Here is a 55,178-nt window from a genome sequence, read left to right as displayed (position 1 = left end):
CGGTGTCGACCGCGGGCGATGCCGCGCGCGGGTTCGGCACCCTCCAATATCTGCCGAGCGGAGCGGCGGGTGATTTCGGAACCGAGCCGCAGGACCGGCTGATCGACCTGGTGCAGAGCCTGCGCGCGCCGTACCGGCAGGGGGCGGTGTTCGTGATGAACGCGGCGACCTCCACGCGCATCCGCAAGCTCAAGACGTCGGACGGTGCGTTCCTGTGGCAGCCGGGGCTGGTGTCGGGGCAGCCGGACACGCTGCTCGGCTATCCCGTGGTGGAGGCGGAGGACATGCCCGACATCACCGCCAATAGCGCGTCGATCGCGTTCGGCAACTTCCGGCTGGGGTACCTGATTGCCGAGCGGCAGGAGACGCAGATCCTGCGCGACCCCTATTCGAACAAGCCGTTCGTGCACTTCTACGCGACCAAGCGCGTGGGCGGGCAGGTGAGCAATTCGGAAGCGATCAAGCTGATGAAGTTCGCGGCCGCCTGAGCGACCCCTCGTCCGGCGCGGGGAGCCCTGCGCCGGACCCTTCTTCCTGCCCAACAGTGACGGAGCTGCCCCATGGAGACGCCACCCATCCCGGAGGCGGCGATCGCTGCCGCCTGCGCGGCCGCGCTTGCGCACCTGCGCATGGCGGCGACCCACGAGCAGGCGGTGCTGGAGCAGGCCGCTGCGACCGCCTTTGCCGTGTGCGAGACGTTTACGGGTCATGCGCTGATCGCGCGCGACTGGCAGGCGGTGATGCCGGCGACGGCGAGCTGGACGCCGCTGCCGGTGCAGCCGGTGACGGCGATCACCCGAGTCGACGGCCTGCCGGCGGAGGGCAGCGCCTTTCCCCTGCCGGCCGGGAGCTATGCGATCGACCTCACCGCCGATGGCGCCGGCTGGGTGAAGGCGATGCTTCCCGGCAGCGCGGGGCGGCTGCGGATCGGCTTTCAGGCGGGGCTGGCCGAGGGTTGGGAGACGCTGCCGGCGCCGATCTCGCAAGGCATGGTGCTGCTGATCGCGCATCTGTTCGCAAGCGGCAGCGCGGGCGGGGAGCCGCCGGCTGCGGTGGCGGCGCTGTGGCGGCCGTGGCGGCGGCTGCGGCTGGCGCCGGAGGTGCGGCGATGAGGGCGCGGTTGCTGGAGCGCATCGAGGATGCGGCCGCGCGCGCGGTCACCGCGGCGGTGGCGCGGATCGGGGAGGCTGCGCGCGAGGGCGCGGCCGGGGTGCGCGGCATCCGGGTCGAGAGTGACGACGACTCCGTGACAATCGAAGGGCGCGGGCTTTGGCGGCGCCGGATCGAAGATGCGCGGATGCGGTGGCTGGGGGCGGAGCGATGAGCGCGCAGACGGTGCTGGGCGATGCGCTGGTCGCCGCCCTCAAGGCGCATGCGGGTGTCGCACGGGTGGTGACGGCGGTGTTCGACGCGCCGCCGGTGCGCGCGGCGCGGCCCTATGCGGAGGTGGCGGAGGCGCTGCTCACCGACTGGAGCACCAAGGACATGGCGGGCCGTGAAGGCCGGATCGCGATCGTGCTGCGCGACGCGGGCGAGCGGCCCGTGCGGCTGCGCGAACTCGCGGGTGAGGTGGATGGGGCGGTCGAGGCGCTGCCGCGCGACCTGGGCGAGGGATGGCGGATCGCGAGCCTGGTGCCGGTGCGCAGCCGCATCGTGCGCGAGGGCGAAGGGCTGTGGGCCGGCACCAACGAATATCGGGTGCGCATGCTGCGGATGCAGTGACGAAGGAGGCAAGACATGGCGGCGGAAAAGGGAAGCGCGTTCCTGCTGAAGGTGGGGGACGGCCAGGTGCCGCCCGGCTTCACCACGGTGGCGGGGCTGCGCACGACGCAGCTGTCGATCAACGGCGAGGCGGTGGCGGTCACGTCCAAGGATTCGGGCGGATGGCGCGAGCTGCTGTCGGGTGCGGGCGTGCGATCGGTGAGCGTGTCGGGTGCCGGGGTGTTCACCGGATCGGCGGCGGAGGCGCGGCTGAAGGCGAATGCGCTGGCGGGCACGATGGACGACTATCGACTGAGCTTCGAGAGTGGCGAGACCATGACCGGGCGGTTCCTGCTCACCCGGCTCGATTATGCCGGCGATTACAATGGCGAGCGCAGCTACACGCTGGCGCTGGAAAGCTCCGGCCCGGTGGTGTCGGCATGAGCGGCGAACCGGCCAATCCGGCCCGCGGCGAGGCGGAGCTGCGGGTGGCGGGCGAGCGGCTGGTGCTGCGGCCGAGCTTTGCCGCGCTGGTCGCGGCCGAGGGCGAGCTGGGGCCGCTGTTCGCGCTGGTGGAGCGGGCGGCGGCGGGGAAGCTGGCGCTTGGCGAGCTGGTGGCGCTGTTCTGGCATTGCCTGCGCGAGCGGCCGGAGGCGCTGACGCGCGAGGCGCTGGGCGAGGCGGTGATCGCGGGCGGATTGGCGGCGGCGACCCCGGCGTTGCGGCAGCTGCTGGCGCAGATCCTGGGCGGGCGGTGAGCGAGCGCTTCGCCGACGCCGCGGTGCGGTTGGCGGGGATGGCGGGGCTTTGGTTCGGCTGGAGCCCCGACGCCTTCTGGCGGGCTACTCCGGCCGAGCTTGGCGCGCTGGTGAAGGCGGCGGGCGGCGAGGCGGGCACGGTGCCGCCCGATGCGGGCACGCTTGCCCGGCTGATGGAGGCATTCCCCGATGGATGAGGAGATCGAGCGGCTGGTGGTGTCGGTGCGCGCCGATACCGCCGGCTTCGCGCGTGACGTGGCGGCGATGCAGAACAGCCTGGAAGGGCCGTTCGCAAGCGGCGTCGACCGGGCTAGCCGCGCGCTGGAGACGACGCTCGTGCGGGCGGTGCGCAGTGGGTCGATGGGCTTCGAGGACCTGGGGCGGATCGCCAACCAGGTGCTGGGCGAGATCGCCGCAGGCGCGATGCGCAGCGGGCTCGACACGCTGCTGGGCGGGGCGGCGAGCGGGGGCGGGTTGTTGGGATCGTTGCTGGGGCTGGTGTCGGGGGCGCCGGGGCGGGCCACGGGCGGCCCGGTCAGTCCGCAGCGGCCCTATTGGGTCGGCGAGCGGGGACCGGAGCTGTTCGTGCCCACCAGCAGCGGCAGCGTGGTGGCACCACAGGCCGGCGGCGGGCGGGACGTGCGCATTGCGATCTCGGTCCAGGCCGGATCGGGAGACGCCCCGCGCGCGCTGGCACAATCGAGCCGGCAGGTCGCGCGCGCGGTGAAGGCTGCGCTGGTGGACCTCGACTGAGCGGGAGGGCTCGATGGGATATTGGCTGGCGCGCACGCGGACCGTGCAGGCGGAGGATGTGCTCACCCGCTTCGACCCGCGCTTCTGGACGGTGAATTTTCCGCGGCCGCTGATGGCCTCGGTCGTGTCGACGGCGCCCGATGCGCTGCGGATCGATGCGGTCTTCTACCGCAGGGACGATCTGGCGGGACTGATCTGGGAATCGGAGGACCGGCACGACCACCCGCTGCTCGGCTACGCGACCGAGCGCGACTATCGCCGGTGTCGCCTGCGCTTCCGCTGGCGATCGGGCGGGGTGCGACCGCTGGACGCGGTGCATGGGCCGGTGCTGACGATCGAGGGGCGTGACGCTGCCGGCGCACCGCGGGCCTGGTATGTGCGGCTGTGGAACTACGCCTCCGGCACGCCAGAGGACGCGGTGGTGGAGATCGACTTCGCCACTGCGATCGGCGGGTTCGAGCTTCCCACGGATGCGGACCCGTTGTGGGCGGGGGACGTCGACCGCATGTTCGTGTCTCTGGTGGCGCCGGACTATGATGGCGAGGACGCGCTGCTGCAGGGGCCGGCGGAAGGTTGGGTCGAGCTGTCCGAGATCGCCTGCGACGGGCCGGATTCGGTGCTGGCGATCGGAGCGCCGATCCTGCCCGAACATGGCCTGTCGATCGCGAGCGGCTATGACGACAGCTACCACCTGACGCCCGCCCGGCTGCTGCGCAACGCGCTGCACCTGGGGTATCGCGGCAGCATCGTCCACTATGTCGGGATGAGCCACTATTTCCGGCTCGAGGCGAACGGCGGGGGCCTGTACGCGAGCCTGGCAGGGGGCGTGCTCAACACGCCGTGCGTGGCGTGGCACCGGCATTTCGCCGCAGAGGCCAAGGCGCTCGGCTATGGCGTGATCTGGTCGCTGTCCTATGAGCTGCTCGACCAGCATTGCTGGGGCGATTGGAAGCAGCGCGCAGGCGATGGATCGCCGGCACTGACCGGGTGGGAGCCGCCGTCGGCGCTGCTCTCGCCGGCGCATGGCGGCGCAATGGCCTATCTTCAGCAGGTGGCGCAGGCCTTCGTGCGGCTCGCGAGCGAGGCGGGGCTTGCCGTGCGGTTCCAGGTGGGGGAGCCGTGGTGGTGGGTGATGCCGGACGGACGGCCGTGCCTGTACGACGCGGCCGCGCAGGCGCTGCTCGACCCGGTCGAGATCCCGAGCGTGCGAGGGCCGCTCGACGATGCGCAGACGGCGTTGCTCGACTGCGCCGGTGCGGTGCTGGCGGCGTCGACGGCTGCGCTGACGGACGCGGTGCGGGAGGTGGCGCCGGAGGCGGAGACGCTGCTGCTCGCCTATCTGCCGACGGTGCTCGATGTCGCCGCGCCCGAACTCAAGCGCGCGAACCTGCCGATCGGCTGGGCCTTACCCGCGTTCAACGTGCTCCAGCTGGAGGATTACGACTGGGCGGCGGTCGGCAATGTCGCGGCGACCGCGCGCGGGATCGCGGCGGCCGAGGCGCGGCTGGGCTATCCGCCCGAGCGCCAGCAGTATTTCGCCGGCTTCGTGCTGCGGCCCGAAGATGCCGGACAGTGGAAGGCGATCGACCGGGCCGCGGAAACGGCATGCGCGCGGGGCGTGGCGGCGACTTTCATCTGGGCACTGCCGCAGGTGATCCGTGACGGCTTCGTGCATTTCGACGAGGGGGAGGATGCGATGCAGGCGTTCGACGACGTGCGCTTTCCGCTGGCGCTGGGGCGAGAGGCGGAGGTGGCGCCGGAACTGTCGACCGCGATCGTCACCAGCGCGGGCGGCGCCGAGAAGCGGAACGCGGACTGGGCGCAGCCGCGGACCCGCTACGATGTCGGGCCGGGCGTGCGATCCGAAGCGGACATCGCGACGCTGCTCGCGTTCTTCCGCGCGCGGATGGGGCCGGCGCGCGCGTTCCGCCTGACGGACCCCTTCGACAATAGTTCCGGCGACGAGGTAAGCCCCGGAGACCAGCCAATCGGGGTCGGCGACGGCATCACCACGCGTTTCCCGCTCCTCAAGCACTATGGCGAGGTGGCGCGGCGGATCACACGGCCGGTGGCCGGCAGCGTCCGGGTGGCCGTGGACGGGATCGAGACGCACGGCTTCTCGCTCGATCCCGGCGGGATCGTCGCACTCGATCTTGCCCCGAACCGCGGAGCGGTGGTGACGGCCGGGTTCCACTTCGACGTGCCGGTGCGCTTTGCCGAGGATCGGCTGGCGGTGAACCGGGCGACCTTCCTGGCCGGCGCCGCACCTTCGGTGCCGCTGATCGAGGTGCGCGAGGCATGACGGGCTGGCTCGAGGGTCCCCTCACGACGACCACCTTGTGCTGGCGGTTGGAGCGTATCGACGGCGTCACGATCGGGCTGACGGCGCATGATCGCGACGTGACCGTGGAGGGCCTGCGCTATCGCGCCGCGCCGGGCATGACCCCGTCCGCCATCCGGCGCGGCGACCGGATGGATGCCGACGACATGGAGGCGAGCGGGCCCCTCAGCATGGACGCGATCGGCGAAACCGATTTGCTCGCCGGGCGATGGGATGGCGCGCGGATCGCCGTGTTCGCGGTCGACTGGACAAGGCCCACGGAACGGCTGCTGCTGGGTGAGGGGCGATTGGGCGCGGTCGAGACGGCGGACGGCGCATTCTCCGCGGAGCTGCGTGGCGCCGCGTTCGCGCTGGAACAGGCGGTGGTGGAGGAGACCTCACCCGGGTGCCGAGCGCGCTTGGGCGATCGGCGCTGCCGCGTCCCCATGGGGAGCAGGCGGCGGTTTGTGCGCGTGGTCGCATCGGAAGGGCGGCAGCTGACGCTCGACCGGGTGGAGCCGACCGCGGATGCCTATGGCGCAGGCCGACTGCGCTGGTTCGGCGGCGCCAATGCGGGGCTGGAGTCGGCGATCGCCGCGTCCGATGGCGCGACCCTGGCGCTGGAGCGCGTGCCGCCGCTGCCCGTCGCCGGAGGGGATCTGCTGGAGCTGGTCGAAGGGTGCGACAAGAGGCTGGAGACCTGTGCCGGGCGCTTCGCCAACGCAGTCAATTTCCGCGGCGAGCCCTATCTGCCGGGGATCGACCTGCTCACCCGCTATCCCGGCGCATGAGCGGCAACCTGCGGATCGTCGCGGGGGCGCGGCGGGCGGTGGGAAGCCGGTTCCGCCTGCATGGGCGCGACCCTGCGCTGGGGCTCGACTGCGTGGGCCTGGTGGCCGTGGCGCTGGCAGCGGACGGGCATCCGGGGAGCGTGCCTGCCGATTACGCGCTTCGCTCGGGCGACGTCGCGAAGGCCGAAGCCCTGCTGCGCGCAGCGGGCCTGGTGCCGATCGCGGATGGCGAACCGGGCGACGTGGTGCTGCTCCGGCCGGGTGCGGGCCAGCTGCACCTGGCGATCCTGAGCGAGGACGGCGTGATCCACGCAGACGCAATGCTGCGGCGCGTGGTCGAGCGTCCGGGAGTGCCGCCCTTTCCGGTGGTGGGAACGTGGCGCTGGCAAGGAGGAGAGGGCTGATGGCGACGCTGGTGCTGACGGTGGTCGGCGGAGCGGTGGGCGGGCCGATCGGAGCGGCGCTGGGAGCGACGCTCGGCCGGGCCGTGGACGGCAGCCTGTGGGGCGCCAAGGGACGGCAAGGCCCGCGGCTCACCGAACTCGCGGTGCAGACCTCATCCTATGCGACCCAGATCCCGCGGGTGTTCGGGACCATGCGGGTGGCGGGATCCGTGATTTGGGCGACCGAACTGGTCGAGACGCGCAGCAGCGACAGCGCGGGCAAGGGGCAGCCGAGCGTCACGCGCTACAGCTATTCGGCGAATTTCGCGGTGCTGTTGTCGGGGCGTCCGATCCAGGGCGTCCGGCGGATCTGGGCGGACGGCAAGCTGTTGAGGGGCGCGGCCGGCGACTGGAAGGCGCAGACCGGCTTTCGCCTGCATCCGGGGGACGAGACGCAGCAGCCGGATCCGCTGATCGCGGCCGTGGAGGGACCCGGCCTGGCACCTGCACATCGGGGCTGCGCCTATGCGGTGTTCGAGGGGCTGCAACTCGCCGACTTCGGCAATCGCATCCCGTCGTTGACCTTCGAAGTAGACGCCGACCCGGAGCCGGTGACTGCCGGCGCCGTGATCCAGGAACTGAGCGGCGGCAGGATCGGTGCCGGCGAGGGGGCACTGCCGCTGGTCGGCTATTCGGCACAGGGAGACAGCGTGCGCGCGGCGGTGGAAACGCTGCTGACGCCGGCGGGTTATTGGATCGGCCAGGACGGGGTGCGGGCGGACGCTGGTCGCGCGACCACCATCGGAGACCTGGCTGCACGCGTGGATGGGGCGGGGCCCGGCCGGGGCGTGCGGACGATCGCGGCGAGCGACAAGGCGCCCGCCGAGGTGACGATCGGCTATTATGAGGCGGCGCGCGACTACCAGACCGGGGTTCAGCGTGCCGTCCGATCCGGTGCGACCGGGCGGGGCGTCCGGATCGAGCTGCCGGCCGTGATCGCTCCCGAGCATGCGCGCGGGCTCGCCGCGCGTGCCGTCGACGCGCTGGACCTGGCGCGGGAAACGCGGCGGGTGTGCCTCGACTGGAGCCACGCCGGCATCGTCCCGGGGGACCGGGTGCAGATCGAGGGCGAACCCGGCCAGTGGCGGGTGCATGGCTGGACGCTCGAACACATGGTGCTGACGCTCGACCTGAAGCGGATCGTCGGCGCGGCGATCCCTGCGCGTGCGGCTTCGGGTGGGCGGGGGACTCTCGCTCCCGATACGTTGCACGGGCCCACGCGCCTGATGGCGTTCGAACTGCCCCCGATCGACGAGCGCACGATGGAGGTGGCGCAGGTGGCAGTGCTCGCTTCGGGGATGCTGCCGGGCTGGCGCCGCGCCGCCCTGCTGGTGAGCGAGGATGCAGGCCAAAGCTGGGAAGCGGCCGGCGGCACTGCGGCACCCGCCGTTCTGGGGACGCTCGTGACGGTTCCCGAAGCGGTTCCGGCGACGGTGGAGGATCGGCGTTCGACCCTGGAAGTGGATTTCCCGCACGACGCAATGATGCTGGCGGGGGCCAGTGGTGCGGCGCTCGACCTGGGCGCGAACTTGGCGATGGTGGGCGACGAGTTGCTCCAGTTCCGGGAGGCCGTGCAGGTTGCGCCCAGGCGCTGGCGATTGCGACGGCTGTGGCGCGGTCGACGCGGCACCGAGGCGGCGATCGGCAGCCAGCGGGTGGGCGATGGCTTCGCCTTGATCCGTCCCGACGCGCTGCGCACCCTGGAGCCCCGCCGCAGCGGCAATGGCGCCGGGCTTCGGCTGCGTGCGATAGGGATCGACGATGGTTCGGAAGGTGTGTCCGCGGAGGTGGACGTCACGGGCAAGTGGCGCCTTCCGCCGTTGCCCGTGCACCTGAGAGGCAACGCCCTTGCCGACGGCGCCTTGCAGATCGCGTGGGTTCGACGCAGCCGCTCCGGCTGGCAGTGGCGCGATGGCGTCGAGGTGCCGTTGGGCGAGGATGCGGAAGCTTATGCGGTGCGCGTGCTGCGCGCCGACGGCAGCGCGACCGCAATCGATTGCTCGGTGCCTCGGCTGACCCTGCCGCCCGAACGCGCGTCCGGTGCCTGCCGGATCGAGGTGCGGCAGATCGGCACCCACGGCATCTCCGCTCCCGCCGTTCTGACCCTTTGCTGACGCGAGGTTCCCATGATCGATACGACCGCTCGCCTGGCGCTGCCGATGCTTCATGCCGGACAGGCGCAGAAGGAGATGACGCACAACGAGGCCCTGCTGGCGCTCGACCTGTTGCTGCACCCGGCGGTGGAGGAGGTTGGGCGCAACCAGCCGCCCGACGCACCGGCTGCCGGCCAATGCTGGATCCTCGGCGGGGCACCAGTCGATGCCTGGGCCGGGCAGGCGGGTAGCATCGCGGCCTGGACGGAGGGCGGCTGGCGTTTTCTTCGCGGTTGCGAAGGCATGCTGCTCTGGTGTCGCAGCGACGGGCTTCCCGTGCGGTGGCTGGGGGGTGGCTGGGTCACCGGCGACGTGCACGGCACGCGCCTGATGGTGGGGGGAGACCAGGTGGTTGGTGGACGACGCCCCGCGATCGCCGGCCCAAGCGGCGGGATGGTCGTGGACGTCGAAGCGCGCACGGCGCTTTCGCTGGTGCTGGAGGCGCTTCGTGCCCATGGATTGGTGGCCGGCAACGCCGAATAGCTGTTGCAGTTCCGCAACACTGCTGGTTTTTGTTCGCTTGCGCGGAAACGAAGGCCGAAGTAGGGAGTTTGCGCTGTCCGTAGGACAACCATGAAAGGGGAATAGAATGCGGAAGCTTGCCGTCACATTGGCGCTCGCGACCACTGCGCTTTCGACTCCCGCCCTTGCCCGCGACAACGCGTGGTACGTGGGCGTGGAAGGCGGCGCGATGATCGTCGAAGATATCGACTATGACCTCTCGACGCCGGCTGGTGGCACCTCCACCGTCGACCACGACTATGGTTATGACGTCGGTGGCTTTGTCGGTTACGACTTCGGCGCGTTCCGCGTTGAAGCCGAGGTCAGCTATCGCAGCGCGTCGCTCGACAGCTATCGTTCCACCACCGCAATCCCGGTCTACGCTGCTGGCGGCGGCCTCGGCTCGGTCGCTGCAGGCGATTATGACGCCGGTGGCAGCACCTCGGCCCTGTCGTTCATGGCGAACGCCATGCTCGACTTCGGCGAAGACGACGGCGTGTCGGGCTTCGTCGGCGGCGGCGCCGGTGTCGCACGCGTCAAGGCGAGCGATTATCGCCTCGACGAGCGTGGCTCGTTCCTCGACGACTCCGACACGGTGTTCGCATGGCAGGCGATCGCGGGTATCCGCGCGCCGCTGTCCGAGAACGTGGACGTGTCGCTGAAGTACCGCTTCTTCAACGCTGAAGACGTCAACCTCGTCGACGTGACGGGTCGTGGCTACGACGGTCGTTTCCGGTCGCACAGCATCCTGGGTGGCCTGACCTTCAACTTCGGCGAACCGGCTGCTCCGCCGCCGCCGCCGCCGCCGCCGCCGCCGCCGCCGCCGCCTCCCCCGCCGCCGCCGCCGCCGCCGCAGACGGTGTGCACCCCGGGGCCGTACATCGTGTTCTTCGAGTGGGACAAGTCGGACATCACGCCGGAAGCGGCTGGCATCCTCGACAACGCCATCTCGAACTACCAGTCGTGCGGCAACGCGCAGGTCATGCTGGCCGGTCACGCCGACCGTTCGGGCGCAGCCTCGTACAACGTCGGCCTCTCGCAGCGCCGTGCGGACTCGGTCCGTGCGTACCTCGAGGGTCGCGGTATCCCGGGTGGCGTGATCTCCTCGGAAGCGTTCGGCGAGAGCCGTCCGCGCGTCGAGACCGCCGACGGCGTGCGCGAACTCCAGAACCGTCGCGTGGAAATCACCTACGGTCCGGGTTCGGGCATGTAAGTTCGACCTTCTGGTCGAATGGAAATTGGGGAGGTCGGGCAACCGGCCTCCCTTTTTCTTTGCGCGCACGCGAACGGCAGCGTCCAGGCAAACACGCGTGGGGCATGTCACGACGTCCCGGCCGCTGCGTCCAGGCACGGCTCAGCCAATGCGGACGCCTGAGCGCTGACGATCCGTCGCTGGCGCGCAGTCGCCGCCGTGCCACGGCGGCATCGCTTTTGAACTTGCCGTGGCGCTGAGCGCCAGCCAGCGCCCAGGATTGCCCGGCGGTCGCGTGCTACAGTGCGGCGCCTGCCTTGTCGTCGGCAGCAAGGGCGTTGGCGAGCCAAGCGGGCACGATCGCGTCGCCCAAGGCGTCAACGCGTCGATGCTCTACCATCAACGCCAGTTCCGGATAGATCGCCCGCGTGCGATCGCCCGCCTCAACGATCGGGGCAACCACCAGGCGACGGTTGACCTTGGACCGGTGGTGCATCCGCGCCGTGTTCTCCTGCCCGACGTAGCAGCCTTTGGTGAAGCTGACGCCCCCGAGCTCTCGTGCGTTGCACTCGAGCCACAGCGTCTTGTCCTGCCCGAGTTCGGCGACGCCCTCCGTCACGCCGAGTGCGAGCCGGTGCGCAAGCCAGCCTTCGGCCGGTGCGGCTGCGGGCGCCAGCCAACGGCGACCAAGTTCCGCAAGGCGCGGGTCCGCAACCCCCTCCTCCCCGTCCGGGCTCCAATGCACGCCATCGGCGACCGGCTCGATCGTGACCGGCCGGCGCAGCCGGTACAGCATCAGCCGCCGGGCCAGCGCCTCTGCCTGCGCCGCCTCGCAGTCGATCAGCACGGCATCGCCATCATCCCACAGGATGAAGTCGAAGAGCGCCTTGCCCTGCGGTGTCAGCAGTCCGGACCAGCGTGGCGTCCGGGGGGCTACGGTGCCGACGTCCTGCGTCACCAGCCCCTGGAGGAAGGGACGCGCTTCCGCCCCGCCGACGCGGAGCAACGCACGGTCGGCAAGCCAAGTGCCAGGTCTGGTTTCCGTCATGCCGGCAAGGTAGGGAGGCGGTGCAGCAGACGAAAGGGCGACCGTGGCAAGCTTTGACCTCAAACTGGCAGGCGGCACCGTTCACCTGCCCGGCGGACCTGCCGCGCTGGACCTCTGGGTCCGCGAGGGCCGTGTGGCGCAGATCGGCGGGCAGGGCGATGCGGGGGCAGTGATCGACTGTACCGGCCTCGATGTCCTGCCGGGCGTGATCGACACCCAGGTGCATTTCCGCGAGCCCGGCCTCGTCCACAAGGAGGATCTGGAAAGCGGCAGCCGCGCGGCCGTGCTGGGCGGCGTGACCGCGGTGTTCGAGATGCCGAACACCAACCCCAACACCGACAGTGCCGAGGCAATCGCGGACAAGCTCGCGCGTGCCAAGGGCCGCATGTGGTGCGACCACGCGTTCTACGTCGGGGCGACGGCAGCGAATGCCGAGCAGCTGGCGGAGCTGGAACGGCTCCCCGGCACGGCGGGGGTGAAGATCTTCATGGGATCTTCGACGGGCAACCTGCTGGTCGACGATGACTCGAACCTGCTCCGCGTCCTGCGTTCCGGCCACCGCCGCGTCGCGATTCACGCCGAGGACGAGGATCGCATGAACGCGCGCGCCGGCGAACGGGTGACGGGCGATCCGCGCTCGCATCCGGTGTGGCGGGACGACGAAAGCGCGATGATCGCGACGCGTCGCATCCTGCGACTAGCGCGGGAGGCAGGCCGCCGGATCCATGTGCTGCACGTCACCACCCCTGCAGAGCTTGAGCTGCTGGGGCAGAACAAGGACGTCGCCTCGTGCGAGGTCACGCCGCAGCACCTGACGCTGGCGGGTGAGGAGGCCTATCCGCGGCTGGGCACCCATGCGCAGATGAACCCGCCGATCCGATCCGGCGCACACCGCGACGGCCTGTGGTATTGGCTGAACCAGGGCGTGCCCGACGTGATCGGTTCCGATCATGCGCCGCATACGCTGGAGGAAAAGGCCAAGCCCTATCCCGCGAGCCCCAGCGGCATGCCGGGCGTGCAGACCTTGCTGCCGCTGATGCTGGACCATGTGGCGGCCGGCAGGCTCACGCTGCAACGCCTGATCGACATGACGAGCGCAGGTCCGCAGCGCCTCTTCGGCCTGGTCCGCAAGGGGCGCATCGCGGTCGGCTATGACGCCGACTTCACGATCGTGGACCTGAAGAAGCGCTGGACGGTGGAGGAGCCCTGGCTGGCGTCGCGTGCGGGCTGGTCCCCGTTCACCGGCATGACGCTGACGGGCCAGCCCATCGGCACGATCATCCGGGGCCAGCAGGTGATGTGGGAGGGGCAACTCGCCTCGCAGGCAATCGGCGCGCCTCTGCACTTCGAGGCGGTGGACTTCGGCTGAGCGAGCCGAGGCTGAACGGAGCGGCCGCGGGCGTGTCCCGCGGCCTTCAAGCCTGGGATGCTCGGATCAGAAGGGCATCCACTTCGATTTCTCGGTGAACTTCATATAGCCGATGTTGGCGCCGAGCCGCCAACCCACGCCGAGGCGCACCGGGATCAGCACCACGTCCCCGCGGCGCAGGTAGCTCGCCGAGAATCCACCGACGAAATAGGCGCGCCCTTCCGCCTGCGGGAAACGATTGTAGAGTTCCTGCGAATCGTAGAGGTTGTAGACCAGCACGAACACCTTGGTCGCGTCGCCGCCCACGTCGAACCCGACCGAGGGGCCCGTCCAATAGACCGGCCGCTGGCCCTCCACCCGGTGGCTCATCACGCCGGAGCCGTAGCGCAGCCCGACGACGAACGCGCCGGCCGCCTCGCGGCCCGCAATATAGGCGTTGGGCTCACCCTGATCCTTGAGGATGTTCTCGAGGAGGCCGGCCAGGCCCTCGGCGCCCTTGCCGAACACCCCCTCGGCGGCGTCGATCAGGTCGTCGCGCTTGTAGGTGTCCGCCGATGCCATGGTGGCGCCGGGAGCGGCCGGGGCGGGGGCGGCCGTGGACGCAGACGGCGCCTGCTGGACGGAATAGTCCGCCTGCGGCGCGACTGTGGGGTCCGGCTCGGCAGCCGGCGCGGCTTGTTGCGCCCGGGGTGCCGAATCGAGATCGCTGTCGATTGCCTCATTGGGATCGACAGTGCGCATCTGCGCTGCCGCGGGCGTGGCCATCGCCACCGCAACGCTTCCCAGCATCAGCCAAAACCTACGCATGCCACTCCCCCGGAGAATTCAGTTCCATCCTCTATCCGCGCCTGCCGCTTACGCTGCAATGAATGGCGCGACGACCCGAGTCCTACACGCGCTCGAAAAGCGACGCGACCCCAGTTGATCCCCGCCCGCATGCTGGCTATAGCCGCGCCCTCAAGGCCGGTTCCCGGAGACGTGGGTGAGTGGCTGAAACCAGCGGTTTGCTAAACCGCCGTACCGGGATTACTGGTACCGAGGGTTCGAATCCCTCCGTCTCCGCCAGAACTGATTGATCCTGAGGTATCTCTAGACCCCCTGGTTTAGCCCACTTCGACACCCAATTCGATTGTGGCTTCTGGCAAACGCCTTCACCGAAATCTCCCGCAGGCCCCCGATCTCGGCAGCCGATTGGCTGGCGGTCGTTCGATCTGCCCCGGCAGTTCCAGGGGAGGTTGAGGTGGAGGGCTGCGGCCAGCGTTTTCCAGGATGATGACGAAACCGGACAGGCTGACCGATCTTCATCGTAGGGCATCATTGGCTAACGCAGGCCTGGTATCGCGACCCCCCCATCGCTCAGGATCGTCTGGCCGGTGACGAAACCGGCTTCCGCGGTGCAGAGCCAGACGGCGACCGCCGCCACGTCCTCTGGTTCGCCGAGGCGCTTGAGGGCAGCCTGGTCTGCAAGCGCGCGATATGTTTCAGCGCTCAGGCCCGCCGACATGGGTGTGCGGATCACGCCCGGTGCGACGTTGTTTACCCGAATACCCTGCGGGCCCACCTCAAGCGCAAGCGCGCGTGCGAGTGCGTCCAGGCCAGCCTTGCTGGGAGCATAGGCTGACATACCCGGCGTCGCCGCCTCGGCGACGAAGGACGATGTGTTCACGATGCTGCCCCGACGCCCGGAGGCAATCATCGCCCTGATCTCTGTACGAGCCAACAGCCATACGCCACGCAGGTTGGTGGCGATGACAGTGTCGAAATCCTCGGCGGTCATCTCGACGATCGGCTTGTACGCGCCCAACGTGCCGGCGTTGTTGAAGGCCGCGTCGAGCGGCCCCAGCCTGTTCTCCACGTCTGCAATCAGCCGCTCGACGGCCTGCTCGTCCGAAACGTCGGTCGGCAGTGCCACCGCCCGACCCCCTGTGTGCTCGATCGCCTCCGCCACTTCGACCAACGGAGCTTCGCGCCGCCCTGCCAAGGCGACCGCCGCGCCTTCCCGCGCGAACAGAATCGCGGCTGCCCTTCCGATGCCGCTGCCGGCGCCCGTCACCAGGGCAACCTTACCTGCCAGCCTGCCGATATTGGGGTTCGTCATGCCGATCTCCTTTGTCCGCGCACAAGATCGTTGATGTCGCGACCGAAACAATCGACTCTTCCAGCAACACACTCCTGAACAGGAAACAGCAATGCGCGGCGTGGAGTATGCAGAGTTGGAGGCGTTTCTCGCCGTCGCGCGCGAGCGCAGCTTCCGTCGCGCGGCTGATGCGCTGGCGGTGTCTCCTTCCGCGATCAGCCACACGGTACGGGCGTTGGAAGAACGTCTCGGCGCGAGACTCGTCAACCGAACGACCCGCAGCGTCTCCCTGACGGAAGCCGGGCAGCGCCTGCACGATCGAGTGGCGCCCGCTTTTGCCGATATCAGGGGCGCCGTGCAGGAGATCGCCACCGGCGCTGCTGCGCCGTCCGGACTAGTGCGCCTGACCGTACCGCGCGTCGCCGCGCAGATGGTTTTGGCTCCCATCCTGGGCTCTTTTCTGGCCAGCTTCCCCAAGGTTCGCCTGGAGGTCACCGTCGACGACGCTCTGGTGGACAGCGTTACGGATGGATTCGACGCCGGCATCCGCCTGGCCGATCAGGTACGGCGGGACATGGATGCGGTTGCGGTGAGCGGATCGCTGCGTGGCGTCGTCGTGGGTTCGCCCGCGTATCTTGCGGCCCACGGCACACCCGGCTCGCCGGACGATCTTCACCGCTTTCGCTGGCTCAACTACCGCCAGCCGTTCAGCGGCCGACTGCTGCCGTGGGAGTTCGTTCGGGGCAGCGAAACGGTGGCACTGTCCCTCGACGGCCCTCTTGCCTCCAACGACCCGGACCTGTTGATCGCGGCGACGCTGGACGGCGCTGGCCTAGCCTATCTGACCGAAGCGACGGTCGCCGATCATCTCGCCACCGGACGGCTGCTGCGGGTGCTCGACGATTGGTGCCCGACGTTTCCGGGGTGGCAGCTGTATTTTCCCAAGGGTCGACACATCGCGCCCGCGTTGAAGGCGCTGATCGGCTTTCTGTCGCAACCCTCGCGCTGAGAGGGCGGGGGGACAGGGAACGCCGTGTGCAGCTGTTTTCGAAGGCTCCTACGCCGATTGCGGCGTGGACCACGTCCCTGCGGCACGCTGCACATGATCGGCGATGAGCCGGAAGGCCTGGTCCATGACGGACGACCTTCGCCACGCCAGCGCAATGGAGCGGTGGGCGTTCCAGCCGGCCACGTCCAGAACGGCGAGACCCGCGGATCCGCCGACGTCGGACGACAGGTACAGCCCCGGCAGCACCGACAGTCCCAGGCCGCTCGCGACCATCTGGTGAAGGCTGTCGAGGCTGGTGCCTTCATAGTCACGGCTGAGCGCCAATCCGAATTCCTCCGCGATGCCGGCGACCTGACGGTGAAGATGGTGGCGCGTGTCGAGGGACAGCAGGGTCTGCCCGGACAGCGCCGCCCGATCGACGGTGCCGGCCGCCGCAATGTCGGCGTCGACGGCGGACACGAGATGCAGGGGTTCGCGGAACAACGGCTCCACCACCAGATCCTCCCCCATGATCGGCAACGGCCCCAGCAAGGCGTCGAGATCCCCGCGGGAGAGTTCGAGCGCCTGCCGGTCGGGGATGCCCTCGCGCACGTACAGGCGCAGGCCCGGTGCCGCACGGTGCAGGTCCGCGATGATCGGCGAGAGGAGGTACGGGCCTAGCGTCGGCGTGGTGCCCAGGCGAAGGGTGCCGGTTATGCCGCCCGCGGCCCCCGCCGCCAGCGTCTCGATATCGCGCACTTCGCCCAGCACCTGCCGCGCCCGGGCAACGATGCTTCGGCCGATCGGGGTGAGGATGGCGCCACCCGCCGCGCGATCGAACAGCGAGACGTTCAGGCGCGCTTCCAGCGCCTTGATCTGCTGGCTGAGGCTCGGCTGGCTGACCCGCACCGATCGGGCGGCCTGAACGAAGGACCCGGTATCGGCGATCGCCACCAGGTACTGAAGCTGACGAAGGGTGGGCATGGCGGCTTCCACGATTGGCTGGCGACCGATGCCAGCATTTCCACAAATTTGATAGGCAGGTCCTATGGGCTGCATAGACGGCTCTGCCTTGCCTCCCTGGGGGCTTTCCCGGAATGGGGCCGGCCCAGGCAGCAGCGGTGCGAGGCGTAAGTGGCGGCGGGCAAGCGGATTGGCTTCAGGCAGGCGATCGCCTGGATCTCGGAGATTGTCGGACCCGACACCGCCTATGTGCGGCTGGGCATCGTGTACACGATCGCGATCAGCCTGCTGTCGCTGGCGACGCCGATCTCGGTCCAGTTGCTCATCAACAGTGTCGCCAACATCGCCATGCCAGCGCCCTTGTGGTCGCTGTCCGGCGTGCTGCTGTTGCTGCTGCTGATGGTCGCGACGCTGAGCGCGGCGCGCGTGTACCTGATGGCGGCGTTCGAACGACGCGTGTTCGCCCGGGTGGTAGCGGAGGTTACCGTGCGTGCCGTGCACGCGCAGAACCCGTTCTTCGGCGACGCCGGCCGCGGTGACCTGTTCAATCGCTACTTCGACCTCACCGTTGTTCAAAAGGCGGTGCCAGGCCTCGTGATCGGCGCGTTCACCATCCTGCTGCAGGCGGTGGTCGGGCTGGTGGTGACGAGCTTCTACCACCCCTTCTTTCTCGCCTTCAACGTCGTGTTGGTCATCGCAGTGCTGCTGGTCTGGCTGATCTGGCAGCGCGGGGCGATCACCGGGTCGGTCGCGCTGAGCCATGCCAAGCACGACACGGCGCGCTGGCTGGAAAGCGTGGGCAGCTCCAACGGATTCTACAAGTCGAGCCGGCACCTCGGCTTCGCCATGGACCGGTCCGAGGCGATGACCGCCGCCTATGTCGGCGCGCACCGCCGCCTGTTCCGGTACACGTTCGCGCAGACGCTGAGCTTCCTGCTGATCTACGCATTCGCCAGCGCTGCGTTGCTGGCGCTGGGCGGCAACCTGATCCTCAGGAACGAGCTGTCGGTCGGCCAGCTGGTCGCGGCCGAGCTCATCCTGTCGGGCGTGTTCTACGGCATCTCGCAGCTCGGCTACTACCTCGACATCTTCTACGATCTGGTGGCCGGTTCGGAGGAGCTGTCGCTGCTGTTCGCGCTTCCTCAGGAGCGTCCGCCGGTAGGGGAGGCAGGCGCTCCCGGCGACGGTGCGCTCAGGCTCATGGACGTGGCGTTCGAGAATGCACGCTTCGACTTTGCGGTGGATGCCGGCGAACAGCTCGTGGTGGTGGCCGAGCCGGAGGCGGAACGCAGGCTCGCGATGCTGCTGAAACGCTATGTCCAGCCCGAACAGGGGCTGGTGCTGATCGGGGGCGCCGATCTGGAAGCCCTCGACATGTATCTGCTGCGCTCGCAGGTGCTGGTGCTCGACCGGCCCACCATCGCGGAGGTGACGATCCGCCAGTATCTGTCGCTCGCGGCGAGCGACGTGTCGGCCGTCCGAATGCAGGAGGCATTGGCGGCGGTGGGGCTCCAGCAACGGATCGCGCGGCTGCCGGAGGGATTGGACACGCCGCTCGCCTCGACCGGCTATCCGCTCGGGTTGGGCGCGATGATGGCACTCAAGCTCGCCAACGCCCTGCTGGTCGCGCCCCGGCTGCTGATGCTCGGGCAGCTCTACGACCTGCTACCACCCGGCCGGCTAGCGAGCGTGCTGCGGATGCTGAAGGCGCGCGGCACCACCACGCTGCTGTTCAGCGGCCGTCCGGAGGACCTGGCGCTGGATGGCTGGTTCCATCTCGGCTCCAGGCATCAGCAGCGCTTCGCCACGCTTCGCGATCTCCAGAACCACCTTGCCCATGGGGAGGAGGCCGATGCCCTATCGTCCTGAACATCTTTCGCACTTCGGAACGCTCGCACGGCAGCGCCCGCCGCGCATGCTGGTCGCGCTCGCCTGGATGGTGACCATCGGGATCTGCGTATCGGTGTTCGTCCTGTTCGCCGTGCCGTGGGTGCAAACCGCGCAGGGCCAGGGCCAGGTTGCCGCGCTCGATCCCGGCGATCGCGCGCAGGAAGTGTCCGCCCTCGTGGGCGGGCGGGTCGAGCGCTGGTACGTCCATGACGGCCAGCATGTCGCCGCCGGCGATCCGATCGCACGGGTGGTCGACCTCGATCCCAACCTCCTCTCCCGCCTTGCCGCCGAACGTGCCCAGGTAGAGGCGGAGATCGCGGCAGTGCGCCAGGCGCAATCCGTTGCCGCCATCGACGTGGGCCGCAGCGGTCAGCTGCTGGCCGAAGGACTGGGATCGCGACGCGACTACGAACAGGCACAGATCAAGGTCGCCGATGGTGCGGCCAAGCTCGCGGAATCGCGCGCCAAGCTCAACCGCATCGACGTCCAGCTCAACCGGCAGTCGGCGCAGCTGGTCCGCGCACCGCGCGACGGACGCATCCAGAGCATCAATGCCGCCGCCGGCGGGGCGCTGGTGTCTGCCGGAACCGTGCTGGCGGTCGTCGCGCCGGAGCGGGTGGACCGGGCGGTGGAGCTGTTCGTCGACGGGCGCGACGTTCCGCTGATCCAGCCCGGCCGACCGGTGCGGCTCGAGTTCGAAGGCTGGCCGGCCATCCAGTTCAGCGGCTGGCCCGCGGTCGCGCACGGACTCTTCGACGGCAGGGTACGCTCGCTCGACCCGACGGCTTCGGCGTCCGGCATGTTCCGCATTCTGGTCGAACCGGTGCCCGGCAAGCCGGCTTGGCCGGATCGCCGGTTCGTGCGGCTCGGCGGCAAGGTCCAGGGCTGGATCCAGGGGGAAACCGTGTCGGTAGGGTATGAGCTTTGGCGTCAGCTCAACGACTTCCCGCTCGATTTCGGACAATCGCAAGAGGCCGTGGCGAAGGGCGGCGCGCCCAAGGAAGACGAAGCCAAGGCGGCGCTGAAGGCGGGCAAGGCAAAATGACCATGCGCGTCGGACTGGCCGTACTGCTGTGCCTGGCGCCGTGCACCGCGAGCGCGCAGACCCCGCCTACTACGGGCGATGTCGCGGCCGCGCCGCTGACGCTTGCCGAGGTGCTGCGCATATCCGCGCGCGCCGCACCGCAGATCGTGGAGCAGCTCGCCCGCATCCGCCAGGCGGAAGGCCGGGCGCTCGCCGCCGAAGGTGCGTTCGACACGGTGTTCGACGTGGACGGCCGGTCGCGCGCGCTCGGCTATTACGACGGAAGCGTGGTCGAGGGCCGTGCCACCCGCCCGTTCACCGACAACGGCGGCTATGCCTATGGCAACTACCGCGTGTCGCGCGGCAGCTTCCCGATCTACGAGGACCAATATTACACCAACCGGGCGGGCGAGCTGAAGGTCGGTGTGCTGTATGCGTTGTTGCGCGACCGTCTGGTGGACGAACGCCGCACCCGCCGTACGCTGGCCGCAGGCGACCTGGACCTTGCCCGCTTCGAGGCGAATGCCGTCGCGATCGGTGTGCAGCGAAGGACGATCGACGCCTATCAGAACTGGGTCGCCACCGGCCTCCGGCTGCGTGCATATCGCGATCTTCTCGCCCTGACGGAAAGCCGGCGGGGAGCGATCGCGCGACAGGTCGAATTGGGTGCCCGGCCACAGATCCTGCTGACGGAAAACGAACAGAATCTGGTGCGACGCCGGGCGCTGGTGGTGCGGGCCGAAGGCGATTTCCAGACGGCGGCAAACGCGCTGTCGCTCTATCTGCGGGACGAGAACGGCGAGCCTCTGGTGGTCGGGGCCGAGCGGCTTCCGGCCGATGCCGACGCACTGGGGGGCGTAGCATCGGTGGCGTCCGTCGAGGCGGACGCGCTCGCCGCGCGCCGCCCCGACATTCAGACGGTGCTGGCGCGCATCGACCAGTCGCTGTTGCGGCTGGCGCAGGCCGAGAACGAGCTCAAGCCCCGCCTCGACCTGCGCGGCGAGCTGGGCAAGGATGTGGGACCGGAAGGGCTCGGGGGCTCCAGCCGCACCCCGCTAGAGGCGATCGTCGGCTTCCGCTTCTCCGTCCCGCTTCAGAACCGCGCCGCCAAGGGGCGTGTCGCCGAAGCCCGGGCGGAAATGGACGCCCTTAACGCGCGCGGCAGGTTCCTGCGCGACCAGGTCGCGGTGGAGGTGGAGGGTATCACCATTGCGCTGGGCGCAGCCGAACGACTGGCGGAAGCCGCCGAACAGGAACGGGTCCTGGCCGAGCGCCTGGCCGAAGGCGAGCGACGGCGGTTCGCGCTTGGATCGAGCGACTTCTTCCTGGTGAACCAGCGTGAGGACACCGCCAACGACGCCCGCGTGCGCCTGATCGACGCGCAGGCGCGGATCGCTGCAGCCCGCGCTGAACTCGCCGCGGCAACAGCAGATCGGGTCGCCTTGGGGCTGCAACCCCAGGATTGACCCGGCGTGCGAACGCGCGAGGCAAGTGGGGGAAGGGGGGAGGCGAAGGCGCCCCGCAGCGTCGGCGACCTCGAGAAGCCGTTTCGGTTCCGGCGACTAGAAGTGCAGGACCACGGTCACCGCATCGGCATAGCTTCCTACCGGGGGGGGCATCGGCATGGTCACGCGGCCGTAGACGGGGTTGGACTGCACGGCGCCTATTCCCGTCCCGGCAATCGTCCCGTCGATCGGGATGAGCTGCGATCGGGCGCTGTCACGATAGAGTCGGTAGGGCACATGATCGCCGCCCGCGCTTCGCATGCGACGTTCGCTTCCATCGGGAAACTGCCCGCCATCGAAACTCAGCGCCCAGCTGGTCCCGGCTGGACACGTCACCTGGACGGAGCCGACCGCGTCCACTTCCGTCCAGAAGCCCGCGGGCGCGCCGAAATCCACGGCTTCAATGATGCCCAGGTTGCACGCCTCGATAAGGTTGGCCGTGATGTTGATGCTGAAGTCCAGCCCGTTGAGGTCATTCAGCTGGGAGACGCAGGTCTGCGATCCTGCGGCCAGGAACCCCAGAACGGTGTTGAAGAAAAAGCCCTGGTAGGTTCCGACGGGGGACGGCTGCCCGGCGGGTATTCGGCCGTAGAAGGTCAGCACACCGCTGATCGTGCCCCCCGCTGCGATTGTGACGGATTGCGCGATCGGCAGCGTCTTGGACCAGACTATGGTAGCGGCAGGATCGACATACACGTTGAAATCGAGCGTGTTCGCACCGTTCAGGAGCTTGGGCTGATCGGCTGTTCCCGGGTAGCTTGGATGGCCGATGCCGATGCAGATGGTGAAGGTCCTGGGCGTCGGGTCGAAACTCCGGCAGGTGTAGCGGACATCCCCGCTGGCGGTGAGCGAACTGCCGAAATCGAGCGTCACCGGCTGGGTGGTGAGCGAACAGACGGTATTCGCCTTCGCCGGCTGCGGCGCCAGCATAGCAAGCAGCGCCACCAAGGCAGCCAGCAGCATCAGGATGGCAGGGGCATGGCGTCCGGAACGGCGAGGAAGCGAACGGATCATTGGCATACCAGTGGCCCGACTTGCGGCAAGTTCCCAGCGATCGGCAGGAAGTCGAAGCTTGCGCGGCATTCGCCCCCGTCCGCTCGCTGGATGAGGAGGCGATTGTGTTCGGCCAGCCCGGTGAGGAATACACGGCCATCGTGCCCGACCACGATCGGGTCGCCCACGCCCTCCACCGTCAGCACCGAACCCAGCGCCAGCGGCCGGCCCGCGCCGTCGATCAGAATGACCACGGCCGATGCCTCACGACGAACGGCGAAGTCGACGATGACCCCGGCCCGGTCGTCGGGGACGACCTCGATCTCGGTTCGGGCGGCGCTCAGATCGAGCGGGAGGTTGGTCGGGTCAATCTCGATGCGGTTGACCGCCAGAGAGCGCAGCGAGGGCAACAGCGCACGGCCGCGCGCATCGGTATGTCCGACCTTCCGCGAATCGACCAGCAGCGGCGTGTTGGGACCGGCGCCACGGACCACGGCGAAGCTCCGGTCGACCGTCGACGCCAGGAACACGCCACCCATCGCGACGATCGATCCTTCGATGAAGCCGTTGACCCGCGTCCTGTTGCCGAAGTTGTCGATCCCCCCGCCGACGATGGCGTGATGTCCTCGATACCGGACGTCGGCGGCGCGGTAGTCGGTTCCGACGCCGGAGACGACCTCTTGGCTGGAAAGATTGACGTTCCAGGAACCCTCCCCATAGCCGGTGTTGTAGGAGAGACGCGACGAAATCCGCGTCGCATCGTTCGAGTGCGCGACGTTTGCCGATGCCGTGCTGCGCCGGCCAAGGGCCACGCTCAGTCCCAGGGCAACGCCATATCTTCTGTCGTCGCCGAAGTCCTTGTACCCATTGACCCACAGCGACACGTTCGACCCGAACCCGCGTTGCGCGGAGAAGTTCGCGACGCGCAGATCCTGCTCCACGAGTTTCACCCGGGTGTAGGCCAGGTTCACCCCCGTGCCCGCGATCGAGAAACTCGCGCCCGCGCGTTCGATCCTGCGTGCGAAGGCCACGAGCAACGGATCGTCGTCTGGTGTCGGCAGCAGGTCTGGTGGCAGGCTCGGGTCGGGATCGCCCAGCGGATCCGCCCGCCGTGCGGCATAGAAGGCGGTTGCCCCCACGAGCGTCTGGTAGTGGGCGTCCGAACGTTCGATCCCACCGAACAGGTCGATGCCCAGCAGGCGGGCCTGCGCTTCCAGCAACAAGCGCGTGCCGGTGTGCTTCCGGAAGCGGCTTGCCGAGGCGCCCGCAGAAAGTGCCCCGAAGCCGCCCACTCGCACCGTGCCGCCCACGCCCGCAAGGACGTGGCCGCCCATGCCCTCGAGATGGCTCCGCACGGTGAACGCGTCGGAAACGCCATATCGGACGCTTCCGGAGCCCGCGATGCGGGACGCGTAATCGAAGGACTTGGCGCCGTAGTTCAGCCGGGGAAGGCCGGCCTCGACTGAGAAATCCAGCTTTCCCTTCGGCAGCAGACGGGGAACGAAGAACAATTGTTTGCTGATGGTCGTTTCGCGTCCCATCGCATCCGTCAGCACCACCGTCGCGGTCGCGCCGCCGCCCATGCTGGGCAACGAACGGAACTGGAAGGGGCCGCGGCCCACCGAGCCGGAATAGTAGCGCAGCCCGTTCAGATACAGGTCGATCGTGGAGGGGACCGCCGCCGATCCGCTCAGCATCGGGAGCGCGGTGGTGATCAGATCGGGCCGGGATTCGAAATCCCGCTGGATCTGGATGCCGGCAAGCCGATAGGCGGTCGTCATCTCTCCCACGCCGCCGATCGTATCGCCGAGCGTCAGCGCGATCGCTGTTCTCACATCGACCATGCGCCAGTAGGTGTCGAGGCGCGTGTGATCGATCTTGTCCCTGCCGTCTGCGGCGAGAGTGGCATATCCGGTCGTCGTCGCGACCCCCAGGCGGGTGAGGATGCGCAGGTCATATTGCGCCGATGCCTGGCTGTCGTCACCCAGATCGGCATAGACGCCATAGTTGAGCAGGGCGCCGGTGTTGCGGCTAAGCTTGTCCAGATCGATTTCTCGGGGGGCGGTTCCCGCATCCAGCACCATCGGAATGACCGCGGCGTCGGTCGCGTCGATCTCCACCGATTGCGCGCCTTCGACATAGCGATAGGTGACGCCCGGCAGGTCATCGAGGCGAACGAGATCTGCCGGAGAGGGCGCAGCCGGAACTTTCAGCCCGAGGCTGCGCAGGCGTTCGGCCGTTGCCGCGAGGGTTCCGTCGGGAAGCTGGACGAACTCCCACAGCAAGCGAGACCGCACGCCGTTCACCCGAGCCTCAAGAATGAGTGCGATGCCCGCCTGAGGATTTGACTGGGCGCGTGCTGGTACGGGATTCCAACTCACGCCAGCAGTCGCCACCATCAGGGCGGGCAAGAGGCACAGGTCAGTTGCTCGCGACCGCGATCGGTGTGCGGACTTCACGGTCGCCAACTTCGGCCACAAGTGTCAGGTTGGCGTTGGCCGGGGGAAGCGAGGCATTGGCCCCCGACGTCCACCGCCGCATCGTTCCGGGTAGAACATACCCGTTGAGACCGCTTCCAAACGACACGTTCCCCACGCTCAGCGCTTCGACGCGTGCGTGACCCGTGCCAGTGTTCGTCGCTTCCACGATCAAGCGGCCGCCCGAGCGATATGCCTTCCAAGAAAGTTTGGGGGAGGCGTTCGCTGCGCCGAAGAAGACCGGCAGGTCGTACCGGATGCGGATGTCGACCGTTCGCGCCGCGGGACCTTCCCGCCCGGCGGCGGGCAGTTCATCCACCCAGAGCCGATAGCTTTTCTCGCCGCTCGCCACCGCGCCCGCCGTGCGTGCGATCCGGACGGTATAGGAAGCGCCGCTGGGGATCGTCGTCGCCGGCGGGCTCACGACCACATCCGTGGTGGGCTTGAGCGTATCGGTCCCGTTCGTCTGCGACCATTCGAACACGCGCATCTGGACCCCGATTTTGTCGGCGCTGGTATTCTGGAGCGTGATCGCGGATGCCTGGGACGGCGCGCTTACCGCGACACGCAGCGGTTCCACCCGAAGGGATGCTTGCGGCGCGGCGGTGCTCGGGACGGTGAGAAGAGCCGCAAGGGCGACGGACAAACGCACGTACATCGCGATCTCCTTCAAAAGCTGACTGTTACGATGACGTTGTCGGTGTAGCGGTCGGCGGGTGGTGCCGGAGTCAAAGGAGGCACCCGACCGTAGATGGGAAGCGGCTGGTAGGCGCCGTTGGCGGTTACGGAGATCGTCGAAAGAACGTTGGTCCGCGCAGCGTCGCTGTAGATCTGGTAGGGGATCAACTGAGCGGTGTTCACCGCACCCCGCATCGCCCGGTTATCGACGTTGGCGGAGTTCTCGCCCGTGCCGAACGCGACGTCGTACGTCGTGCCCGCATTGCAGCGTATTTCGATGCCGCCGACCGTTCCGGTACCAATCTCCCGGTCGATTGCCGCGTCGATCCGGGATGTGGTTCCGAAATCCAGTTCCGCGTCACCCCCGCCGATCGTACTGCCGGGCCAGGAGATTTCACATGCTTCCTCGACGATCAGGCGAACATCGAGGGATCCGGTGTCCTGGTTCACCTGGGCATAGGCCGGTGCGGCCGACGCAAAGGCAAGAACATAGGCGATGGCTGACGATCGTCGCATGATGATCAAACTCCTTTGGCCGACGTAGGAAGGGTTGAGTTTGCTAAAAGCGCGCCTAACCCGTTGAGCATGACGGAGGTCTGCCGCGGAATCTGGTTCGACTGCTGCGGTCCTGAAGTTGTCGAGGCGGAAAGTTCCTTCAGAATACTGAAGGCTGGCGTCGCACCTGAGTCGTGTTCACGACTCGGTTGATTGGTATTTGGATTGGCATAGTCGTCCGAAGCGCCGGTGCCGGTGTCGACCTCTCTGGTGCTTGCACTATTTTGCAAAGCAACCAGAATATCGAGCCTACCGACGAACATGACCGTCTCCGATGGAATCTCAGAACTACGGATAAGAAAATTGCCTCGTGCGCGGTTCGGAACCATCAGGATAAGCCCAAGCTGATCCTGAGATTTCCCCTGACTGGAGGCTGCTGCTTCGTCTCCAAGCGGTGGGCCAGCCGCGCCAAGGCTGCCTGCTCCGCAGCCATCACCGGCGCCGAAGGCACGCGCGCGCAGTGGGGGGGGGACAGAAGGATCGGTCGCGGTTCAGACAAACGCGTGCCGGGACGGCAACTTACGTCGCCATGCGCGTTTTCCTGATCATGGACGCGCGCGACCCTTCTCCCGATTTCGGACCTACGCAGGGGGACGAGCGCGAGCGCCTGGCGCAGATGTTCGAGCAGGCGCCGAGCCTGATGGCGCTGCTGCGCGAACCAAACCACCGCATTGTCCTCGCCAACCCGGCGTTCCGGCGGCTTTTCGGCGACGCGCCCATCGTCGGACGCGTCGCGGCAGAGGTCCTTCCGCAAGCCTTTTCCGCGACGGGAGTGAACCGGCTGGACGAAGCCTTTCGAACCGGCGAGCCGATCCGGATCACGGATGCGCGGCTGCCGATCCAGTCCGGCGTTCCCGGGGCGTCGGACGAGCGGATCCTGGACCTGCTGCTTCAGCCGGTCCGGGATCCCGGCGGCGACGTGATCGGCATCTTCGTGCAGGGGTCCGACGTCACCGATCGGGTTCTTGCCGAGCGCCGGCTGAAGAGCAGCTTCGAGATCAAGACCGTCGGCATCATCTATTGGGGTCCGGACTTCGGGCTCACCCGGGTGAACGATGCATTCCTGCGCATGACGGGCTTCACGCGCGAGGAAGCGCTGGGGCTCACATGGCAGCAGCTTACGCCAGCGGAGTTCTGGCCCGCGTCGGAATGGGCCGTTCACCAGGTGAACACGGTCGGCGAGGCGATCCCGTACGAGAAGCAGTATTTTCGCAAGGACGGTACCCGCTGGTGGGGCTTGTTCGCGCCGCGCCGGGTCAGCGCGGAGGAGGTGGTCGAATTCGTCCTCGACGTGACTGAGCGCCGCGAAGCGGAAGAAGCGGTCCGCGACCGCGAGCAGAGGCTGCGGCTGATCGTCGACTCGGCCACCGACTACGCCATCATGACGCTGAGCCCCGAGCGGCGGATCACCAGCTGGTCGCCGGGAGCGGCAAAGACCTTTGGCTATGACGCCGCCGAGGTCCTCGGCGAACTGGTCGACATCCTCTTCACCCCCGAAGACCGCGAAGCAGGAATTCCGGCGCAGGAGGCGGAGACGGCAAGGCGGGCGCAGTTCGCCCCGAACGTGCGCTGGCACCTGCGCAAGGACGGCAGCTACGTGTTCATCAACGGCTCGTCGAACCTGCTGCGGAGCGCCGCTGGCGAGGAGATCGGCTTCCTGAAGATCGGCCGGGACGAATCCGATCGTCGCATGGCCGAAGACGTGCTTCGGGAAACCGAACAGCGCTATCGGCTCGCTGCTCAGGCGACGAACGACGTCATCTGGGACTGGAACCTCCAGACCGATCACCTCCGCTCGTCCGAGGCGATGGGCACGATGTTCGCCTATGGGCCCGACGACCTCGAGGAAACCGGGCGCTGGTGGAAGAGCAAGATCCACCCTGAGGATCGCGATCGGGTCGTCAGCAGCATCGAGCGCGCGATCGCCGGCCGGGACAAGGGCTGGGCGGCGCAATACCGGTTCGAACGCAAGGACGGCACCTACGCCGAGGTACTCGACCGGGGCACGGTGATTCGCGACGAGACAGGGCAGGCGCGCCGGATGGTCGGTGCCATGCACGACCTCACACCGCACAAACAGGCGGAAGCGGTCCTGCGCCAGCTCAACGAGACGCTGGAGCACCGGGTGCTGGAGGAAGTCGCCGCCCGCATGAAGATCGAGGATACGCTTCGCCAAAGCCAGAAGCTGGAGGCGATCGGCCAGCGCACCGGCGGGGTCGCGCATGACTTCAACAACCTCCTGACCGTGATCCGCGGCGCGGCCGAGATGCTGCGCCGTCCCACGCTTCCCGAGGAGAAGAAGGCGCGGTACATCCAGGCCATCGCCGATACCGCCGATCGCGCGGCGAAACTCACCAGCCAGCTGCTGGCATTCTCCCGGCGCCAGGCGCTCAAGCCGGAAGTGTTCAACGTCGGGCACCGCATCGAAGGCATCCGGGACATGCTCGCGACGGTGGTCGGGGCCGGGGTCACCCTCGCGGTCAATACGGATTGCGACGTCTGCTATGTCGAGGCGGATCCCAGCCAGTTCGAGACCGCGCTCGTCAACATGGCGGTGAATGCGCGCGACGCCATGAACGACGTCGGCGAACTCAGGATCGAGATCGAGCCGACGAGCAGCATTCCTCCGGTACGGGGCCACCGTGCCAGCACGGGCGACTTCGTCGCCGTGCGCGTGTCCGACAGCGGCAGCGGCATCGACGCCGAGAAGCTGGCCCAGATCTTCGAACCGTTCTTCACGACCAAAGAGGTCGGCAAGGGAACCGGGCTGGGGCTCAGCCAGGTCTATGGTTTCGCCAAACAATCGGGAGGCGAAGTGGCGGTGGAGAGCGTGGTCGGGGAGGGAAGCACCTTCACGATGTTCCTCCCGCGCGTTCCCGCGGAGGTGGGCGAAGCGACGGTGGCCCAGTTGCGCGAAGAGGCGCAGGGAAGGGGGCACATCCTAGTCGTCGAGGACAATGAGCAGGTCGGGGCGTTCTCGACCGATCTCCTGGCCGAACTCGGTTTCACGACGACCTGGGCGCCCAACGCCGACGCCGCCCTGCGGCACCTCGCCGAAAATCCGCAGCACTATGCCGCCGTGTTCTCGGACGTGGTGATGCCGGGGATGAACGGCGTCGAACTCGGGCTGGAGATCCGACGCCGCGAGCCGGACCTCCCCGTGATCCTGACCAGCGGATACAGCCATGTGCTGGCACAGGAGGGGAGCCACGGGTTCGAGCTGCTGCACAAGCCCTATTCGATCGAGGACCTGACGCGGGTGTTGCGCCGCGCCATCCTGGATCGATCCACGGCGCGGTCTCGATAAGCCGGCGCTTCGCGCGCCCCTGCTTCAAAACCGCATCGTGACCGATCCCAGTACCGAGCGGGGAGCTCCCGGGTAGATCCACAACGCGCTGTAGCTGCTCTGCGCGTAGGTCTGGTCGAACAGATTGTCGACTTCGATGCGCGCGGTGATCCGGTCGGTGAGCGGGTAGGCCGCGCTCGCCTTTGCCTTGAGATAGCCGTCGAGCCGCAGGTCGCCGCCGTCGAGCGCTGCCGCGCGCGGGCCGACATAGGTGCCGCCGGCGCTCAGATCGAGGTCGCGCCCAGCCACCGGCAGCGTTGCGAACAGCTGCAGTGTACCCGAATGGCGCGGCACGTTGAGCACGTCGGCGCTGGCGAAGGCGGGGTCGTGCGCCTCCGCATCGGTATAGGCATAATTGCCGATCAGCCGCACGCCGGGTGCGAGGTCGATCTCGCCGTCCAGTTCGACGCCGCGTGAGCGGATGCGCCCGACGGTGGCAAGGAAGTTCACGTCGACCGGATCGGTGGCCAGGATATTGCGCTTCGACACGCTGAACCAGCTCAGGCCCGCGCGGAAGGCGGGCAGCACCAGCTTTGCGCCCACTTCATATCCGTTGCCCGTTTCGGGTGCAAAGGCGTTGCCATCGCGCCCCACGCTGGAATTGGGGCGGAAACCTTCACCCCAGTTTGCGTGGAAGGCGAAGCGGGGATCGGGGCGGTAGCGGATGCCAGCGCGGAACTCGACGGGATCCCGCTTCAACCGGCTGAGCTGGCCGGTGCGCAGATTGTCGATGCGCTGATCGAGATGCTCGTAGCGGATGCCGCCGACGACGCTCAGCGTGTCCGTCGCCTCCCACATGTCCTGTGCGTAGAGCGCCACCGCCCGGCGCCGCTCGTTGGTGACGGTGAAGGGCACCAGCGGGCCGGCGGTGCCGCCGTAGACCGGATCGAAGACGTTGATCGGGTAGGGATCGGCCGCGGTGGGGCGGAAACGCTCCTGATAGGTGTCGAAGTCGAGGTCATAGAAGGTCGCGCCGACACTCGGCCGGTGGGTGCCGAACGCCTCGACGGTGCCGCGAATCTCCACGCGCGCCGACCAGTCGGTGAGGTTCCAGTCGCGCAGGCGACGCTGGCGGCGCACCGTCCCGTCCGGGAGCAGCGTCGAGGCCTCGCTCGAATAGCCATAGATGCTCGCGTCGCGATAGGCGCCACCGCCGACCAGCGACCAGCCGCCCCCCAGTGCCTGCTCGAGCGTCAGTTCATGTCGCCAGTTGGTGGAGGCGACGCGCCCATCGCCGGGTTCGCCCACGAAGCGATCGCGCGGCACCGCCTCGGCATCGTCGCCGATCGCGGGGATGCCGCGGTCGAACGGCGAGCGGAACTCGATATACTCGCCCTGGTAGGTGAGGGTCGTGCCCTCGGCCGGACGCCAGCTCACGGACGGCGCGAACAGGCGGCGGCGCAGGTCGACATAGTCGCGGAAGCCGTCGCTGTTCTCGATCGCGCCAACCAGTCGGATCGCGAGGCTGGGGTCGAGCAGCGATTCGACGTCGCCTTCCAGCCGGTAGGTGTCGAACGATCCCGCGCTGGCGGTGAAGCTCCCGCCGGTGCGGAACTGCGGTTTCTTGGTCACGACGTTGACCACGCCGGCGGGGTCGACCGAGCCGAACACGGCGCCGACCGGTCCCTTCAGCACCTCGATGCGCTCGACGTTGGCGGGATCGCGCGGCGGGCCGAAGCCACGGTTGGCAAGGAAGCCGTCCACGAAATATTCCGCGCCGGTGTCGGGCGTGCCGAGGAAGCCGCGGATCGCGTAATTGTCGCGCAGGCCGCCCAGGTTGTTCTGCTGCGAGATGCCGCTGACGAGTTCGAGCGCGTCGGCCAGCCGGCGCACGCCATAGTCGTCCAGGATTGCGCGATCGAGTGCGATGCTCGCCTGCGACATGCGCTCCGTCACCACGTCCGAGCCGTTGACCCGATCGACGCGGCGGCGGCCGAGCACGACGATGTCGTCGACGCTGCTGTGTTCGTGGTCGCGCGCTTCCGCCGGCTCCTCGGCGGGCAGCTCCTGCGCGGCAGCCGGCACAAAGGTGGCGGAAAGCACCATCGCCGATGCCGAGCCGCAGAAGGCGCCCAACCGCTTCACCGTCCGAAAGATGCGCATGCTATCCCCAATGTTGCTGATGCCCCCCCCCGCCGCAGCGGGTTGCGTAATGTTACACCGTCTCATAGAGGCGGAATGCTGCAACGCAAGATCGAAAAGGCGAGGCCGAGAGTTGACCGACACGACCCCTGCATCCGACATGGCGATCACGCTTCGTGGCGTCCGCCACAGCTACGGCGACCGGCTGGTGCTGCGTGACCTGGACCTCATGGTCGCGCGCGGCGAGATCTACGCGCTGCTGGGCGGCAACGGTGCGGGCAAGTCGACCACGCTCAATGCGCTCCTGGGCTTTCTCGCGCCCTCGGCGGGAACGGTGCGGATCTGCGGCGTCGATCCGGTGGCGCAGCCGGTCGAGGCGCGGGCGCTGCTCGCCTATGTGCCCGAGAGCGTCGCGCTCTACGAGCATCTGACCGCGCGGGAGAACATCGACTATTTCCTTGCGCTGGCCGATGCGGAGCGAGGTCGCGAGGCGGTGATCGATCCGGCGCTGGATGCCGTCGGGCTGCCGCGCCACGCCTGGGACAAGCGCGTCGGTGGCTTTTCGAAAGGCATGCGGCAGAAGGTGGCGATCGCGCTGGCGCTCGCGCGTCATGTGCCGGTGCTGCTGCTCGACGAGCCGACCTCGGGGCTCGACCCGCAGGCGACGCTGGAGTTTAACCGGCTGCTCGCCACCGCGCGGGCGCGGAACGTCGCGATCCTGATGGTGACGCACGATCTGCTGAGCGCGGTCGACATCGCCGACCGCATCGGCTTCCTGAGCAACGGCCGGATCGAGGAGGAGCGGGTCGCCGCCGCTGGTGAGACCCGCTTCGATCTGAACGCGCTGCACGCCCGCTACGCGCATCCGCAGGTGCCGGCATGAGCGCGACGCTGCGGATCGCGCGCGAGGAGTGGCGCGCGCTGCTGCGCAACCGCGCCGGCGTGATCGCGACCGCGCTGCTGGTCGCCCTCGTGCTGGTGGCGATCGTCGTCAGCCTGGAGCGTCGCGCGCGGATGGAGGCCGATCGTACGCGCTACCAGGCGAGCGCCGATGCCGAGTTCGACCGCCAGCCGGACCGCCACCCGCACCGCATGGTGCATTACGGCCAGTTCGTGTTCCGGCCGATCGCTCCGCTCGCGTTCTTCGACGCTGGCGTCGACAGTTTTACCGGCAACACCCTCTTCCTGGAAGGGCATCGCCAGAACAGCGCCAATTTCGCGGAGGCGCGCCAATCGTCTCTGCTGCTGCGCTTCGGCCAGCTCACCCCGGCGTTCGTGCTCCAGACGCTGGCACCGCTGCTACTGATCTTTCTCGCCTTCACCAGTGTCGCGCGCGAGCGTGAGCGCGGCACGCTGCGGCTGCTGCTGGCGCAGGGAATCGGCGGGCGCACCTTGCTGGCGGGCAAGCTGCTCGGCCATGCCGCGGTGGCGCTGGCGGTGGGGGCGCCGGCGTTTGCGGTGCTGATCGGCTTTGCGCTCACCGGCTCGGCAGGCTGGGGCGCCACGCTGCTGCTGGTGCTGGGCTATGCCGGCTGGCTGCTGCTGTGGGCGCTGCTCGCGGTGGTGGTCTCCGCGCTGGCGTCGCGCTCGCGCGATGCGCTGGCGGTGCTGATCGGGCTTTGGATGGTGGGCGTGATCCTGCTGCCGCGGGCCTTGCCCGAGGTGGCGGCGAGCCGCGCCACGCTGCCGACGCGGATCGAGACCGAGGTGGCCCTGCACCGCGACCTCGCCGAGATCGGCGACAGCCACGATCCCGACGATCCCTATTTCGCCGAGTTCAAGGCGCGCACGCTCGCACGCTATGGCGTGTCGCGGGTCGAGGACCTGCCGGTGCAATATGCCGGGCTGGTGGGGATGGAGGGCGAGCGGCTGAGCACCGCCCTCTACGCGCGTGCCGCCGCCGACACCGCCGCGCGAGAGACGACGCAGAACCGCTTCGTCCACGCCTTTGCCGCCGTCAGTCCGCTGATCGCGATCCGGCAACTGTCCATGGCGCTGACGGCCAGCGACCTCGCCGCGCATCTCGATTTCCTCGAGCAGGCGGAGGGCTTTCGCTATCGCTTCGTTCAGACGCTCAACCGGATGCAGGCGGAGCTGATCCCGCACATCGGCGGCGAAGACCCGCGCGTCTCGGCCGAGAACTGGAAGCGCGTGCCGCGCTTCGCCTACCGGCCCTATGAACCGCTCACCGCCGAGCGTGGCACCATCGGCTGGAGCCTGGCGGTGCTGTTCGGCTGGCTGGCAGGGCTGGGGCTGCTCGCCGCCTTCGCCGCGCGCCGCATCGGGGGGATCGCACGATGAGCCGCCTGCACGCGGAACTCCGCCTGATCCTGCGCTCGCGACTGGGCGTGGTCTCGCTGACGCTGCTGGCGCTGCTCGCCGCGCTCGCTGTCTGCTCCGGCATCGCGCAGGTCGCACGGCAGCAAGCGACGATCGCCCGCGTCGCTGCCGAGCAGCAGCGCGATTTTGCCGCGGTCGCCGCCACCCATGGCAAGCCCGACGGGGATGCCGGCTATGCCGCCTATTACAGCTTCCTGCTCACCCACGACGCGCCGCCGCCGCTCGCCTTTGCGGCGATCGGCCAGCGCGACATCCAGCCGTTCGTGCTGCGGGTCCGCGCGCTCGGGCTGCAGCAGCAGCTCTATGATGCGGAGGCGGTGAATGCGGAGTTGGCGCTGCCGGGGGTGTTCGATTGGGCATTCGTGCTGGTCTATCTCGCGCCGCTGATCGTGATCGCGCTGACCCACGACCTCGTCACCGGCGAGCGCGAGGGCGGGCGGTTGCGACTGCTGCTGTCGATGCCCGGCCGCGGTCTGTGGCGGCGGCGCCTGGGCCTGCGCTACGCATTGGTGCTCGCCGCGGTAGCGCTGCCGTTCGTCGTCGGCGCGGCACTCACCGCGGCACCGGTAGGGCCCGCGGCGGCGATGTTGCTGGTCGCTGCGCTCTACCTCGCCTTCTGGTTCGGCGTCGCGCTGCTGGTCGGCAGCCTCGTGCGCGCCTCCGCCACCGCAGCGGCATCGCTGATCGGCTGCTGGATCCTGCTGACGCTGGTGCTGCCAACGCTCGCCAATGCGGTGATCGCGCGGGCGATCCCGACCGCCAAGGGCATCGACCTGACGCTGGCGCAACGCGAGATCGTTCATCACGGCTGGGATGTGCCCAAGGCAGAGACGTTCGAGCGCTTCTTCGCGCGCCACCCTGAATGGCGCGGCCGCGAGGGGTTCGATGGCCGCTTCCACTGGAAATGGTACTTCGCCATGCATCAGGTCGGCGACGAGGCGGTGGCCGGGGAGGTTGCCGCCTACCGAGCAAGCCTGATCGCGCGCGAGCGCTGGAGTGAGCGCGCCGGCTATCTGCTGCCCGGGGTCGCCGCCCAGGGGGTGCTGCACCGGATCGCCGATACCGACCAGTTCGGCCAGTTCGCCTATCAGGACAGCATCGCCGCCTTTCACCGGGAGCTGCGGCAGTTCTTCTATCCCTACCTGTTCGCCGACCGGCCGTTCACCCGCGCCGATTTCGGCTGGATGCCGGCCTATGTGCCGCGTGCCCGCTCGGGCTCGATCCCGATCGCACCGCTGCTGGCGCTGGTCGCTGCGGCCGGGTTGCTGCTCGGCATCGGCGGCCGCCGGATCGCCCAGATCAGCGGCGCCAGCCGCGCCTGAAAGGACCTTTCGTGACGCTTCGTATCGCCGCCGGCCTGCTGGCCACCCTTGCCGCACCTTCCGCCCTGGCCCAGGAGCGCGCACCCCTGCCGCCGGCGCTCGCCTGGTCGGGCGCGAGCGAGCAATGGATCGCCAAGCCAAGCGACCCGTGGATCACCCCGGCCGAACGTTCCGGCTTTGCCGAGACGCCGACCTATGCGGAAACCCGCGCCTGGCTGGACCGGCTGGTCGCCGCCTCGCCGCTGCTCACGCTGGAGAGCTTCGGCACCACCCCGGAGGGGCGCGACCTCTATTATGTGCGGGCCAGCAAGGGGGGCGCAGACAAGCCGGTGGTGCTGATCCAGGCCGGCATCCACTCGGGCGAGATCGACGGCAAGGACGCCGGGCTGATGCTGCTGCGCGACATCGGCCTGCGCGGCAAGGCGGATCTGCTCGACGCGGTCGACCTGGTGTTCGTGCCGATCTACAACGCCGACGGGCACGAGCAGACCAGCCCGTACAATCGCCCCAACCAGCGCGGGCCGAACAATCCCGGGCTCCGATCGACCGCGCAGAACATCAACCTCAACCGCGATTATGCGAAGGCCGATGCGCCGGAAACGCAGGCGATGCTGCGGTTGTTGAACCGGCTCGACCCGGTCCTCTACATCGACATGCACGTGTCGGACGGGTTCGACCACGGCTATGACGTGACCTACACCTTCGCCGGGTGGGGGCGGCACGTCCAATCGCAGGCGATCACCCGCTGGCTGAACGGTTCCTTCACGCAAGGCGTCGATGCGTTCGTGAAGCGCATGGGGCACAAGCCCCATTTCTATCCCAGTGCGATCGACGAGCGGGATCTGAGCAAGGGCCTGCGCGTCGCCGCAGAGGGACCGCGCTACTCGACCGGCTACGGCGACTTCGCCCGCATCCCGACGGTGCTGGTCGAGATGCACTGCCTCAAGCCCTATCGCCAGCGCGTGCTCGGCGCCTATGCGCTGATGGAGGGGGCGCTGCGTCATGCGGGCCGCGCCGCCGCCGCGCTACGCGCCGCGATCGATGCCGACCGCGCCGCCCGTCCGAAGACGCTCGCGGTGCGCTGGGAGCGCGACGAGACTCCCCAGGCATGGGTCAAGTTCACCGGCATGGCGCTGGAACGCTATCGCTCGCCCGCCTCGGGCGAGGAGGAGGTGCGCTACGTCGCACGCACCCAGCCGCTCACGCTTCCGATCATCGGCCAGAAGCCGGTGGCGAGCGTCACCCTCCCGCGGGCCTGGTGGGTGCCGGCAAGCGCCACCGCGGTGATCGCCCGGCTCGACCTCCACGGCATCCGCTACGAGCGGATCGATGCACCGCGCACGCTCGACCTCGACATGGTGCGGCTGGTCGAGCCGAAGCTTGGGCCCGCGAGCGAGCAGCGGGTGATGATCGCCGGCAGCTTCAAGCACGAGCGGTGGCGCGAGACGCTGGCCGCCGGCTCGGTCCGCGTGCCCTATGACCAGCCCAAGGGGCTGCTCGCGGCAGCGCTGCTGGAGGCGGAGGCGCCGGACTCGTTCCTCGCCTGGGGGTTCTTCCCCGGCATGCTCCAGAAGTCGGGCGGCATGGAGCGCTATGCCAGCGCGCCGATGGCGGAGGCGATGCTGGCGCGCGACCCGGCACTGCGCAGTGCGTTCGAGACCCGGCTGGCGGCCGATCCGGACTTCGCCGCAGACGGCGCCGCGCGGCTGGCCTGGTTCATCGAGCGGTCGCCCTACCGCGACGACCGCTACCTCCTCTATCCGATCGGACGAGAGCTCCGCCCACGGCCCTAACCACAAGACAGGGGGCGGGCGATGCACGGCGAGCCTGGGCTCGCCGTGCATCGCGTCAGAGCCGGTCAGGCTTCCTGGATCGCCGATAGGCGCCACTGGCCTTCGGCCCCGCGCTTGAAGGTCCACAGCTCGACCGCCTGGCTCGGCCGCTCCGGATCCCCCTCCACGACGGCGCCGCTGCTCCGGTCGAGCATCACGTCGATGCTCTCGTACCGCATGGCGATGGTGGCGTAGTCGGCGTCCTCCTCGCGCCAGGCTTCCGACACCTCCGCGTCGATCAGTGCGGTCCCGGAGACGCTGTTGCGCCGGCCGGCGGTTGCGTTCTGGCTGAGTTCCTCGGCGAAATAGGACATCACCTCCGGCGTGGTCCGCGCACGCAGGCCCGCGAAATCCTCCTTGGAGAAGGCGTCCTGCACCTCGATCAGCAGCCGCTCGAAGTCGCGCCGGTCCGCGTCGACGATGTCGATGTCCACGCTGCGCGGTGCCACGGCGGCGGTGCGAAAGCCCTGGGAGAACGGCTGCTGCGGCGCCGGCTGCGGCTGGAAGCCGGCAAACGGGGACGCCATCGCGCCGCCATGCGCCCCGGCGAGCGCGGGCTTGCGACGGAACATGCGAAACAGGAACCAGACGAGGCCGCCGATCAGGGCGACCTGGAGCAGCGCCATGAGCATCCCTGCGCCGGCAAGCGAACCCAGACCGCCGCCGAGCAGCGCCCCGATCAGTCCGCCTGCGATGAGGCCGCCAAGCAGGCCCCTTCCCATGCCGCCGCGCCTGGCAGGAGCGGCCCTGCCGGCCTGCGCCGCAGGGCTTGAAGCAGCCGGCTTCTCCGTCATCGAACGCTGCACGGGAGCTGTGGATTTGGGAGCCACCGTGGTGGTGGCCGGTGCATCATAGGTGCGCGCGCCGCGGCTGCCGAAGCTTCCTCTCCGGCGCGCGTCCGCATCATCGGGAACGACGAGCATCGCTGCCACGGCGAGACCGGCCGCGATGGCGCCCAGGTTGCCGATCTTGAAGGACTTCATTGCTTTTCCTCGCGTTGGGATTGGGTCGATTGTGCGATGGGACTGCTGGCTCAAGCCGCGCCATTCGTGGCTGGCGACGCGCCGCTGCGCCGGGTGCCCAGCGAAGCGGCACGCGGCGTACGGGGCACGTCCTTCCGGTCAGCGGCAGTCATCGCGAACTCCATGTTCGGGACTGGCCGGAGAATTGTGGAATCAGCCAGGCCCCTCATGCTCTGCGGTCCGACATCACACCACGTCGTGGGGTGTCAGAGGGGCCCGGCCCGCTCCCGCAAGCTAGGCGAGGGCGGCCGGCGCTTCAAGTGCGTCCAGCTCCAACCGGCGCCTGCGGCGACCGGAAACGGATGGCGAGCGGTCCAGGAACGGCTAGGGTGATCGACAAACAAGCAGAGAGGACTGCCATGAGCGGATCATCGAACCCCGAAACCGAAGCCGAAATCACCGGGGCCACGACCCGCCGCCGGCCACGGCCGGAGATACTGGAGGTGGGCGGCCGCCGCCTTTCCCCCTCCACGCTGATGATGGGTCACGCCTATGATCCGGCGCTGTCCGAAGGCTCGCTGAAGCCGCCGATCTTCCTGACGTCGACCTTCGTGTTCGAGAATGCCGCGGCCGGCAAGCGCCACTTCGAAGGGGTGACCGGCAAGCGGCCGGGCGGGGTCGACGGCCTCGTCTACTCGCGCTTCAACGGGCCGAACCAGGAAATCCTGGAGGATCGCCTGGGCATCTGGGAAGATGCGGAGGACGCGCTGGTCTTTTCTTCCGGCATGTCGGCGATCGCGACGCTGATGCTGGCGCTGGTGAAGCCCAGCGACGTGATCGTGCATTCCGCCCCGCTCTATGCCGCTACCGAAACCCTGATCGGCCGCATCCTCGGCCGCTTCGGCGTGACCTTCCTCGATTTCCCGGCGGGCGCCACCGAGGAAGAGATCGCCACCGTGATCGAGCGGGCGAAGGCGCAGGGTAACGTCTCGCTGATCTATCTCGAGAGTCCGGCCAATCCCACCAACGCGCTGGTCGACATCGAGGCGGTGGCGCGCGTGCGCGACCGGCTGCTGGGCGATACCGTGCCGCCGATCGCGATCGACAACACCTTCCTGGGCCCGCTTTGGCAGCAGCCGCTGCGGCACGGCGCGGACCTGGTGGTCTACAGCCTGACCAAATATGCGGGCGGCCATTCGGACCTGGTCGCGGGCGGCATTTCGGGCGCCAAGAAGTGGATCGACCCGGTCCGCATGATGCGCAACACCATCGGCACGATCTGCGATCCGAACACCGCCTGGATGCTGCTGCGCAGCCTGGAGACGCTGGAGTTGCGGATGAGCCGTGCCGGCGAGAATGCGGCCAAGGTCTGCGCGTTTCTGCGCGATCATCCCAAGGTGGAGAGCGTGGGCTACCTGGGGTTCTTGAAGGAAGGGAGCCGCCAGGCGGACATCTACCAGCGCCATTGCAGCGGTGCCGGATCGACCTTCTCGCTGTACCTGAAGGGCGGCGAGCGCGAGAGCTTTGCCTTCCTCGACAACCTCAAGATCGCGAAGCTCGCGGTGAGCCTGGGCGGTACGGAGACGCTCGCTTCCTGTCCTGCGGCGATGACGCATCTGTCGGTCCCCGACCAGCGCAAGCAGGACCTGGGCATCACGGACAACCTCGTGCGCATCTCCATCGGCGTCGAGAATGCCGAGGACCTCATCGCCGACTTCGACCAGGCACTGAACGCGGTGTGACGGTCACCCATCCCGCTCCATGCACGTGGGGCGGGATGGGCGGACCAACGCGCTTCCTCCAGCGCCGCCGACCCGGCGTCGTTGGAGGGTCCGGCGGCTAGCCCGCGTGCTACTTTCGCCGCAGCGAACGCGGGTTCAGGCGCTGCGCCCGAGCGCCGCATCTTCCCGCGGCTCGGTACGCGGAAGCAGGGAGAGCTGTGAAAGAAGAAACGGCAGATCGCCGGTGATCAGCGTATCGTGCGGAAGCGCGAAGGCGTCCTGCAGCAGAGTGCCCAGCACCGGCGCCCCTTTCCTGGCGGCGGGAGCCTTGGGCGCGTGGGACGGTTCGGTCTCGTGCATCATTCTCTCCTGAGCGGACGCTAGCCCGAACGCGGGCGGCCGCAACGCCTTATGTCATGCGCCGCTTCCAATCGGCGCTCGTACGCCTCGCTTGGGCTTTCCGTCGCCGTCAGCGTCGGTATCCCGGCGTTTCGGGCAGGGTCTGCAACGCCCGGGGGTGGCACCAACGCCCTTCAGGTACGTTCAGTGGCTTCCCGTTCCGTTGCGTTCCACTACACGCCAGAGAGGGCGCCCGGTTGATGACGAAGGGTGGAGCGGTGCTGCGGCGCCGTCGGAGAAGAAGGTGGGCGATCAAGGGCTGATGACTGGCACGAACGAAGAACTGCAAAGCCGTCTGGAAGCGCTGGAAGCCGAAGCCACGCACCTGCGAGCACAGCTTGGCCGCGCGCGTAGGATCCTCGACAGCAGCGCCGACTTCGCCGTGGTCGCAGGGCGGGAGAAGGCGGACGTCGCCGCAGCACTGGAGGCCAGCGAACTCCAGTTCCGCACCTTCGCCCAAGCCATGCCCAACCAGATCTGGGCGGCGCGGCCGGACGGCGCGATCTATTGGTTCAACGACCAGGTCTACGCCTATTCGGGCTGGTCCGCGGACGAACTCCTCGGCGCGGACGGCTGGCAGCGCTTCGTCCACCCGGAGGATGTTCCCCCGACCGTCGAAGCCTGGCGCCAGGCGCGCGAGCGCGGTGATGTGTACGAGCATGAATATCGCCTGCGAAATCGCGAGGGGGAGTACCGCTGGTTCCTGACCCGCGGCGAGCCGGTCCGCGACGAAGAGGGCAATGTCACCGGCTGGGTCGGCACCAACACCGACATCGAGGATCAGAAGCAGAGCGAGGCCACCAGCGTCGCCGATCGCGATCGGCTGTGGTCGATGTCGCAGGAGCTGATGCTGGTCTGCACCTTCGAAGGAGTGATCACCGCGGTGAACCCCTCGGCAAAGCGCCTACTGGGGTGGGATGAGGCCGAGATGGTCGGCGCGCGTCTCGCAGACTTCCTCCACCCCGACGATCTCGTCGCGACCGCCTCAGAGGTCGAGAAGCTCGGCGACGGCGTCACCACGCTGGCGTTCGAGAACCGCTATCGCACCAAGTCGGGCGACTATCGCCTGCTTGCCTGGACTGCGGTTCCGGAGGCCGGGCGCATCCATGCGGTCGCGCGCGACATCACCAACGAGCGGCAGTTGGCCCTGGAGCGCGAGCGCATCTGGAAGCTGTCGCCCGTGTTGAAGGTGGTGACCAACTCCGAAGGCTGGATCACCGACGTCAATCCATCGTGGACGACGCTGCTGGGGTGGAGTCGCGAGGAATCGGTGGGCCAGCGCAGCACGGAGTTCGTGCTGGAGGAAGAGGCCAGCTGGCAGGCGCGGGTGGAGACGCTGGCATCCGGCAAGCCGCTGCGGAACTACCGCATGTCACTGCGGACCAAGCATGGCGAAAGCCGGCTGGTGGAATGGACCACCGTCCCTGAGAACGGCATGTTCTATGGCTTCGGCCGCGACATCACCGCAGAGGCGGCAGCGGCCGTGGCGCTGGAGGAAGCCGAGGCGGCGCTGCGCCAGTCGCAGAAGATGGAGGCAGTCGGCCAGCTGACCGGCGGCATCGCGCACGACTTCAACAATCTGTTGACCGGCATCACCGGCAGCCTGGAGATCCTGGAGGTGCGGATCGCTCAAGGGCGGTTCGGCGAGGTGGAGCGCTATGTGGCGGCGGCGCGCGGCGCCGCCAAGCGTGCGGCCTCCCTAACGCACCGACTGCTCGCCTTCTCCCGGCGCCAGACGCTCGATCCGAAGCCCACGGCCGTGAACCGGCTGATCGACGGCATGGAAGAGCTGATCCGTCGCACCGTGGGACCGGAGATCGAGGTGGAGGTGGTCGGTGCCGCCGGCCTTTGGGCGACGCTGGTCGATCCCAACCAGCTTGAGAACGCGCTGCTGAACCTCTGCATCAACGCGCGTGATGCGATGCCGGAGGGCGGGCGCCTGACGATCGAGACGTGCAACCGTTGGATCGATCGCCGTGCGGCACGGGAACGGGACCTGGAGCCGGGGCAATATGTCTCGCTGTGCGTGTCCGATACGGGTGTCGGCATGTCCCGGGAGGTGATCGACAAGGCATTCGATCCCTTCTTTACGACGAAGCCGATCGGAGCGGGTACGGGGCTCGGCCTGTCGATGGTCTACGGCTTTGCGCGGCAGTCCGGCGGCTTGGCGCGCATCTATTCCGAAGTCGGCGAAGGCTCGATGGTCTGCCTCTACCTGCCGCGGCACCATGGCGAGGCGGAACCGGAGCCGGAGCTCGGCACGCTTGCCGATGCGGAGCAGGCCGGTCAAGGCGAGACGGTGCTGGTGGTGGACGACGAACCCACCGTCCGGATGCTGGTGATCGAGGTGCTCGACGAACTCGGCTATTCGGCACTGGAGGCAGGCGACGGGGCAGCCGGGCTGAAGATCCTCCAGTCGGATGCGCGGATCGACCTGCTGGTGACCGACATCGGCCTGCCGGGCGGCATGAACGGGCGCCAGATGGTGGATGCCGCGCGCCAGAGCCGGGCCGATCTCGAGGTGCTCTTCATCACGGGCTATGCGGAAAACGCGCTGATCGGGAACGGCCAGCTGGAACCGGGCATGCACGTCATGACCAAGCCCTTTGCCATGGAATCGCTTGCCTCCCGCATCCGGGAACTCATCGCCAGGGGCGTGGAGCGGCGTTCGCAAGCCTAGGCGATGCGGGCGCGCTACGAGGGCCAGTAGCGGCGTTGGCCCGTCGTGCTCGGCTTTGGTGAGGCTTTGCCTCGCCGGAAACGCGGATCGGGCTGCGTCAGCGGGCGTGCAGCGCCGCCAATGCGATGCCGGCGAGGTTCTGGCTTCGTTTGACGTACCGGATGCGGGTCCGGCCCTCCGGCCTCGGCATCTGCTGGAAGCGCTCGAGATGGGCCAGGCAGGAAGGCGGGCATCGCACCAGGCCGTTCGCCTGCGCGATCACCGCTGCCGCGTCCCCCAGCAGAACGGCGTCCGTCACACCCATCGCATGGGCGCACTGCATCGCCTCGATCAGCGCGAGCCACTCGGCATCCATGCTGGTGCCGGGGCCGAGCCCGCGCTGGACGAGGCTCCGTCCGCCCACGACGACCGCCAGCTCCATGCCGATCGGCAGAGGCCGGCTGCCGCCGTCGAAGAACAGCTTCACGCCTCGCGCCATTCGCCCGGCGAAAGATCGCGGAGCGTCCAATCGCCGATCCGCCAGCGGACCAGCCGCAAGGTCGGGTGGCCGACCGCCGCCGTCATCCGGCGTACCTGCCGGTTGCGGCCCTCTCGTATGGTGAGCTTCAGCCAGCAGTCGGGAATGCTTGCGCGAACGCGGATCGGCGGGTCCCGCGGCCAAAGCGCCGGATCTTCGATCCGCTCCACCTCCGCGGGACGCGTCGGGCCGTCGTTCAGCAGGACGCCGGTTCGCAGCCGATCGAGCGTCCCCTCCGCGGGAGTCCCCTCGACCTGGACGAGATAGGTCTTCGGCAGCTTGAAGCGCGGATCGGCGATGCGCGCCTGCAGCCGCCCGTCGTCGGTCAGGAGCAACAGCCCCTCGCTGTCCCGGTCGAGCCGCCCGGCCGGGTAGACGCCGGGGACCTTCACGAAGTCTGACAGCGTGGCGCGGGTCGTCGGGCTGCCGCGGTCGGTGAACTGGCTCAGCACCCCATAGGGCTTGTTGAAGAGAACCAGCGTCATTGCGCGCCGAGGCTTTGCGCCACGGCTTCGGCGACCTTGATGCCGTCCACGGCCGCGGACAGGATTCCGCCGGCATAGCCCGCGCCCTCGCCGGCCGGGAAAAGGCCCGCGGTGTTGAGGCTCTGGAAATCGTCGCCGCGCGTGAAGCGCACGGGCGAGGAGGTGCGCGTCTCGACGCCGGTCATCACCACGTCGGGATGGTCATAGCCCTGGATCTGGCGCCCGAACACCGGCAGCGCCTCGCGCATCGCCGCGATCACGAAGTCGGGGAGGCATTCGGCGAGATCCGTCGGGTGCACGCCGGGGCGGTACGATGGAACCACGGAGCCGAGCGAGGTGGAGGGGCGGCCCGCCAGAAAGTCCCCCAGCCGCTGGGCGGGGGCCTTGTAGTTCGACCCGCCGGCGACGAAGGCGCGCTCTTCCCAATGGCGCTGGAGGGCGATGCCCGCGAGTGGGTCCCCTGGATAGTCGCGGGCAGGATCGATCGCGACGACGAAGCCGGAGTTGGCGTTGCGCTCGTTGCGCGAATATTGGCTCATGCCGTTGGTGGCGACCCGGCCTTCCTCCGACGTCGCTGCCACCACCGTGCCGCCGGGACACATGCAGAAGCTGTAGACCGTTCGCCCGTTCGAGCAGTGGTGCGAGATATGATATTCTGCCGCACCCAAGATGCGGTTGCCGGCGTCCTGCCCGAAGCGGGCGCGGTCGATCCAGGATTGCGGATGCTCGATGCGCACCCCGATCGAGAACGGCTTGGCCTCCGCATAGACGCCGGCCTCGTGCAGCATCGCAAAGGTGTCGCGGGCACTGTGCCCGATGGCCAGCACCACCCGCTCGGCCGGCAGGTATTCGCCGCCGTTCAGGTGCAGTCCGCGCAGGCGCCGTTCGCCCGAGCCATCGGTCGCCACGTCCAGTCCGTCGACCCGGGTGGAGAAGCGGTACTCACCGCCCAGCGCCTCGATCGTCTCGCGGATGCTCTCCACCATCGTCACGAGGCGGAAGGTGCCGATGTGCGGATGCGCCTCCGTCAGGATCTCCGGGGGGGCGCCCGCCTTCACGAACTCGGTCAGGACCTTGCGGTTGAGGTGGCGCGGGTCCTTGATGCGGCTGTAGAGCTTGCCGTCCGAGAAGGTGCCGGCTCCGCCCTCGCCATATTGCACGTTGGATTCCGGGTTCAGCACGCTGCGGCGCCACAGCCCCCAGGTGTCCTTGGTCCGTTCGCGCACCACCTTGCCGCGCTCCAGCACGATCGGGCGGAAGCCCATTTGCGCGAGGATCAGGGCGGCGAAGAGCCCGCACGGGCCTGCGCCGATGACGACGGGACGCGGGGCGTCGGCGGGTGCCGTGCCGACCGGGCGATAGCGCGTGTCCGGCGTCGGCTGCACATGCGGGTCACGCCGGAACCGGGCGAGGACGGCGGACTCCTTCTTCAGCGAAACGTCGACCGAGTAGACGAGCTGGATGTCGGTCCGGTCGCGCGCATCATGGCCGCGCCGCGCGACCGAAAAACGGACGAGCTCGCGCGGGGTGATGCGCAGCCGCTTGGTGATCGCTGCCGACAGCGCCTCGTCGGCATGGTGGAGCGGCAGTTTCAACTCGGTGATGCGGATCATGGCCGCGCCTTACATCGAGATCCGCGCGCTTGCTAACCTTGCTCGTTCGCCGCAGCCTCGCGGGCCTCCGGCTTGAGGTTCCAGCCGCCGATCTGCGCATAGAGCGCGTCCCGCAATTCCCGCACCCGGGCGTTGAGCGCCTTGAGTTCCTCCACCGGCTGGCCGGACGATGACAGTAACGCCTCGGCGAGGCAGCCGGTCCTGGTGCGAAGCTCGCGGCCGTCCGGGGTCAGCGCGACCAGCACCTGCCGTTCGTCCTCGGGATTGCGGGTGCGCTGCACCAGGCCGGCGGCCTCGAGGCGCTTGAGGAGCGGCGTCAGCGTGCTCGATTCCAGCGCCAGTCGCTCCGCGATCCGGCCGACCGTCTGCCCGTCCTCCCGCCACAGGATGTTGAGCACCAGATACTGCGGATAGGTGAGCCCGAGCTGGTCCAGCAACGGCTTGTACACGCGCTGGATCGCCATGCTCGCGGAGTAGAGGCCGTAGCAGAGCTGGTCATCCAGCGGCAGCAGCGTCTCTGCGACGTCCGTCATTCCTCACTCCTGGTGCAACCGCGCCGCGGCACACCGCACATATCGCGATAATCTTTCGATGAACAAGCCCGTGCGCGAGGAGGACGGAAGGCGCAAAAGGACGAGGCTCCCCGGAGCGCTGCTCCGGAGAGCCTTTTTGGATCAGCCGCGGAAGAAGGCGAGTAGATCGGGATTGATGACCTCGGGGTGGGTCTGCGCCATGCCGTGGGGCAGGCCGTCATAGGCCTTGAACGTGGCGTTCTTCAGCAGGCCCGCGGCCTTGGGGCCGTGATTGGCGAAGGGGACGACCTGATCGTCCGTGCCGTGCATCACCAGCACCGGAACGTCGATCGCCTTCAGGTCCTCGGTGAAGTCCGTTTCGGAGAATGCCTTGATGCAGTCGTACTGCGCCTTGGCACCGCCGGCGAGGCCTTGGCGTGACCAGTTGTCGATCAGGCCCTGGCTGACCTTCGCGCCCTCGCGATTGAAGCCGTAGAAGGGTCCGGACGCGACCTCGCGGTAGAATTCGGGACGATTGGCGACAAGGGCGGCACGGAAACTGTCGAACAGCTCGATCGGCACGCCGTCGGGATTGGTGTCGGACTTGACCATGACCGGCGGCACGGCACCGATCAGCACCGCCTTGGCGACCCGTCCCGGCTCGGCGCGGGCAACATAATGCGCCACTTCGCCGCCACCGGTGGAGTGGCCGACGTGGATGGCGTCCTTCAGATCCAGTGCCGTCACCAGTTCCGCCACGTCGGCGGCATAGGTGTCCATCTCGTTTCCGGTATCCGTCTGCGTCGACCGACCATGGCCGCGGCGATCGTGGGCGATCACGCGATAGCCCTCGCCCAGGAAGAACAGCATCTGGTTGTCCCAATCGTCCGCCGACAGCGGCCAGCCGTGATGGAACACGACGGGCTGTGCATCCTTGCTGCCCAGGTCCTTGTAGAAGATTTCCGTGCCGTCCTTCGTGGTGATCGTCGCCATCGCTTGTCTCCTCGGTGAAGGCGGCAGGAGCGCCGCTGTCGAAGATGATGTACAAGGACCAGGGTGGCGGCACGCGTGGGGGAAGTGACACAGTGCGAGGCGAAACTGACAGGATGCACATCGTCGCGGAGGTCGGGCTCGTCCTCTATCCCGACTGCCAGTTGTCCGCGATCTATGGCCTGACGGACCTGTTCCGGATCGCGAGCGACATCGCGGCGCGTTCGGGCGCCTCGAACCCTCCGGCGATCCGGGTGAGCCACTGGCGTCAGGATGGCGATGCGATCGTCTGCACCTATGACAGCGCACCCCGTTCCCAGCACGCGCTCAGCCACCTCATCACGCCCCCCAGCATCGTCCTTCCGGACCGGATGCAGCCCATGCGCGGCCTCGCCGAGTGGATGGCCACGCTCCACCGCGCCGGGGCGACGCTGTGCTCGGTTTGCGCGGGGGCGTTTGTGTTGGCCGAAACCGGCCTGTTGCAGGGGCGGGAGGCGACCACCCACTGGGCGTTCGCCGAAACGCTGGCGTCGCGTTTCCCCACCGTCCGCGTCGATGCGGATCGCATGCTGATCGACGACGGCGACATCATCACGGCGGGAGGCATCCTTGCCTGGACGGATCTTGGCCTCACGCTGGTCGAGCGCCTGCTGGGTCCCAGCGTCATGCTCGACACCGCGCGCTTCCTGCTGGTCGATCCGCCGGGTCGTGCGCAGCGCCCCTATGGCCAGTTCGTCCCGCGGCTCGATCATGGGGATGCGGCGATCCTGGCCGTGCAGCATTGGCTGCAGGCGACGGGCGCAAAGGAGCATGGCGTGCCGATGCTCGCCGGCAGGGCAAGGCTTGAGGAGCGTACGTTTCTCCGGCGCTTCAAGAACGCAACGGGCTTGCGGCCCACCGAATATGCCCAGCAGATCCGCGTGGCCAAGGCGCGCGAGGCACTGGAACGGACGCGCAAGCCCGTGGAGCAGATCGCCTGGCAGGTCGGCTATGGCGACCCTTCGACCTTCCGCAAGCTGTTCCAGCGCGTGACGGGCCTCGCCCCGAACGAATATCGGCGACGGTTCGGCGTCGTGGGCGGGGCGGAAGGCTCCGGTCCGGCGCAGCGGCTGGACAGCGCCCTGCTGCCTGCCTAGGCGCCGGCACCGTGGCCAAGAAACACTATCTGACCGCGACCCTGCCCGATGGCTATGTGAAGACGATCGGGCCGACCTCGATCCCCTTCACCCATTATTGGCGCATCGTCGCCGAACTCGCCAACGGCAAGACCGAGGTGTTCTGGGGCCATGCCAAGTCGCTGGCTGAGGCGAAGGGCAAGCAGGCCGCCGCCGCCGATGCGGCCGCGACCCGCGGCTGGCGCTCCTACGCGTTCGAAGTCGTGGAGCTGGTCAAGACGCGCGGCTGACCCGCCTCACGCCACCGCCCAGCGCTCGCGCACGACGCGTTCCAGCACTGCGAGCGGCATTGCGCCGTCCAGCAGCACGGCGTGGAACCGCTTGAGGTCGAACTTCGGGTTCCTCTGCACCTCGGCGCGCAGCCGCGTCCACACGGTGTGGCCGATCTTGTAGCTGCACGCCTGGCCCGGCCAAACGGTGTAGCGGTCGATCTCGCCCTGGCTGCGGCCGCGCGCGATGCCGGTGGTCGCGATCAGATAGTCGGTCGCCTTTTCGCGGCTCCACCGCTTGGCGTGCATGCCGCTGTCCACCACCAGCCGCGTGGCGCGGAACAGCAGCGACTGGAGATAGCCGACCTGGCCGAGCGGATCGCCCTCGTACATCCCCATCTCGTCCGCCAGCTGCTCGGAATAGAGCGCCCAGCCTTCCGAATAGCCGCTGAAGAAGCCCCGCCTGCGGATCAGCGGGATCTGCGTGCTCTCCAGCGCGAGGCTGACCTGGAGGTGATGGCCGGGCACCGCCTCGTGATGGGTGAGCGTGGCCAGCCCGAACTTCGGCCGGTCGAACGTGTCGCGCAGGTTGATGTAGTAGATCGCCGGGCGCGAGCCATCGAGCGAGGCGTTCTGGTAATAGCCGCCGGGCGCACCCGCCTGGATCGTCGGGGGGACACGCCGCACTTCGACCGGCGCCTTGGGCAGGGTGGCGAACGCTTCGGGCAGGCGCGCGTGCATCGCCTGGATCTGCGTGTTCAACTGGGCGAGCAGCGCTTCGCGGCCGGGATCGGTGTTGGGGAAGAGCTGGTCCGGGCGCTTGTTGAGCGCCACCAGCCGCTCGCCCACGCTGCCCTGGGCCATGCCCTGCGTCTTCAGGATCGCGTCGATGCGCCCGCTGATCTCCGCCACCTGCTCAAGGCCGAGCCGGTGGATCTCGTCGCCCGTCATCGCCACCGTGGTCGCCGCCTCGGCCGCTGCGGCATAATAAGCGTCGCCGTCGGGCAGACGCCAGCAGCCGGCGTCGTGGACCGCCTTGGCGCGCAGCTCCGTCACCAGCGCGCGCTGGCGATCGAGCGCCGGGAACACCTTCTGCTCGACGATCGCCGTCGCACGAGCGACGCGGTCTGCGGGCAATCCTGCCGCCTTCAGCTTGGCGGCGAAGCTGGCCACCATCACCGTCTGGTCGGCGGGCTTTTCCCGCGCGCTCGCCAGCTGCTTGAGCGTGGTGTCGAGGATGTAGTCGGGGGCGAAGACGCCGCGCGCGGCATCCCGGCGCTGCCGCTCGCTGCTGTCGTCGATCGTCTTGGGGAAGGCCTCCAGCCGGGCGAGATAGGCGTCTGCCTCGGCCGCGTCGCGAACGCGCGCCTGGGACTCCAGGAAGTCCGGCACGTCGCGATAGGGGCCGCTCAGCTGGCTCAGCACATAGGGGGCGAACCGGCCCAGGCTGCTGCCATAGGTGAAGCGCTCCGCACCCGCGACCGCACGGGTCAGCTGATATTCCACGATCTCGTGGTCGAGCTTGGAAGCGGGGGACAGGTCGGCAGTGTTGACCCGCTGGAGCTCGGCAAGCTCGCGCCGGGTGCGGGCGAGCGCACGCGCCTGGCCCGCGGCGGATTCGTCGTCGAGCTGCGACTTCAGCCGCGCGCGCTCGCCGGTGTCGAGGCCGAGCCGCGTCGCTTGCTCCGGGGACTCATCCAGCCGCGTGTAGAAAAAGCGGTCGAGCATCGCGCGGAAGTCCGCGTCGGCGTTTCCCGCGGCAAAGGCTGCGCGTGCCGGAACGGCACCGGCGAGTGCGACGGCAGCTCCACCCACCATGAAATCACGACGTTGCACGGCAGTTTCCCCCTGTTGCCCCGGTTCAGAACAGAGGTGTAAGCGAGCCCTGGACGCACGTCACCCACCGAGTGCCGCTCAGCGACCGGGCTCCAGCCACCAGTCCTGACGCCAGCCGCGGAGCTCCTCGACGGGCTGACCGGCGCCGTCGCGGGCAGGGGCATAGCGGTAGCGGGCCTCGATCAGCCGACAGGTGGTGGCGTCCAGCTCCGCCGAGCCGCTCGAGCGGGTCACGGCACAGCCGGTGGGGCGGCCGGCGGCGTCGACCGTGAAGCCCACCGTGACGCTGCCCTCCACCCGCGCCCGCCGGGCAGCGCGCGGATAATCGGAATCGCGGATCGCGCCGCGCAGCAGCCGGGCAGGACTGCCGCCACCGCTCCCCGTTCCGTTGCCGGAGGTGCCGCTGCCGGTGCCCTGGCCCACGCCGCCTGCGCCGGTCCCCGGGCCAGCGAGCGGTGCCGCGCCCGCGGCGGGATCCGGGCCGGGGCCGGCGATCGGGGCGGCGACAATCGGCGGCGGCACCAGGAGCGGCACGGGTGGTGCCACCAGTTCGACGGGGCGCGCGTGCCGGTTCGCAGGCGCCGCCGTGCCGCTTTTCCGCTCAGGCTGGGGCACCGGCTGGACGGTGGGCGGGGGTGGCGGGGCAGGTGCGGGCAGGTCGAACGTCAGCAGCCCGTCGTCGAACTTCGATTCCGGCGCGACGCCGAGCGCGGTCACCAGCGCGATGCCCAGTCCCGCGTGCAGTAGCAGGACGGCAAGCGCGGAGGCGATCCGATGTCGCCCTTCCTGATGATAGCCCTGCCGCATGCCATCCTAGATCGGCAGGCCAGGAAGCCTATTTCAAGTGCGTCAGCGGCCTCCGCCGAGCGGCACCCGCAAGGTCACCTTCTTCCAGCCCCAGCGGATCATCGAATCCTCTTCGTCCTCGACCGGCTCGGCAAGCTCGCGCAACCGCCAGCGGCTATCCTCGGCGGCGGTGGCGGATTCGATCCGCTGCAGGTCGAACGACCCGGCGTCGGAGAGCTTCGCTCGCGGCGCTTGGTTCTCCCGCGCGGTCGGCGTCGCTGTTGCAGCGGTGCCGCTGATGGCCAGCACGAGGATGGCTGCGGCAAGGCTTGTCATTGCGGCGTCGAAGTCCCTTGAAGTGGTGATGGCAGCTAGAAAGCCTGGCGACCCGTCGATGTTCCCCTTGTCGGAAGGAAGCGCTCCGCCCATCCTGCTGCGCGGGGGGCGAAATCATGCGAGACATGGGACGAAAGGTGTCGGAGCTTTGCGCGGAGGCGTTGGCGCTGGCCGCGGGCGGCTGGTGGATCGCGGGAGGGGCGATCCTGCTCCTGTGTGGCGCCGGTATCGCCGCGGACCTGCTTGGGCCCGCCGGGAGGCTGGCTGGTGGGGCGGTTCAGCTGGGCGTGTCCTGGGGAGTCCTGCGGTCCATGGCACAGCGGCAGGGCTGGATACCGCCGGGAAGCCGCGCCGGTGGCGTCCTCGGCCTTCTCGGCCTCAACATCCTGCACACCGTTGGCGTGGGGCTCGCCTGCCTTCTGCTCCTCTTGCCTGGCCTCTACGTCGCTGCCCGCTGGTCGGCGGCGGGTGTCATCCTGGTTGCCGAACGCGCGAGTCCGACGGAGGCGCTGGGCGAGAGCTGGGCGCGCACGCGGGATTGGGCCGGTGTCATCGCCCTCGTCCTGTGCGGCGTCTTCCTGCCGCTGGTCGCCGCGGGCGTTGCGCTGGCGCTGTGGACCGATCCCGATTCCACGAGCGTCGGCGCGGTGGCTGGAACGAACCTTGCCATCGCCCTATCTTATGTTTGCGCCTGGTACGTCGGGATGGCCGTCTACGCCCGGACGCGCGCGTCACAGGAAGGGCTGGAACAGGTCTTCGCCTGACGCCTCCGGCAGGATAGGGGGCGCTTGACGCGGGCTACCGGCGATCCCCACTCTCGCGCGTACACGTAAGGACCCCGCACACCTCCATGCAGCTTGTCATCGTAGAATCGCCGGCCAAGGCGAAGACCATCGAGAAGTATCTCGGCAAGGACTATCGCGTCCTCGCCTCCTACGGCCATGTCCGCGACTTGCCGGCCAAGGACGGATCGGTCGATCCGGACGAGGGTTTCGCGATGGAGTGGGAGACCTATGCCGACAAGTCGCGGCAGCTCAAGGCGATCGCGGACGAGGCCAAGAAGGCCGACCGCCTGATCCTCGCCACCGACCCTGATCGCGAAGGCGAGGCGATCTCGTGGCACGTGCAGGAGGTGCTGGCCAAGAAGAAGGCGCTGCCCAAGGAGGTCGAGCGGGTTACCTTCAACGCGATCACCAAGCCGGCGATTTTGGCGGCGATGAAGGCGCCGCGCGGGCTCGATACCGACCTGATCGACGCCTATCGCGCCCGCCGCGCGCTCGACTATCTGGTCGGCTTCACCCTGTCGCCGGTGCTGTGGCGCAAGCTGCCCGGCGCCAAGTCGGCCGGCCGCGTCCAGTCGGTGGCGCTGCGCCTGATCGTGGAGCGCGAGCGCGAGATCGAAGGCTTCACCGCCCAGGAATATTGGTCGGTGATCGCCCAGATGGAGCAGGACGGCCAGCCGTTCGAGGCGCGGCTCGTCAAGTTCGACGGCAAGAAGCTCGACCGCCTGTCGCTGGGCGACCAGGGCTCGGCGTTCGCGGCCAGGGAAGCCGTCGAGGCGGCGCGCCTGTCGGTCGTCTCGGTCGAGACAAAGCCTGCGACCCGCAACCCGCCGCCGCCCTTCACCACCTCGACACTGCAGCAGGAGGCGGCGCGCAAGCTCGGCTTCTCCGCCAGCCACACGATGCGCATCGCCCAGTCGCTCTACGAGGACGGCGCGATCACTTATATGCGTACGGACGGCGTGCAGATGGACGGATCGGCGATCGATGCCGCCCGCGGCGCGATCGCAAACCGCTACGACGCCAGCTACGTTCCCGACCGCCCGCGCCAGTACCAGACCAAGGCGAAGAACGCGCAGGAAGCGCACGAGGCGATCCGCCCGACCGACTTCTCCAAGGATCGCGCCGGTTCGGGCGACCACGCCCGCCTCTACGACCTGATCTGGAAGCGCGCGCTTGCCAGCCAGATGGCTTCGGCGCGGCTGGAGCGCACTGCGGTGGAACTGGAGGACGGCACCGGCCGCCTCGGTCTGCGCGCCACCGGCCAGGTCGTCCTCTTCCCCGGCTATCTCGCCCTCTACGAGGAAGGCCGCGACGATGCCGGCGACGAGGATTCGCGCCGCCTGCCGCTGCTGCGCGACGGCGATGCGCCCGCCAAGAAGGGCGTGACGGCCGAACAGCACTTCACCCAGCCGCCGCCGCGCTTCTCCGAAGCCTCGCTGGTGAAGCGGCTGGAGGAACTCGGTATCGGCCGTCCGTCGACCTATGCGTCGATCATTCAGGTGCTCAAGGACCGCGCCTATGTGCGCGTCGAGAAGAACCGCTTCTTCGCCGAAGAGAGCGGCCGCCTGCTGACGGCATTCCTGGAGCGCTTCTTCGAAAAATACGTCGGCTACGACTTTACCGCGGGGCTCGAGGAGGAACTCGACGACGTCTCGGGCGGCCGCGCCGAGTGGCAGGCGGTGCTGGAGGCCTTCTGGCGCGACTTCAAGCCGCGCACCGCCGAGGTGATGGAGCAGCAGCCCTCCGCCATCACCGCAGAGCTCGACAAGTTCCTGGAAGCCTATCTCTTCCCGGCCAAGGCCGACGGCAGCGATCCGCGCTTGTGCCCGAACTGCGGCGAAGGCCGGCTGGCGCTGCGCGGCGGCAAGTTCGGCGCCTTCGTTGCCTGCTCCAACTACCCGGAATGCAAATACACCCGCCGCTTCGGCCAGCCGGGCGGCGAGGGCGCGGAGGAGACGGGTCCGGAAGGGCTGGGCAAGGATCCGGAGACGGGGCTGGAGGTCGAGCGCAAGTCCGGCCGCTTCGGGCCGTACATCCAGCTGGGCGAGGGCAAGGACGCCAAGCGCGCCTCCATCCCCAAGGACCTGCCGGGCGGCGAACTGACGCTGGAATGGGCGCTCAAGCTGCTGAGCCTGCCGCGCGTCATCGGCAACCATCCGGAGACGGGCGAGCCGATCGAGGCGGCGATCGGGCGCTATGGGCCGTACCTCAAGCACGCGGGCAAGTACGCGCGGCTGCAGTCGACCGCCGAGGTGTTCGAGACGGGCATGAACGCCGCGGTGGTGAAGCTCGCCGAGGCGGCCGCCGGGCGCCCGGCGCGCGGCGCGGCGCGCGAGCCGCTGCGCGTGCTCGGCGCCCATCCGCGGACCGAGGCGGAGATCAAGCTGATGGAAGGCCGCTACGGCCCGTACGTCACGGATGGCACCACCAACGCGACGCTGCCCAAGACGGTCGCGCCCGAGGCGCTGACGCTGGAGGAAGCCGCCCAGCTGATCGACGCCCGCGCCGCCGCGGCGCCGGCCAAGAAGGGCCGTAAGGCACCGGCGAAAAAGGCGGCGGCGAAGAAGCCAACGGCCGAGAAGAAGCCGGCCGCCAAGAAGGCACCCGCCAAGAAGGCGGCCAAGACCGAAGACTGACGCCCCGCCTCCGTCCACCCGTCATGCTGACTTCCGTCAGGATGACGAGCGTGGATCGGGCTCCAGCCTGAATCACACCCGTACCCCGGCGAAGGCCGGGGCCCAGTTGCGGTGCCATCGGGGGAAGGCACCGCACCTCGCCAAAGTCCCCCAATTGGACCCCGGCCTCCGCCGGGGTACGGAATACGGCATCCCCACCGTATCCCCGCGCAGGCGGGGATCCAGGGCCCAGCAGGGCGATGGTTGCGCCCGGCACCCTGGGCTCCCGCCTACGCAGGAGCACGAAGCAGTTGAACGGGTGCGCACCCGAAACGCAGAACGGCGCGCGTACCGCGGGGTACGCGCGCCGTTTCTGTTTCGCTCAAGAAAACGCTTATTCCTCGAACGCACCCACTTCGCTGCGACGACCGATCAGGAACGCGTCGGCCACGTGGC

At 68.6% G+C, this 55,178-nt stretch carries 51 protein-coding genes and 1 tRNA gene (2 of these 52 only partly in view); 31 read left to right on the top strand and 21 right to left on the bottom strand.

All coding sequences use genetic code 11. The annotated features are described in order from the left end of the window. The 14 genes from ABDZ92_RS03415 to ABDZ92_RS03350 all read left to right on the top strand — a co-directional run. A protein-coding gene (locus tag ABDZ92_RS03415; protein ID WP_343761724.1) for a phage major capsid protein crosses the window boundary here: on the top strand, positions 1 to 488 show its 3' portion. Its footprint begins 547 nt before the window's first position; the window shows 488 of its 1,035 coding nt (coding positions 548-1,035); its start codon lies off the left edge, out of view; its stop codon occupies positions 486 to 488. A gap of 72 nt (positions 489 to 560) precedes the next feature. After that, on the top strand, positions 561 to 1,112 hold the full coding sequence (locus ABDZ92_RS03410; RefSeq protein ID WP_125961738.1) for a head-tail connector protein: 552 nt from the start codon (positions 561 to 563) through the stop codon (positions 1,110 to 1,112). After that, positions 1,109 to 1,324 (top strand): hypothetical protein, encoded by a 216-nt coding sequence (locus ABDZ92_RS03405; protein ID WP_343761605.1) that lies wholly within the window; start codon positions 1,109 to 1,111, stop codon positions 1,322 to 1,324. Before ABDZ92_RS03410 ends, ABDZ92_RS03405 begins: the two co-directional genes overlap by 4 nt. Beyond that, positions 1,321 to 1,722: a tail completion protein gp17 gene (gene gp17 / locus ABDZ92_RS03400; protein WP_125961736.1), complete on the top strand. Its 402-nt coding sequence runs from the start codon at positions 1,321 to 1,323 to the stop codon at positions 1,720 to 1,722. The genes ABDZ92_RS03405 and gp17 overlap by 4 nt, the downstream gene beginning before the upstream one ends. Before the next feature lie 15 nt (positions 1,723 to 1,737). After that, on the top strand, positions 1,738 to 2,145 hold the full coding sequence (locus ABDZ92_RS03395) for a phage major tail protein, TP901-1 family (RefSeq protein WP_125961735.1): 408 nt from the start codon (positions 1,738 to 1,740) through the stop codon (positions 2,143 to 2,145). Beyond that, the gene (locus ABDZ92_RS03390; RefSeq protein WP_125961734.1) at positions 2,142 to 2,459 is read left to right on the top strand and encodes a gene transfer agent family protein; all 318 of its coding nucleotides are present in this window, start codon (positions 2,142 to 2,144) and stop codon (positions 2,457 to 2,459) included. The genes ABDZ92_RS03395 and ABDZ92_RS03390 overlap by 4 nt, the downstream gene beginning before the upstream one ends. 38 nt (positions 2,460 to 2,497) lie before the next feature. Then, positions 2,498 to 2,656, top strand: a complete 159-nt coding sequence (locus ABDZ92_RS03385) for a phage tail assembly chaperone (protein WP_125961843.1) — start codon at positions 2,498 to 2,500, stop codon at positions 2,654 to 2,656. Next, positions 2,649 to 3,212, top strand: coding sequence for a hypothetical protein (locus ABDZ92_RS03380; RefSeq protein ID WP_272695258.1), 564 nt, complete (start codon positions 2,649 to 2,651; stop codon positions 3,210 to 3,212). Before ABDZ92_RS03385 ends, ABDZ92_RS03380 begins: the two co-directional genes overlap by 8 nt. Positions 3,213 to 3,225: 13 nt before the next feature. Next, a complete protein-coding gene (locus ABDZ92_RS03375; protein WP_125962374.1) occupies positions 3,226 to 5,514 on the top strand; it encodes a DUF2460 domain-containing protein in 2,289 nt (762 codons plus the stop codon). Further along, the gene (locus tag ABDZ92_RS03370; protein ID WP_125962375.1) at positions 5,511 to 6,323 is read left to right on the top strand and encodes a DUF2163 domain-containing protein; all 813 of its coding nucleotides are present in this window, start codon (positions 5,511 to 5,513) and stop codon (positions 6,321 to 6,323) included. Before ABDZ92_RS03375 ends, ABDZ92_RS03370 begins: the two co-directional genes overlap by 4 nt. Then, entirely contained in the window at positions 6,320 to 6,727 is a 408-nt protein-coding gene (locus tag ABDZ92_RS03365) for an NlpC/P60 family protein (RefSeq protein ID WP_125962376.1), read from the top strand. The genes ABDZ92_RS03370 and ABDZ92_RS03365 overlap by 4 nt, the downstream gene beginning before the upstream one ends. Then, entirely contained in the window at positions 6,727 to 8,880 is a 2,154-nt protein-coding gene (locus ABDZ92_RS03360) for a phage tail protein (protein ID WP_125962377.1), read from the top strand. The genes ABDZ92_RS03365 and ABDZ92_RS03360 overlap by 1 nt, the downstream gene beginning before the upstream one ends. A 12-nt stretch (positions 8,881 to 8,892) precedes the next feature. Next, on the top strand, positions 8,893 to 9,402 hold the full coding sequence (locus ABDZ92_RS03355; protein WP_125962378.1) for a DUF2793 domain-containing protein: 510 nt from the start codon (positions 8,893 to 8,895) through the stop codon (positions 9,400 to 9,402). A gap of 106 nt (positions 9,403 to 9,508) precedes the next feature. Then, entirely contained in the window at positions 9,509 to 10,633 is a 1,125-nt protein-coding gene (locus ABDZ92_RS03350; RefSeq protein ID WP_132882393.1) for an OmpA family protein, read from the top strand. A 277-nt stretch (positions 10,634 to 10,910) separates the two neighbouring features. On the opposite strand, the gene ygfZ is transcribed toward ABDZ92_RS03350, so the two are convergent. Further along, on the bottom strand, positions 10,911 to 11,660 hold the full coding sequence (gene ygfZ, locus ABDZ92_RS03345) for a CAF17-like 4Fe-4S cluster assembly/insertion protein YgfZ (protein ID WP_125962380.1): 750 nt from the start codon (positions 11,658 to 11,660) through the stop codon (positions 10,911 to 10,913). Between the two features lie 43 nt (positions 11,661 to 11,703). Here ygfZ and ABDZ92_RS03340 point away from each other — a divergent pair, with 43 nt between their 5' ends. Continuing rightward, positions 11,704 to 13,029: a dihydroorotase gene (locus ABDZ92_RS03340; protein WP_125962381.1), complete on the top strand. Its 1,326-nt coding sequence runs from the start codon at positions 11,704 to 11,706 to the stop codon at positions 13,027 to 13,029. A 66-nt stretch (positions 13,030 to 13,095) separates the two neighbouring features. Here ABDZ92_RS03340 and ABDZ92_RS03335 read toward each other — a convergent pair whose 3' ends face one another. Then, a complete protein-coding gene (locus ABDZ92_RS03335; RefSeq protein ID WP_125962382.1) occupies positions 13,096 to 13,836 on the bottom strand; it encodes a DUF1134 domain-containing protein in 741 nt (246 codons plus the stop codon). 165 nt (positions 13,837 to 14,001) lie between these two features. On the opposite strand from ABDZ92_RS03335, the gene ABDZ92_RS03330 reads away from it, so the two are divergent. Beyond that, positions 14,002 to 14,094: transfer RNA gene (locus tag ABDZ92_RS03330), tRNA-Ser, on the top strand. A 256-nt stretch (positions 14,095 to 14,350) separates the two neighbouring features. Here the strand turns inward: ABDZ92_RS03330 and ABDZ92_RS03325 are convergent. Next, complete coding sequence (locus ABDZ92_RS03325; RefSeq protein ID WP_125959204.1) at positions 14,351 to 15,127, bottom strand: SDR family NAD(P)-dependent oxidoreductase; 777 nt, start codon at positions 15,125 to 15,127, stop codon at positions 14,351 to 14,353. Between the two features lie 91 nt (positions 15,128 to 15,218). Here ABDZ92_RS03325 and ABDZ92_RS03320 point away from each other — a divergent pair, with 91 nt between their 5' ends. After that, complete coding sequence (locus ABDZ92_RS03320) at positions 15,219 to 16,115, top strand: LysR family transcriptional regulator (RefSeq protein ID WP_125959203.1); 897 nt, start codon at positions 15,219 to 15,221, stop codon at positions 16,113 to 16,115. Between the two features lie 48 nt (positions 16,116 to 16,163). Here ABDZ92_RS03320 and ABDZ92_RS03315 read toward each other — a convergent pair whose 3' ends face one another. Continuing rightward, the gene (locus tag ABDZ92_RS03315) at positions 16,164 to 17,078 is read right to left on the bottom strand and encodes a hydrogen peroxide-inducible genes activator (protein WP_125959202.1); all 915 of its coding nucleotides are present in this window, start codon (positions 17,076 to 17,078) and stop codon (positions 16,164 to 16,166) included. Between the two features lie 150 nt (positions 17,079 to 17,228). On the opposite strand from ABDZ92_RS03315, the gene ABDZ92_RS03310 reads away from it, so the two are divergent. From ABDZ92_RS03310 to ABDZ92_RS03300, 3 genes are read left to right on the top strand one after another with little or no spacing between them, the layout of a single operon-like run. Continuing rightward, the gene (locus ABDZ92_RS03310) at positions 17,229 to 18,926 is read left to right on the top strand and encodes an ATP-binding cassette domain-containing protein (RefSeq protein ID WP_125959201.1); all 1,698 of its coding nucleotides are present in this window, start codon (positions 17,229 to 17,231) and stop codon (positions 18,924 to 18,926) included. Beyond that, complete coding sequence (locus ABDZ92_RS03305) at positions 18,910 to 19,992, top strand: efflux RND transporter periplasmic adaptor subunit (RefSeq protein ID WP_125959200.1); 1,083 nt, start codon at positions 18,910 to 18,912, stop codon at positions 19,990 to 19,992. Before ABDZ92_RS03310 ends, ABDZ92_RS03305 begins: the two co-directional genes overlap by 17 nt. Continuing rightward, complete coding sequence (locus ABDZ92_RS03300; RefSeq protein WP_125959199.1) at positions 19,989 to 21,437, top strand: TolC family protein; 1,449 nt, start codon at positions 19,989 to 19,991, stop codon at positions 21,435 to 21,437. The genes ABDZ92_RS03305 and ABDZ92_RS03300 overlap by 4 nt, the downstream gene beginning before the upstream one ends. A 96-nt stretch (positions 21,438 to 21,533) precedes the next feature. Here the strand turns inward: ABDZ92_RS03300 and ABDZ92_RS03295 are convergent, their stop codons facing one another. The 5 genes from ABDZ92_RS03295 to ABDZ92_RS03275 form a co-directional block, all read right to left on the bottom strand. Continuing rightward, positions 21,534 to 22,421, bottom strand: coding sequence for a Csu type fimbrial protein (locus ABDZ92_RS03295; RefSeq protein ID WP_343761597.1), 888 nt, complete (start codon positions 22,419 to 22,421; stop codon positions 21,534 to 21,536). A 65-nt stretch (positions 22,422 to 22,486) separates the two neighbouring features. Next, positions 22,487 to 24,766: a fimbria/pilus outer membrane usher protein gene (locus ABDZ92_RS03290; protein ID WP_164521173.1), complete on the bottom strand. Its 2,280-nt coding sequence runs from the start codon at positions 24,764 to 24,766 to the stop codon at positions 22,487 to 22,489. Between the two features lie 124 nt (positions 24,767 to 24,890). Further along, positions 24,891 to 25,604 carry a fimbrial biogenesis chaperone gene (locus ABDZ92_RS03285; protein WP_343761594.1) on the bottom strand — a complete coding sequence of 238 codons (714 nt, stop codon included), beginning with the start codon at positions 25,602 to 25,604 and terminating at the stop codon, positions 24,891 to 24,893. Positions 25,605 to 25,615: 11 nt separating this feature from the next. Continuing rightward, the gene (locus ABDZ92_RS03280) at positions 25,616 to 26,140 is read right to left on the bottom strand and encodes a Csu type fimbrial protein (RefSeq protein WP_241211711.1); all 525 of its coding nucleotides are present in this window, start codon (positions 26,138 to 26,140) and stop codon (positions 25,616 to 25,618) included. Between the two features lie 5 nt (positions 26,141 to 26,145). Beyond that, complete coding sequence (locus ABDZ92_RS03275) at positions 26,146 to 26,442, bottom strand: hypothetical protein (protein ID WP_206432117.1); 297 nt, start codon at positions 26,440 to 26,442, stop codon at positions 26,146 to 26,148. Positions 26,443 to 26,708: 266 nt separating this feature from the next. Between ABDZ92_RS03275 and ABDZ92_RS03270 the strand changes: the two genes are divergently transcribed. Next, positions 26,709 to 29,486, top strand: coding sequence for a PAS domain-containing hybrid sensor histidine kinase/response regulator (locus ABDZ92_RS03270; protein ID WP_125959193.1), 2,778 nt, complete (start codon positions 26,709 to 26,711; stop codon positions 29,484 to 29,486). A gap of 24 nt (positions 29,487 to 29,510) precedes the next feature. On the opposite strand, the gene ABDZ92_RS03265 is transcribed toward ABDZ92_RS03270, so the two are convergent. Then, a complete protein-coding gene (locus ABDZ92_RS03265) occupies positions 29,511 to 31,628 on the bottom strand; it encodes a TonB-dependent siderophore receptor (RefSeq protein WP_164521172.1) in 2,118 nt (705 codons plus the stop codon). Positions 31,629 to 31,767: 139 nt separating this feature from the next. On the opposite strand from ABDZ92_RS03265, the gene ABDZ92_RS03260 reads away from it, so the two are divergent. Genes ABDZ92_RS03260 through ABDZ92_RS03245 form a run of 4 tightly spaced genes read left to right on the top strand, consistent with a single transcriptional unit; the run spans position 31,768 to position 37,062 of the window. Then, entirely contained in the window at positions 31,768 to 32,490 is a 723-nt protein-coding gene (locus ABDZ92_RS03260) for an ABC transporter ATP-binding protein (RefSeq protein ID WP_125959274.1), read from the top strand. Further along, a complete protein-coding gene (locus tag ABDZ92_RS03255) occupies positions 32,487 to 33,908 on the top strand; it encodes an ABC transporter permease (protein ID WP_272695254.1) in 1,422 nt (473 codons plus the stop codon). The genes ABDZ92_RS03260 and ABDZ92_RS03255 overlap by 4 nt, the downstream gene beginning before the upstream one ends. Further along, positions 33,905 to 35,269, top strand: a complete 1,365-nt coding sequence (locus ABDZ92_RS03250) for an ABC transporter permease (RefSeq protein WP_125959190.1) — start codon at positions 33,905 to 33,907, stop codon at positions 35,267 to 35,269. The genes ABDZ92_RS03255 and ABDZ92_RS03250 overlap by 4 nt, the downstream gene beginning before the upstream one ends. A gap of 11 nt (positions 35,270 to 35,280) precedes the next feature. Continuing rightward, entirely contained in the window at positions 35,281 to 37,062 is a 1,782-nt protein-coding gene (locus ABDZ92_RS03245; protein ID WP_241211702.1) for a M14 family metallopeptidase, read from the top strand. A gap of 65 nt (positions 37,063 to 37,127) precedes the next feature. On the opposite strand, the gene ABDZ92_RS03240 is transcribed toward ABDZ92_RS03245, so the two are convergent. After that, positions 37,128 to 38,084, bottom strand: coding sequence for a TIM44-like domain-containing protein (locus ABDZ92_RS03240; RefSeq protein WP_125959189.1), 957 nt, complete (start codon positions 38,082 to 38,084; stop codon positions 37,128 to 37,130). 398 nt (positions 38,085 to 38,482) lie between these two features. Between ABDZ92_RS03240 and ABDZ92_RS03235 the strand changes: the two genes are divergently transcribed. Then, the gene (locus ABDZ92_RS03235; RefSeq protein WP_125959188.1) at positions 38,483 to 39,805 is read left to right on the top strand and encodes a cystathionine gamma-synthase family protein; all 1,323 of its coding nucleotides are present in this window, start codon (positions 38,483 to 38,485) and stop codon (positions 39,803 to 39,805) included. A 135-nt stretch (positions 39,806 to 39,940) separates the two neighbouring features. Here ABDZ92_RS03235 and ABDZ92_RS03230 read toward each other — a convergent pair whose 3' ends face one another. Further along, on the bottom strand, positions 39,941 to 40,144 hold the full coding sequence (locus tag ABDZ92_RS03230) for a hypothetical protein (RefSeq protein WP_125959187.1): 204 nt from the start codon (positions 40,142 to 40,144) through the stop codon (positions 39,941 to 39,943). Between the two features lie 301 nt (positions 40,145 to 40,445). Here ABDZ92_RS03230 and ABDZ92_RS03225 point away from each other — a divergent pair, with 301 nt between their 5' ends. Next, the gene (locus tag ABDZ92_RS03225) at positions 40,446 to 42,863 is read left to right on the top strand and encodes a PAS domain S-box protein (protein ID WP_125959186.1); all 2,418 of its coding nucleotides are present in this window, start codon (positions 40,446 to 40,448) and stop codon (positions 42,861 to 42,863) included. A gap of 97 nt (positions 42,864 to 42,960) precedes the next feature. Here ABDZ92_RS03225 and ABDZ92_RS03220 read toward each other — a convergent pair whose 3' ends face one another. The 5 genes from ABDZ92_RS03220 to ABDZ92_RS03200 form a co-directional block, all read right to left on the bottom strand. Beyond that, the gene (locus tag ABDZ92_RS03220) at positions 42,961 to 43,329 is read right to left on the bottom strand and encodes a reverse transcriptase-like protein (RefSeq protein ID WP_272695253.1); all 369 of its coding nucleotides are present in this window, start codon (positions 43,327 to 43,329) and stop codon (positions 42,961 to 42,963) included. After that, positions 43,326 to 43,865, bottom strand: coding sequence for a pseudouridine synthase (locus ABDZ92_RS03215; protein WP_125959184.1), 540 nt, complete (start codon positions 43,863 to 43,865; stop codon positions 43,326 to 43,328). Before ABDZ92_RS03215 ends, ABDZ92_RS03220 begins: the two co-directional genes overlap by 4 nt. Continuing rightward, positions 43,862 to 45,478: an NAD(P)/FAD-dependent oxidoreductase gene (locus ABDZ92_RS03210; protein WP_125959183.1), complete on the bottom strand. Its 1,617-nt coding sequence runs from the start codon at positions 45,476 to 45,478 to the stop codon at positions 43,862 to 43,864. Before ABDZ92_RS03210 ends, ABDZ92_RS03215 begins: the two co-directional genes overlap by 4 nt. Before the next feature lie 32 nt (positions 45,479 to 45,510). Then, positions 45,511 to 46,011, bottom strand: a complete 501-nt coding sequence (locus ABDZ92_RS03205) for a MarR family winged helix-turn-helix transcriptional regulator (protein WP_125959182.1) — start codon at positions 46,009 to 46,011, stop codon at positions 45,511 to 45,513. A gap of 141 nt (positions 46,012 to 46,152) precedes the next feature. After that, entirely contained in the window at positions 46,153 to 46,983 is an 831-nt protein-coding gene (locus tag ABDZ92_RS03200) for an alpha/beta fold hydrolase (protein WP_125959181.1), read from the bottom strand. Positions 46,984 to 47,096: 113 nt separating this feature from the next. Here ABDZ92_RS03200 and ABDZ92_RS03195 point away from each other — a divergent pair, with 113 nt between their 5' ends. Further along, positions 47,097 to 48,116, top strand: a complete 1,020-nt coding sequence (locus tag ABDZ92_RS03195; protein ID WP_125959180.1) for a GlxA family transcriptional regulator — start codon at positions 47,097 to 47,099, stop codon at positions 48,114 to 48,116. A gap of 11 nt (positions 48,117 to 48,127) precedes the next feature. Next, the gene (locus tag ABDZ92_RS03190; RefSeq protein ID WP_125959179.1) at positions 48,128 to 48,385 is read left to right on the top strand and encodes a hypothetical protein; all 258 of its coding nucleotides are present in this window, start codon (positions 48,128 to 48,130) and stop codon (positions 48,383 to 48,385) included. Between the two features lie 6 nt (positions 48,386 to 48,391). Here the strand turns inward: ABDZ92_RS03190 and ABDZ92_RS03185 are convergent, their stop codons facing one another. The 3 genes from ABDZ92_RS03185 to ABDZ92_RS03175 all read right to left on the bottom strand — a co-directional run bounded on the left by ABDZ92_RS03185 (position 48,392) and on the right by ABDZ92_RS03175 (position 51,322). Further along, the gene (locus ABDZ92_RS03185) at positions 48,392 to 50,200 is read right to left on the bottom strand and encodes a DUF885 domain-containing protein (RefSeq protein WP_272695252.1); all 1,809 of its coding nucleotides are present in this window, start codon (positions 50,198 to 50,200) and stop codon (positions 48,392 to 48,394) included. A gap of 78 nt (positions 50,201 to 50,278) precedes the next feature. Continuing rightward, the gene (locus ABDZ92_RS03180) at positions 50,279 to 51,007 is read right to left on the bottom strand and encodes an energy transducer TonB (protein ID WP_125959178.1); all 729 of its coding nucleotides are present in this window, start codon (positions 51,005 to 51,007) and stop codon (positions 50,279 to 50,281) included. Between the two features lie 42 nt (positions 51,008 to 51,049). After that, positions 51,050 to 51,322, bottom strand: a complete 273-nt coding sequence (locus ABDZ92_RS03175) for a hypothetical protein (RefSeq protein WP_125959177.1) — start codon at positions 51,320 to 51,322, stop codon at positions 51,050 to 51,052. A gap of 311 nt (positions 51,323 to 51,633) precedes the next feature. Between ABDZ92_RS03175 and ABDZ92_RS03170 the strand changes: the two genes are divergently transcribed. Both ABDZ92_RS03170 and topA read left to right on the top strand, forming a co-directional pair. Continuing rightward, on the top strand, positions 51,634 to 52,086 hold the full coding sequence (locus ABDZ92_RS03170) for a hypothetical protein (RefSeq protein ID WP_125959176.1): 453 nt from the start codon (positions 51,634 to 51,636) through the stop codon (positions 52,084 to 52,086). 86 nt (positions 52,087 to 52,172) lie between these two features. Then, positions 52,173 to 54,743: a type I DNA topoisomerase gene (gene topA / locus ABDZ92_RS03165; RefSeq protein WP_125959175.1), complete on the top strand. Its 2,571-nt coding sequence runs from the start codon at positions 52,173 to 52,175 to the stop codon at positions 54,741 to 54,743. Between the two features lie 373 nt (positions 54,744 to 55,116). Here topA and ABDZ92_RS03160 read toward each other — a convergent pair whose 3' ends face one another. Beyond that, a protein-coding gene (locus ABDZ92_RS03160; RefSeq protein WP_272695251.1) for a Gfo/Idh/MocA family protein crosses the window boundary here: on the bottom strand, positions 55,117 to 55,178 show its 3' end. Its footprint extends 916 nt past the window's final position; 62 of the gene's 978 nt are visible here — the last part of the coding sequence; its start codon lies off the right edge, out of view; it ends in the stop codon at positions 55,117 to 55,119.

It is taken from the genome of Sphingomonas molluscorum, assembly GCF_039522995.1.
GTDB classification, from domain to species: Bacteria; Pseudomonadota; Alphaproteobacteria; order Sphingomonadales; family Sphingomonadaceae; genus Sphingomonas; species Sphingomonas molluscorum.
The sequence above is the reverse complement of the archived record's forward strand: the minus strand, read 5'-3'. Positions and strand labels throughout refer to the sequence as shown.

What these genes read in the sequence shown, in the direction of transcription:
- ABDZ92_RS03235 (WP_125959188.1), top strand. Translation starts at nt 38,483, where the DNA reads ATGAGCGGATCATCGAACCCCGAAACCGAAGCCGAAATCACCGGGGCC.
- ABDZ92_RS03260 (WP_125959274.1), top strand. Translation starts at nt 31,768, where the DNA reads ATGGCGATCACGCTTCGTGGCGTCCGCCACAGCTACGGCGACCGGCTG.
- ABDZ92_RS03350 (WP_132882393.1), top strand. Translation starts at nt 9,509, where the DNA reads ATGCGGAAGCTTGCCGTCACATTGGCGCTCGCGACCACTGCGCTTTCG.
- ABDZ92_RS03375 (WP_125962374.1), top strand. Translation starts at nt 3,226, where the DNA reads ATGGGATATTGGCTGGCGCGCACGCGGACCGTGCAGGCGGAGGATGTG.
- ABDZ92_RS03210 (WP_125959183.1), bottom strand. Translation starts at nt 45,478, where the DNA reads ATGATCCGCATCACCGAGTTGAAACTGCCGCTCCACCATGCCGACGAG.
- ABDZ92_RS03255 (WP_272695254.1), top strand. Translation starts at nt 32,487, where the DNA reads ATGAGCGCGACGCTGCGGATCGCGCGCGAGGAGTGGCGCGCGCTGCTG.
- ABDZ92_RS03390 (WP_125961734.1), top strand. Translation starts at nt 2,142, where the DNA reads ATGAGCGGCGAACCGGCCAATCCGGCCCGCGGCGAGGCGGAGCTGCGG.
- ABDZ92_RS03325 (WP_125959204.1), bottom strand. Translation starts at nt 15,127, where the DNA reads ATGACGAACCCCAATATCGGCAGGCTGGCAGGTAAGGTTGCCCTGGTG.
- ABDZ92_RS03365 (WP_125962376.1), top strand. Translation starts at nt 6,320, where the DNA reads ATGAGCGGCAACCTGCGGATCGTCGCGGGGGCGCGGCGGGCGGTGGGA.
- gp17 (WP_125961736.1), top strand. Translation starts at nt 1,321, where the DNA reads ATGAGCGCGCAGACGGTGCTGGGCGATGCGCTGGTCGCCGCCCTCAAG.
- ABDZ92_RS03355 (WP_125962378.1), top strand. Translation starts at nt 8,893, where the DNA reads ATGATCGATACGACCGCTCGCCTGGCGCTGCCGATGCTTCATGCCGGA.
- ABDZ92_RS03280 (WP_241211711.1), bottom strand. Translation starts at nt 26,140, where the DNA reads ATGCGACGATCGTCAGCCATCGCCTATGTTCTTGCCTTTGCGTCGGCC.
- ABDZ92_RS03265 (WP_164521172.1), bottom strand. Translation starts at nt 31,628, where the DNA reads ATGCGCATCTTTCGGACGGTGAAGCGGTTGGGCGCCTTCTGCGGCTCG.
- ABDZ92_RS03285 (WP_343761594.1), bottom strand. Translation starts at nt 25,604, where the DNA reads ATGTACGTGCGTTTGTCCGTCGCCCTTGCGGCTCTTCTCACCGTCCCG.
- ABDZ92_RS03335 (WP_125962382.1), bottom strand. Translation starts at nt 13,836, where the DNA reads ATGCGTAGGTTTTGGCTGATGCTGGGAAGCGTTGCGGTGGCGATGGCC.
- ABDZ92_RS03275 (WP_206432117.1), bottom strand. Translation starts at nt 26,442, where the DNA reads ATGTTCGTCGGTAGGCTCGATATTCTGGTTGCTTTGCAAAATAGTGCA.
- ABDZ92_RS03385 (WP_125961843.1), top strand. Translation starts at nt 2,498, where the DNA reads ATGGCGGGGCTTTGGTTCGGCTGGAGCCCCGACGCCTTCTGGCGGGCT.
- ABDZ92_RS03405 (WP_343761605.1), top strand. Translation starts at nt 1,109, where the DNA reads ATGAGGGCGCGGTTGCTGGAGCGCATCGAGGATGCGGCCGCGCGCGCG.
- ABDZ92_RS03360 (WP_125962377.1), top strand. Translation starts at nt 6,727, where the DNA reads ATGGCGACGCTGGTGCTGACGGTGGTCGGCGGAGCGGTGGGCGGGCCG.
- ABDZ92_RS03180 (WP_125959178.1), bottom strand. Translation starts at nt 51,007, where the DNA reads ATGCGGCAGGGCTATCATCAGGAAGGGCGACATCGGATCGCCTCCGCG.
- ABDZ92_RS03370 (WP_125962375.1), top strand. Translation starts at nt 5,511, where the DNA reads ATGACGGGCTGGCTCGAGGGTCCCCTCACGACGACCACCTTGTGCTGG.
- ABDZ92_RS03320 (WP_125959203.1), top strand. Translation starts at nt 15,219, where the DNA reads ATGCGCGGCGTGGAGTATGCAGAGTTGGAGGCGTTTCTCGCCGTCGCG.
- ygfZ (WP_125962380.1), bottom strand. Translation starts at nt 11,660, where the DNA reads ATGACGGAAACCAGACCTGGCACTTGGCTTGCCGACCGTGCGTTGCTC.
- ABDZ92_RS03240 (WP_125959189.1), bottom strand. Translation starts at nt 38,084, where the DNA reads ATGAAGTCCTTCAAGATCGGCAACCTGGGCGCCATCGCGGCCGGTCTC.
- ABDZ92_RS03200 (WP_125959181.1), bottom strand. Translation starts at nt 46,983, where the DNA reads ATGGCGACGATCACCACGAAGGACGGCACGGAAATCTTCTACAAGGAC.
- topA (WP_125959175.1), top strand. Translation starts at nt 52,173, where the DNA reads ATGCAGCTTGTCATCGTAGAATCGCCGGCCAAGGCGAAGACCATCGAG.
- ABDZ92_RS03225 (WP_125959186.1), top strand. Translation starts at nt 40,446, where the DNA reads ATGACTGGCACGAACGAAGAACTGCAAAGCCGTCTGGAAGCGCTGGAA.
- ABDZ92_RS03215 (WP_125959184.1), bottom strand. Translation starts at nt 43,865, where the DNA reads ATGACGCTGGTTCTCTTCAACAAGCCCTATGGGGTGCTGAGCCAGTTC.
- ABDZ92_RS03250 (WP_125959190.1), top strand. Translation starts at nt 33,905, where the DNA reads ATGAGCCGCCTGCACGCGGAACTCCGCCTGATCCTGCGCTCGCGACTG.
- ABDZ92_RS03230 (WP_125959187.1), bottom strand. Translation starts at nt 40,144, where the DNA reads ATGCACGAGACCGAACCGTCCCACGCGCCCAAGGCTCCCGCCGCCAGG.
- ABDZ92_RS03170 (WP_125959176.1), top strand. Translation starts at nt 51,634, where the DNA reads ATGGCACAGCGGCAGGGCTGGATACCGCCGGGAAGCCGCGCCGGTGGC.
- ABDZ92_RS03410 (WP_125961738.1), top strand. Translation starts at nt 561, where the DNA reads ATGGAGACGCCACCCATCCCGGAGGCGGCGATCGCTGCCGCCTGCGCG.
- ABDZ92_RS03205 (WP_125959182.1), bottom strand. Translation starts at nt 46,011, where the DNA reads ATGACGGACGTCGCAGAGACGCTGCTGCCGCTGGATGACCAGCTCTGC.
- ABDZ92_RS03380 (WP_272695258.1), top strand. Translation starts at nt 2,649, where the DNA reads ATGGATGAGGAGATCGAGCGGCTGGTGGTGTCGGTGCGCGCCGATACC.
- ABDZ92_RS03315 (WP_125959202.1), bottom strand. Translation starts at nt 17,078, where the DNA reads ATGCCCACCCTTCGTCAGCTTCAGTACCTGGTGGCGATCGCCGATACC.
- ABDZ92_RS03305 (WP_125959200.1), top strand. Translation starts at nt 18,910, where the DNA reads ATGCCCTATCGTCCTGAACATCTTTCGCACTTCGGAACGCTCGCACGG.
- ABDZ92_RS03395 (WP_125961735.1), top strand. Translation starts at nt 1,738, where the DNA reads ATGGCGGCGGAAAAGGGAAGCGCGTTCCTGCTGAAGGTGGGGGACGGC.
- ABDZ92_RS03175 (WP_125959177.1), bottom strand. Translation starts at nt 51,322, where the DNA reads ATGACAAGCCTTGCCGCAGCCATCCTCGTGCTGGCCATCAGCGGCACC.
- ABDZ92_RS03300 (WP_125959199.1), top strand. Translation starts at nt 19,989, where the DNA reads ATGACCATGCGCGTCGGACTGGCCGTACTGCTGTGCCTGGCGCCGTGC.
- ABDZ92_RS03195 (WP_125959180.1), top strand. Translation starts at nt 47,097, where the DNA reads ATGCACATCGTCGCGGAGGTCGGGCTCGTCCTCTATCCCGACTGCCAG.
- ABDZ92_RS03270 (WP_125959193.1), top strand. Translation starts at nt 26,709, where the DNA reads ATGCGCGTTTTCCTGATCATGGACGCGCGCGACCCTTCTCCCGATTTC.